Raw genomic sequence first — 57,671 nt, forward strand, 5'->3', positions numbered from 1 at the left:
CGAGGCACCCCGAACAGGGGTGCCTCGACGGCGTTTCGGGGGCGTTTCGACGGTTTCCGGCCAGGCCTCGACCGGCCGGTCGCCCGGGCACGGCCGGGCCGTACCGCGGACCGGCCGGAATTGTCCGAGTATCGGGAAGGCCGTATGATGCCGAACCAGCGTTCCCCGAACACAATTCATGGACTCCACAAGGCGTTCAGCAATGGCGTACAGGAGAGGGCCTCATGATCCAGGCGGTGCAGCGAGCGATCCAGGTACTCAAGGAACTGGCCACGGGGACCCAGCGACTTGGCGTCAGCGAACTGGCCGACCGCCTGGGCGTCGCCAAGCCCACCGCCCACGCGCTGCTGCGGACCCTGCAGGCCGAAGGAATGGTCAGCCAGGACCGGGAGACGAGCAAGTACCAGTTGGGGCCCGGCCTGGTCAGTCTGAGCAACGCCTACCTGGACTCGCACAAGCTGCGGACCCGGGCGGTGACCTGGGCCGACATTCTAGCCACCCGCACCGGGTTCGCGGTCTGGGTCGGCGTGATGGTCGACCGTCAGATGCTGGTGATCCACCACGCCCTCCGGCCGGGCGTCACCGTCCAGACGCTGGAGACCGGGGCCGGCCTGCCCTGGAACGCGTGCGCCCTGGGCAAGGCCGTCGCGGCCTTCCTGCCCGCCGAGGAACGGGCCCTGCTGCTGGCCGGGGAGCTGCCCAGACTCACCGGCGCCAGCATCGACGACCCGGCCGAGCTCGAACGCCAGCTGAAGGGCGTGCGCGACATCGGGTACGCGCTGGACGAGCAGGAGTCCACTCTGGGGGACGCCTCCATCGCGGCCCCGGTGTTCGACGACACCGGCAACGTCGCCGGCGCGATCGCGCTGGTCGGGGCGGTCGAGCGGCTTTTCGACGAGTCCGTGCGGCGGGAGTGCGCGATCGCGACCCGCGAGGTCGCCCGGAGCCTGTCCCGCGACCTCGGCGCCCCCCGCAACGCGGGCCTGAGCGCCGACCAGGTGTCGCCCTCCTGACCGCCGTCCTGACCGCCGTCCTGACCGCCGGACGGGCGGCCCGCCGGGGGTGGCCCGCCGTCAACTCGGCCGGTGTGCGCCGGGGGTGTGGCCGAAGGCCCGGTGGAACACGTCGATGAAGGCGCTGGGGGAGGCCCAGCCGCACTGGTGCGCCACGGCGGTCACCGGAACGTCCTCCGCCAGCAGCACCAGGGCGCGGTACAGGCGCAGTTGGGTGCGCCACTGCGGGAACGTCATGCCGAGGTCGGCCTTGAAGAGCCGGGACAGGGTCCGGTCGCTCGCCCCGACCTCCTTGCCCAGGTCCGCCAGGGTGCGCCGGTCGGTGGGATCGGCGCGCAGCAGGTCGCAGACCTGCTTGAGCCGCGGGTCCGAGGGCGCCGGGAGGTGGACGGGCTGGTGCTGCGAGGCCGCCAACTGGTCGAGCAGGACGGCCCGCAGGCGCAGCCGTTCGGGGCTCGGGTCGTCCGGGGAGCGGGTGTAGGCGAGTATCAGCTCGCGCAGCAGCGGGCCGACGATGAGCACCGTCGGCGCGTCCAGGCCGAGCGGGTTGTCCGTCGTCGGCAGGCCCACCAGGCGCAGGTCGAGCGCGCCGTGGGCGTGGTGGGCGTGCACCGTCCCGGCCGGCACCCAGATGGCGCGGGTCGCCGGGGCGATCCAGGTGCCGTGGTCGGTGGTGACGGCCAGCACTCCGCGGGCGGCGTAGACGATCTGGTGGTCGTCGTGGCGGTGGGCGCCGATGTCCCGGCCGGGCGGCAGGCGCTGGGTGCGGGTCGGCGCGACCGGCTCGTGGCGGATTTCCTTCATCAGCTGGCAGGATATCGGAAGCGTGACAACCGGCCAGCCGCGACGATGGCCGGGTGTCCAGGAAATACGTGATCACGCTGTTGTCCGTCGGCCATGCCTGCGTCGATGTCTACCAGGGGGCCGTGGCGTCGCTCGTCCCGTTCTTCGTCTCCGAGCGCTCCTACACCTACGCCGCCGCCTCGGGCATCGTGCTGGCGGCCTCCCTGCTGTCCTCGGTGGCGCAGCCGCTGTTCGGAGCCCTCACCGACCGGCACGCGATGCCCTGGCTGCTGCCCTCCAGCACGGTCGTCGGCGGCCTGGGCATCGCTCTGAGCGGCCTCAGCGGGTCCTACGCGCTGACCCTGGTGTTCGTGGCGATCTCGGGGGTGGGCGTCGCGGCCTACCACCCCGAGTCGGCCCGGGTCGCCCGACTGGCGAGCGAGGGCAGCCACGCGGCGATGGGCTGGTTCTCGCTCGGCGGCAACATAGGTTTCGCCCTCGCCCCGGTGCTGGTGGCCGTCGTGGTCGGCACCGGCGGGCTGCACCTGTCGCCGCTGCTCGTGGTGCCCGCCCTCGCCGGCAGCGTGCTGTGCCTGCCGGTGCTGCGCGGCCTGGAGCGCACCCGGGCGGCGGGCGGCGCCTCCGGCGCCGGGCAGCGCGGCGGCGTCGAGGACCGGTCGTCGTTCGTCCGGCTCGCCCTGGCCGTGGTGTGCCGCTCCATCGTCTTCATCGGGCTGAGCACCTTCGTCTCGTTCCACGTGAAGGAGCGGATGGGGGGCAGCACGGCCGCCGGGACGGCCGCGCTCTTCGTGCTCTACCTGGGCGGTGCGGTGGGCACGGTCGTCGGCGGCCGCCTGGCCGAGCGCTGGAACCGGGTCACCGTGGTGCGCTGGTCCTACCTCTGCACGGTCGGCGCGGTGGCGGGCGTGGTGTTCGTGCCCGGCCCGGCCGTCTACCTGTTCGTGGCGCTGGCCTCGGCCGGCCTCTACGTCCCGTTCTCGCTGCAGGTCACCCTGGCGCAGGACTACCTGCCGACCCGGGTCGGCACGGCCAGCGGCATCACCCTGGGCCTGACCGTCAGCATCGGCGGCCTGGCGAGCCCGGTGATCGGACGCCTCGCCGACGTGACCTCGCTGCAGACCGCGCTGACCCCGCTGATCGTGCTGCCCGCCCTGGCCTGGCTGCTGTTCCGCGACCTCCCGGAGCCGGTCGCACCCGAGCGCCCCGCGCCTGAGCCGGCGCGGGCCCCAGAGAAGGTGGAGACGTGATGGCCCTGTCCGACACTTCCACGCAGCCCGCCCCGGCGCCGGAGGCGAGCCCGCTGCCGGACGCGTGCCCGCTGCGGCACCTCGGCTGCCGCGCCCGGCTCACCGACCCCACCTGGCGCCTGGCGTACTCGCGCACGACCGCCGAGGGCGAGGCCGAGTACTGCCGGTGCTCGTGCGGTTCGCTGGTGGTCCTGCGCAACGGAGACTTGTGCGGGTTCATCGACTCCGAATGCGGTTCATGAGGAACGCCCCCGGCGGGCGGTGACGAGCCGTCCCCCGGGGCGGTGCTCCGCTCACATCCGGCCAACCGTCTCCCGGTGCGCCTCGACGGCGACGGCGACCCGCACGGCCGAGTCCGCCCACGCCCGGGCGGCGGCCTCCGGATCACCGGCGCGGACGGCCCGGGCGAGGGCGCGCAGCAGCTCGGCGGTGGCGGCCAGGCCGCCCCGGTCCAGCCGGTCGGCGGTGCGGTCCAGACGGGCGAGGGTCGCGGTGTCCGGGTGGCGCAGGCCCCGGTGGGCGAGCTCGGCGAGGGCGACGAGCGCCTCGGCGAGGTCGGCGGCGATCGGGTCGGCCACCGGCGGCGCGGCGGGGGCGAGGACGGCGGAGCCGGCGCCGGGGGCGAGGTCGGGGACCACGACGGTGCCGCCCGCGAGCAGCGCGGCGGGCTCCAGGACGGTGCGGCCCGCGGTGCGCCGGACGGTGGCGCTGACATGCGTGACGGTGCCCGTCCCGAGCACCGCGGCGAGCGCGTCGAGGGCGCCGGGGCAGGCCGGGTCGTGGGTGGCGGCGACGGTGGCCGGGTTGCCGACGGCGTCGCGGACCGCGGCCTCCAGGCGCTGCTCGCCCGCGTCGTACCGGACCTCCTCGACGGCGGAGAGCCGCACCACGTGCAGGGACTCGGCGGCGATCCGGGGCCGGATCAGCCGCGGCGGCCGGCCGTCGAGGGTGCGCAGGTGGGCGTCGAGGTCGGTGAGCAGCAGCGGGGCGGGCAGGTCGGTCCACGAGCTGCCGACCGGGGTGACGGTGGTGGCGGCGATCCGGCCCCGCCCGAGGCCGAGTTCGCGGGCGGCGCTGCGGACGGCGCTCTCGCTGACCACGTTGCCGGTGGCGAGGGCGTCGAGGCGGTGGCCGGCGATGCGGCGGGCGGCCAGCGCGTGGCCGGTGGGCGGGCGGCCGTCCGCGGGGACGTCCCAGCTTCGGCGCAGCACCAGGACGGCGCCGGCCGAGGGGTGGGCGAGGAAGAGCTCGGCGGAGCGGGTCGTCGCGGTGCCGCGGATCCGGCAGCCGAGCGCGGTGAGGCGGACCCGGCGCAGCGGCGTCTCGGCGGCCTCCCGGATGCCGAGCACCTCCGACCGCGCGCTGCCCGGGTGGGCGGCGGCCCGCTGCCGGGCGTGCAACTCGGCCAGGAGCAGGGCGAGTTCCTCGGGGCGGTGGTCGGCGGCCCGGGCGGCGTACGCGTCGAGCTGGCCGATCAGGTCGGCGAGTACGCCGGCCGGCCAGTGCAGGGAACGGTCGGCGAGCTCGCCGCGCACCCGGTGCAGACCGGCGGTGAGCACCGGCCCGGCGTGCACGGCGCCGTCGAGCAGCAGCTCGCGGGCGAGGTCGAGGGCGGTGTCCAGGGCGGGCGGGATGCCCGCGTCGGGCCCGGACGCGCCGCCGAGGGTGACGTCCGGGCGGCCCTCGGCGGCCCGGAAGGCCCAGACCGCGAGGGCGATCACCTCGCCGCGCCGCTCCTGCGCGGCGTCGGTGACCGCGAAGCCCAGCTCGCCGGGGACGGGGAACCGGACGGTGCAGGCGGCGAGTTCGGCGACCGGCTGCGGGTCGTCCGGGCACGCGTGGTGCAGCCGTGCCCGGTAGCCGCGCTCCAGCGTCCGGCGGGCGGCGGCCACGGCGCGGGCGCCGACGGCGGCGGTCAGCGCCTCGTCGTCCAGCTCGCCGGGGGACCAGACGGGTGCGGGGGCCGGGCGGTCGGTGGGGGCGGGGCCCTCGGACGCGGCGGCGGCGTCGGAGGCGGCCTCGGAGGTGGCGTCGGCGGCGGCGCCCTGGTGGGCGAGGACCAGCGCGATCCGGTGGCGGCACACGCCCGGGGCGCCGCAGGTGCAGCTGCCGCCGTCCAGCCCGGTGCCGGGCGGCAGCGCGACGACGTTGCCGTCCGGGCAGGTGCCGCGCAGCGTGCCGTCCGGATCGAGCACGGGCACCGGCCCGTCCCCGGCGGCGACCTCCCGGGCGGCGCGCTTGACCAGGCCGCGGTTGGCCAGCGCGGCGAGCGTCCCGGCGTCCAGGGCCAGCAGGTCGGGGCGGGTCGCGGCGGTCACCGGCCGAGCCTCTCGGCGACGAACTCGGCCAGCATCCCCGGAGTCATGGCCCCCACGTGCGCGCCGGCGTCGGCGAGCTGCCCGGCGAGCTCCCGGTCGTACGCCGGGGCCGCCTCCTCGTCCAGCGCCGCCAGGCCCAGCACGGTCGCGCCCTGCCCGGCCAGCGAACGGACGGTGCGCAGCAGCCGGTACCGGTCGCCGCCCTCGTAGAAGTCGCTGACCACCGCGAGGATCGTGCGCCGCGGGTTCTCCACCAGGCCGGCCGCGTAGTCGACCGCGCGGGCGATGTCGGTGCCGCCGCCGAGCTGGACCCGCATCAGCAGCTCCACCGGGTCCGTCACCTCGGAGGTGAGGTCCACCACCTGGGTGTCGAAGGCGAGCAGATGGGTCTTCAGCCCCGGCAGGTTCCACAGGCAGGCCGCGGTCACCGCGGAGTGGATCACCGAGCCGGCCATCGAGCCGGACTGGTCGACGACCAGGATCAGCTGCCACTGCTCCAGGTGCCGGCGGGTGCGGGAGTGGAAGTGCGGGCGCTCGATCAGGATCCGCCGCTCGGCGGGCCGGTAGCGGCCGAGGTTGGCCCGGACGGTGCGGCGGAAGTCGAAGTCCCGGGCCAGCGGGCGGCGGCTCGGCCGGGCGGAGCGGGCACCGGTGAACGCCTGGCGCAGCTCCGGGGTGAGCCGCTCCAGCAGCTGCCGGACCACCGCCGCGACGATCCGGCGGGCCTGGCCGAGCACCTGCTCGTTCATCAGGTGCTTGGTGCGCAGGACGGCGCGCAGCAGTGCCGCGCTCGGCTCGACCCGTTCCAGCACGGTCGGGTCGGTGACGATCTCCTCGATGCCGTAGTGCTCGACGGCGTCGCGCTCCAGCCGCTCGATCGTCTCGCGGGGGAAGAGGCGGTGGACGTCGTCCAGCCAGTCGACGGCGGTGACCTGGGAGGGGCCGAGTCCGGCGCTGCGGACGCCCCGGCGGTCCAGGTCCTCGTCGCGGCCGTACAGCCACTCCAGGGCGGCGTCGCGGGCGGCGCCCTCGGCGCCCGGCCTGCCGGTCCACGGCTCGGCGGGGGAGCCGAGCACCAGGCGCCAGCGCTCCAGGGCCGGGTCGGGGGCGTTCCCGGGGGCCGTCCCGGCGGCCGGGTCGGGCGGGGTCACCGGGCGGTCCGCAGGCCGTGGCGGTCGAGCAGGGCGGTCACGTTCTCCTCCAGGGCGCGGGCGGCGGCCAGGTGCACGGGGTCGGCGGTGGTGCGGAGCAGTCCGCGGGCCGAGCCGCGCAGCCCTCGGCGCTCGATCAGCCGGCGCGCGATCCGCTCCCGCTCGCGCGGCGGGAACCAGGCGAAGGCCTGGCGCAGGGCCGGCAGGGCGATCAGGAACTCGGCGCCGGTGAGCTCGGCGAGGACGGCGTCGACGGCGGCGAGCAGCGAGCCGTCGCCGGTGTCGGCGGTGACCTCCTCGCGGGCCAGGGCGAACAGGCCGCCCAGCCAGTCGCCGAGCGTGCCCGGGTCGCCCGCGGCGCGCCGGGCGGCGGAGGCGAGGCCGGGTTCGGGGCCGGGGTCGGGGTCCCCGCCGGCGGCGAGGGTGAGGCGCAGGCCGTGGGCGGCGCCGCGCAGGTCGGCGGGGGCGTGCGGATCGCGGGCGATCCGCAGGGCGAGCGCGGCGGTGTCCGCGGCGGTGACGGTGAGCAGGTCGGGCGCGTGGCGCAGGGTGTCGCGGACGGCGGCGAGGGCCGCCAGGCGGGCCGGGTCGGCGCCGGAGCGGCCGTGCGCGCCCTCGACCAGCCACAGGACGCGGGCGACCGCGCCGTCCAGGACGGCGGCCAGCAGCGGGCTGCGGGCGGCGCCGTACACCCGGTCGTGCCGCCAGAGGCCGAGCGCGGTGGCGAGGACGGCGCCGAGGGCGCCCGGGTCGGGGTGGCGGGCGAGGGTCGCGGCGAGCGTGCCGAGCAGCCGGTCGGTGAGGTCGGTGGCGCCGCACAGGACGGTGTCGAAGAGCAGGGCGGCCAGTTCGGTGTCGGTCGGCCCGGTGGTGCGGGCGCGCTCGGCGAGGACGGTGGCGGCGGCCTCGTCGAGGGTGGCGCCGTACGCGCCCGCCTCGATCAGGGCCGCGTCCCGGCCGGCCTCCGGTCCGGCTTCCCAGCGTTCGGTGGTCACCGGGTCGGCGCCGTGCGCGGGCCCGGCGGTGCGGTGGCGGCCGGGCACGCCGAGCAGGCGCAGCCGGTGCAGGGTCCGGCTCGCCGTCAGACCCTCCTCGGTGGTGAGGTCGCAGGTCAGCGGGCGGCTGCTGGCGGCGCCGATGGCGGCGAGCCGGGCGGCGGCGTCGTGCACCAGCGGCGGGGCCGGGGTGTCGGGGTGCAGCCGCCCGGTGCGGGCGCCGCCGCACGCGGCGACCATCTCGACCACCACCGGGTGGCTGCCGGGCGCCAGCGGGGCGCGCTCGGACCAGGGCAGCGGCTGGGTCAGGTCGTCCTTGACCAGCGCGCCGGCCAGGCCGTCGAGCACGTCGGTACGGGCCGGCACGGGGTGGCCGCGCAGCGCGGCGAGGCCGCCGGTGAGCGCGGCGGCGGCGACCAGGTCGGCGGTGGAGACCGGGTGGCGGCGGGCGCGCAGCCGGGTGACCACGGACTGCCGCAGGTGGTCGGCGGCGGCCTCGGGGCCGTCCTCCCAGAGCCGCTGGTAGTAGGCGGGCGAGGGCATGCCCGACTGGTAGCCGGCGAAGGCGTCGAGCTGCCGGAACGAGTACGGCACCAGGTAGCTGCCGGAGACGGCGCCGGGCGGCGGCACGGGCAGCGCGGGCCGGCCGGGGGTCGGGGCCGGGCGTGCGGCGAGGGCCCGCAGGGCGGGGGTGTGGAAGCCGCCGGTGACCACCAGCACGGTCGCGGCCCCGGCCCCGGCCCCGGCCCCGGCCCCGGCCTCCGCCTCCGCCTCGGCCTCCGCGAGGACGGCGCGGACCCAGTCCGCCATGTACGCCTCGCGGGCCCGGTCGCCCTCGTCCGCCTCGGACTCGCCGCGGACCAGGTCGAAGTAGGCGTCCAGGCGCTCGGCGAGCCCGTCCGCCGGGGCGACCTCGAACAGGCCGTCCCACAGCGCGTCCACCGAGCCGGTGCCGAACCGCTCGCACAGCCGGGCGGTCGCCTCGGCGTACCGGGCCTCCGCGTCGGCGTACCGGTTGGCGCGCAGCTCGAACGCGGGGTGCCAGGACGGCAGGTCGACGAAGAGCACCTCGGCGCCGACCGACCGCCCCTCCCGCAGCGCCACCCACTCCGGCGAGTAGTCGCACAGCGGCGCCCAGGTCGTCGCGGTGCGCTCGGCGTCGCGGTAGTGGCTGAACACGGCGATCGGCAGCTCGTGGCCGAGGGCCAGCTCGTCCAGCCGCCCGTTGAGGTCGGCCGGGCCCTCGACCAGCACGTACCCGGGCCGCAACCGGCGGACGGTCTCCGCCACCAGGCGGGCGCAGGCGGGGGAGTGGTGGCGGACCCCGAGGAAGACCGCGGGCATCAGCCGGCCAGCAGGTGGCGGGCGTCGTGCACGGCCCGCCAGTGCGGGCCGCGCCGCCGCGCGACCCGCTGCTCCAGGTAGCGGCGCAGCCGGGCCAGGTCCTCCGGGCTGTCCTTGGCGGCGGTGCCGGCCAGGCTGGCGACCAGGTCGGCCGCGTTGCCGGCCTCGCCGCGCAGGTACCAGCCGCGCAGCCCGACCGCGTGGGCGACCGAGACCGCCTCGGCGGTGCTCAGCACCGCGGACGGGCGGTCGCCGCCCTCGCCGGCCCGCAGCTCGCGGAAGGTGGTGACCAGCACCTCCAGCAGGTCCCGGTCGGGCGCCGCGGTCACCCCCGAGCGGCGCAGCAGGTGCCCGGACTCGGCCTCGACCAGGGCGAGTTCGGTGCCCAGGTCGGGGATCGGGAAGACCGTCTCGAAGTTGAACCGGCGCTTGAGCGCCGCGCTCATCTCGTTCACCCCGCGGTCGCGGGTGTTGGCGGTGGCGATCACGTTGAAGCCCTGCTTGGCGAAGACCATGCCCTCCGGCCCCTCCAGCTCGGGGATGGCGACCACCCGCTCGGAGAGCAGGGACAGCAGCGAGTCCTGCACCTCCAGCGGGCAGCGGGTGATCTCCTCGAACCGGACCAGCCGGCCCTCGGCCATGCCGCGCAGCATCGGCGCGGGCACCAGCGAGCGGGGGGAGGGGCCCTCGGAGACCAGCAGGGCGTAGTTCCACGAGTACTTGATCTGGTCCTCGGTGGTCGCCGCGCCGCCCTGCACGGTCAGCCGGGAGGTGCCGCTGACCGCCGCCGCGATCAGCTCCGACAGCAGCGACTTGGCGGTGCCGGGCTCACCGACCAGCAGCAGGCCGCGGTTGGTGGCCAGCGTCACCAGGGCGCGCTCGACCAGCGCCGGATCGCCGACGAACTTGCGGGCGACGCCGGCCGCCTCGTCGCCGACGATGAACCGGCGGGCCGCGCGCAGGCTCAACTCCCAGCCCGGCGGCCGGTGGTCGCGGTCCTCGGCGCGCAGCGCCGCCAGCTCCTCGGCGTACCGGACCTCGGCGGGCGGCCGCTGGAGCTGCTCCTCGGCGGTGGTGGTCATGGCGTCCTTCCCCGGGTGGTCGGCGGTGAGGTGGCGAGGGGTCACAGCGTGGTCAGCTCGGTGAGGTCGGCGATCACCTCGGAGGCGATCACCGGGTCGAGCTCGGCGAAGGTCGGGAACGTCCGGCCGTGGACCCAGTAGTCGCCCGGGTGGCTGTCGATCCACACCGTCTCCACGCGCTGCTCGGGATAGACGTCGTGCACGCCGACCGCGATGCCGTGCTCCGGGGCGAGCACCACGTAGCGGTCGGGCCCGACCCGGCGGGACAGCCAGCGCTCCACGCCCGCGTCCTGCGGCTCGCCGCGCTGCCAGCCGCGCCGCTCCAGGCCGACCAGCCGGCCGGTGGGCAGCACCGGGCCGTTCTCGAAGCGGGCCAGCCGGTGGCCCGCCAGCTCCTCCTCGGTCAGCGCGAACACCGGGCGGCCGAGCTGACGGAACGGCTGCAGGATCTCGTAGTCGGCGAACAGCTCCGACCAGGCGGCGAGGTCCCCGCCGAGCAGCAGCGGGTGGGCCAGCCGGACGGTGGCCCCGGCGGGCAGCGCGAACACCTCGTCCCGGACGTCCGCCAGGGTGCGGTCCTCGGCGACCCGGAACGCCGTCGCCGTGCCGTCCGCCTCGGCCAGCCACACCAGGCGGCGCACCAGGTGCCACAGCAGCGGATGCCCGACGAAGAGCTGCGCGAACTCCTCGGCCGTCCACGACCGCCCGGAGACCATCGCGTCCTCCAGGCGGCGGATCTGGTCCCCCGCCACCGTGCGGACGTCCTTCTTCAGCGCGGCGAAGCGCTTGCGCTCGGCCGGCGCCAGCTCGGCGTCGTCCCGCGCCCCCGGCGCCGGCAGGTCCTTGCGGCGGGCGCCGTCGCCGTCCAGCACGTACGGCTTGAGCTGCTCGTCGAAGCCCACCGTGAACGTCCGGGTCCCGTAGTCGACGACGGTGGTCCCCTCGGCGTCCAGCCCGAAGTCCGGCACCAGGCGGTCGGACAGCTGCTCCCCGGACAGGCCCAGCCCGGCCGCCACCTCGGCGATCTTCTCCTGCGCCCGCGCCTTGAGCGCCTTGAACTTCACCCGCTGCGCGATGCCGTGCAGGTGCAGCAGGGCGACGTCGCTGCCGATCCCGGCCAGCACCTCCAGGCCGTCCACCGCGCGGTGGTGCGCCCCCTCGCCCGGCCAGGCCCGGAGCACCGGCGTCAGCCGGCGGACCGTCTCGTCGTCGCCCAGCCGGCCGAGCGCGTGCAGCGCCCACCCGTCCTGGGACGGCATGCCGGCCAGCCGCCACTGCTCGAACACCGCCCAGCCGAACTCCGTCAACGACCGCGGCTCGCACACCTCGGCCACCTGGTCCAGGCCCGGGTAGAACGAACCCGCCTTCGACAGCGCGAGCATGGTGAGCACGTGCCGCACCGCCTCGGCGGGCAGCGCGCCCCCGCCGCCGCGCACCAGCAGCTGCGGCAGCATCATTGGCTCCGCCCAGTCGCCGGGGCGGGGCAGCTTCGCCGGCAGCACGTTGACCAGCGGATCGGCCGACAGCAGCGCGCCCACCGCCTCCTGCGCCTGCGGCCCGTACTCGCCGGCCACCGCGCCCACCGCCGCGGCGCCCTGCTCCGCGCCGATCAGCCGCAGGGCCTGCTCGGCGGCGCGCCGGGCCGTCCCGGCCTTGCCCACAGCGGCGGGCACCAGCAGCCGGGCCGCGTCCAACCCGTGCCGGGCGAACCACGAACGGGCGGTGTCCCCGGCCGACTTGAGGCGCAGCAGCCAGTCCGCCATGGTCGCGGCCACCCCGGCGTCCAGGTACGGCAGGAGCAGGGCGCCGTACGCGGCCGGGTTCTGCAGCGCGGCGGCCCGCATCGGCTCCAGCGCGTCCGGTCCGAAGCGGGCGGCGACCCGGCGCAGCGCGCCGGTGGCGTCCCAGAGGTAGTCGTCGCCGCACCACCGCGAGATCAGCGGCCGGCCCAACTCCTCGTCGCCGTAGGCGAACAGCGCCAGTTCCTCGTGCGCGTTGGAGCGGAGGCGCCCGGTCGGGGCCTGCAGCCTGCGGGCGGTGCGCTCCCAGTCGCCGTCCGACCAGCGCGCGTACCAGGACTCGGAGGCCGCCCAGGCCTCCCGCTCACCCGGCAGCCAGCGCAGCTCCGTCCGCTCCGGCCGCGGCGGCACGGTGAGGCCGGTCAGCACGCGGGGCCTGGCGGTGGAGCGCGGCCGGGTCCACGGCGGGCTGGTGAACAGCTCGGGCAGCGACTCGGCCGGGACGTCCGGCACCCGGTCGCCCGGATCGGTGAGCGGCTCGACCACGGCCGCCTGCTCCGGCGTCAGCTCCGCCAGCAGCTCCAGCGCGGCCGCGCGGTGGGCGGCGGCGTGCGGGGCGAGGAACTGGCGGGCGAGCCGCCGCGCGGCCGGATCGGCGGGCGCCGCCGCGGCCTCCGCGAGGAGGCGCAGCGCACGCCGGGGGAAGCGGCGCATGGCCGCCATCAGGGCTCCCCGGGCCGCCTTGCCGTTCCCCTGGTGGGCCAGCAGCCCCCGGAAGCCCTCGTCGGAGGGCAGCTCGGCTATCGCCTCCAGCAGCTGCTTCTGCTGGTCGCTGTAGAGGTAGTTGTGGGCCAGGGCCCGCAGCAGCAGCGGTGCGGCGCCGCCCCGGAGGCCCTCCGCCATGGTCGCGACGGTCGCGGCGGACCAGCCGTTCCAGCCCAGGTCCGGCAGTTGGGGGAGCTTCTCCAGCGGCGCGGCCGAGGAGAGCGAGCACAGCAGCAGCGACCACTCGGCCGAGCCCAGCCGCGCGGCCGAGGTCACGCACTGCTCGGCCCAGCCGGACTCGGACGGCACCAGGTACGCCGCCACCACCAGGTGGGACAGGTCGCTCCGGCACCCGGCCAGCGCCTCGACCACCGCGCGGTGGGTCTCCTCGTCGCAGGCCGCCAGCAGCGAGCGCACGCGGTCCGCGGCGGGGCGGTGCGTCGCGATCGCCCGGGCGGACGAGCGCCGGACGCGCGGGTTGGCGGGGCGTCCGCCGTTCCAGTCGGTCTCGACCGCCACCGTGAGCAGCTCGACGGTGGCCCTGGCCGCGAACGGCAGGCCGAACTCCGCCACCCAGGCGTCCACCGCCGTCCGGACCTTGTTCTCGGCGGGGACCGCGAACGCCGCGGCCAGCACCGCCGCACCGAGCGGGCTCCGGCTGCCGGACCGGTGCGCGCGGGCGGCCGCCACCAGGTCGGCGGTGCTCCGGTTCGAGCCGAGCGCCTGCTCCAGCCAGGCGTCCAGCCGCCCCAACGCGGCGTGGTACTCGTTCACCGCGTCCTTCACCGGCGCGGTCGGCGGCCGGGGCACGCCGCCCCGGCGGGGGATCAGCACCCGCCGCCAGGCCTCCGGAAGGACGAAGGCGTCCTCGTCGACCGGGACGTCCGGCGGCTCGGTCGCGGTCGCGGTCGTGCTCTGCGCGGTCGGCAGCGGCTCGGCCACGGTCGCGCTCCCGGCCGTCGGCGCCGCCGCGACCGGCCGCGGGGCGGCGGCCGCGCCGGCCCCGGTCTCCCGGTAGCCCTTGCGCTCCTTCTCGGCGACCGTCCTGGCGAAGTGCGCCCGCGCCGCCTCCACGGTCGGGAACTCCTTGCTCTGCTCCCGCCCGCCGGTGCCCGTCCGCCCGTACCGCACGGTCACCACGGCACCGTCGACCGCGGCCTCCCAGAACTTGTCCGAGCCACCCTCGACGAACTCCCAGCGCCGCACGCCCCGCCCCTCTCCACACCCGCCTGATCAGGTGAGGAACAGTACCGACCCCCACCGACACCCCGACCGGCGGACCTCCCGCCCCCCTGTCGGGTGATCGGCACGGGGCGGGTCGCAAGCCTGTTCCGCCGCTCACCCGAAGGTGTGATCCGGGTACGAAGGACATGGTGGCGCGGCTACGATCGACGCGGGCCTGGTCAGCGGCACCGTTCCCCCGACCCGTCGCTGGACCCCTCCCGCACCGACCGTGGCGACCTGACGGAGGGGCAGTGCGCCGGACTTCCGCCGACCTGCCAGTCCCTCGGCGTCATGCCGTAGGCGGCGCGGAAGGCGCGGCTGAAGTGGCTGGAGTTGGCGAAGCCCCAGCGGCGGGCGATCCCCGCCACCCCGAGTTCCGCGGCCACCGGGCGGAGGAGGTCCCGGCTGCACCGCTCCAGCCGCTGGGTCCGGATCCACCCGCCGACCGTGGTGCCCTCCAGGTGGAAGAGCTTGTGGAGGAAGCGGACCGACATGAAGTTCGCCTCGGCGATCGTGGACGGCGACAGGTCCGGATCGCGGAGGTTGCGCAGGATGTGCTCCTTGACCCGCTCCAGCGAGGCCGCGCTCCGCGAGGCCTGCGGCCGGGAGCGCCCCGACCGGTCGTCGACCAGCAGCGCCAGCAGGTCGAGCGCGGTGGCCGCGGCCCGGCGGCCGACGGCGTCGTCCAGCGCCTGCGCCTCGCGCGCCATCCGCGCGAAGTAGGTCGCCACCAGTGCGGCACTGCCCTCGGTCGCGCTGAACGGCGTCGCGGTGAGCGCCCTCAGGTCCCGTTCCGGGACGTCCAGCTCGGCGCGCGGGAAGTGGAAGGACGTGAAGGCGAACCGCTCCTCGATCCCCTTCCGGAAGACCCGGGAGGTGTCGGTGAGGGAGAACTCGCCCGGCCGGATGACCGACTCCCGGCCGTCCTGCTCCTTGAGCGCGGTGCCGCGCTCCTGGAGGCTGAGGATCAGCGACGGCGGGCCGCCGTCGGCGATCATGCGCCGGCTGCGCGTCACCACCTGGGGCCCCGCCTGGACCCTCGATATCCGCACCGGGCCGAGCTGGTGGCCGACGATCGCCCCGGGCGTCGGCACCTCCTCCAGGAGTTCCACTCTCATCGGCACGAACGCGTGGGCCAGCGCCTCGTGCCAGGTCTCCGCCCGGTCGGAGGCGGACAGTCGCGCGGTGGAGAGAGATGCGGGCACCGGGTTCCTCTCGGGTCGGCCGGCCGCCGGTGGTCCCGTCCACCGCCGTGCCGTCCGGACCACCATGGCAGCGGGCCCGGTGCGGGGCATCGCGTGAACCTACTAGATCGGGGGCGGCCCTCACTTGACGGCCGCGCCGGTGGCGGTGCCGGTGACGTGGCGCTGGGCGAGGACGAGCAGGACGGCGGCGGGCAGGGACGCCAGGACGCCGGTGGCCATCACGGCGTTCCAGTGGTCGGTGTGGGCGCCCAGGTACTGGTAGACGCCCAGGGTGACCGGCCGGACGGTGTCCGTGGTGGTCAGGGTGAGGGCGAAGAGGAAGTCGCTCCAGGCGAAGAGGAAGGCGAAGACGCCGGCCGTGATCAGCGCGTTCCGGCTCAACGGCAGCACCACGGAACGGAAGACGCGCAGCCGGCCCGCGCCGTCGACCCGCGCGGCCTCGATGATCTCCTCGGGGATGCCCCGCATGAACGCGTGCAGGACGACGATCGAGAAGGGGACGCCGGCGGTGGAGTCGGCGAGGACCAGCCCGAGGCGGGAGTTCAGCAGCCCCAGGTCGTTGTAGGCGCCGAAGAGCGCGTTGGCCACCACGATGCCGGGCACGGCCTGGGTGGCCAGGACACCGAGGAGCAGGACCCTGGTGCCGCGCAGCCGGAACCGGGCCAGCGCGTGGGCCGCCGGTGCGGCGAGCGTCAGGCTGAGCAGCGCGCTGCCGAGGGCCACCACGAGGCTGGTGAGGAGGTTGGGCCCCTGGTCGCGCAGCGCGGCGGCGTACCCGCCGAGGTCGGGGTGGAACGGGAACCACTCCCCGCGCAGGGTGTTGCCGGCCGGCTGGAGGGAGGCGTTCACCATCCAGTAGACGGGGAACAGCATCACCGCGAGCAGGACGATCCCGACGAGGGTGGACAGCCGGCCGCCGCGGCCGGGTGGGCGATTCACGGGATCACCTCGGTTCGGGTACGTCGGTCGGCGCGCAGGTGGAGGACGGCGAACAGCAGCGAGAGGACGATGAGCAGGTTGCCCGCCGCGGCGCCGCGCCCGAAGTCGAACTGCCGGAAGGACAGTTCGTAGGCCCGGGTGGCCAGGGTCTCGGTGGCGCCGGCCGGCCCCCCGCCCGTGACCACCAGGATGACGTCCAGCACCTTGACGGTGTAGACGACGCCCAGCACGAGCACCACCCGCACCGCCGGCCGCAGCAGCGGCCAGGTGATGTGGCGGAACGCGGCCGCCGGGCCGGCGCCGTCCAGTGCCGCCGCCTCGTACAGGTACGGGGGGATGTCCCGCAGGGCGCCGTACAGGATCGCGGTGTTGAAGGGGACGCCGACCCAGACGTTGACCAGGACCACCGACAGCAGCGCCGGGGAGGTGCCGGTGAGCCAGGGAACCCCGGACGACGTGAGGTGGAGGCCGCGCAGCACCGCGTTGACCACCCCGGTGTCGGGGTCGAGCATCCACTTCCAGATGGTCCCGGTGGCGACCAGCGGCAGCAGCCACGGCACCAGCAGGAGCGCGCGCAGCACGCCGCCGAGCGGGAACCGCCGCCGGAAGAACAGGGCGAGGGCCAGGCCGAGGACGAACTGCCCCAGGACGGAGCCGGCCGTGAACAGGGCCGTGGTCAGCACGGTCCGGGGGAAGTCGGCGGAGGAGACGAGCGCCGCGTAGTTCCGCAGGCCCACGAACGGGGCGTCACCGGTGTAGAAGGTCGTGACGGTGTACTGCTGGAAGCCCATCACGGCGTTGTCGACGATCGGGCAGCCGAAGAACAGCAGCAGGTACGCCGCGGCGGGCGCGAGGAACAGCCACCGGGTCCAGCCCTCCCCGCGCCGGAGCGGCGCGGGGTCAGTGGCCCGTGGCGATCTGCTGCGCATGGCTGAGGGCTTCCTCCGGTGTCTGTTCACCCGTCAGCGCGGACTGGATCGCGGTGTAGATCCCGGTCGCGGCCCGGGGCCACTCGACGCCGAGCTCGCCGGTACGGGCGCGCGCCACCGTGACGCTCCGGGCGAAGGCGGCCGTCGACGGGTCCTCCTCGGCCTGCTGGGCGGCCACCGCGGTGCGGGAGGGCACGGTGTGGTGGTCCCGGGCCACGGTGCGCATGCTGGCGGGGGAGTTCAGGCAGGCGAGGACCTGGGCGGCCTTCTGCTGCCGGGCCTTGGAGGGGTTCTGCGGGACGGTCCACACCTCGCCGCCGAGCGGGGTGACCGGGGTCTGCCCGAGCCGGGGGACGGGGACGGGGGCCACGCCCCAGTGCAGGTTCGCGTCCTGCTCCAGGGCCGGGATGCGCCACGGCCCGTTGATCATCATGGCCGTCCGTCCGGCGACGAACTGGTCGTGGACGTCGGCCTGGGTCCAGTTCAGCACCGACTTCGCCATGGATCCGCTCTTCACCAGGTCGACCCAGAGCTGGAGCGCCTGCGCCGCCTGGGGGGTGTCCAACTGCCGTTCGTCACCGCCGTTGGACCACAGGAAGGGCAGGAACTGCCAGGTGCCCTCGAAGGTGGCGTTGGCGTCGACGGCCATGCCGTAGCGCCCGGGCCGGGTCAACGCGGCCGCGGCCGCCTTCAGTTCGTCCCAGGTCCGCGGGACGGCGACGCCGGCCTCGGCGAGCATGTCCTTGTTGTAGACCAGGGCGACGGTGCTGACGTTGGGGGCCAGGCCGTACACCTTGCCCTGGTAGCTGCCCGCGGACAGGATGCCCGGGGCGAAGCCGTCGGCGTCGACGCCGTAGTCCTCCAGCGGGGTCAGCGCGCCGGTCCGGGCGATCTGCTGCAGGTCGGGGTTGTCGAGCATCAGCAGGTCGGGGAGGGTCCGCGAGGACGCCTGTTGCAGGACCTTGGGGACCAGGGACGCCCCCGGGACGCTCGTCTGCTCGACCCGCACCCCGACCGTGCGGCCGCACGCGGTGAGCAGGTCGCCCCACTGGGCGTGCTCGGCCTGGTCGGTGTAGTAGTCGAGCGCGGTGATGGAGGTGACCTCGCCCCCGGCCGGCCCGGGCCCGGTGCCGTGACCGCACCCGGTGGCGGCCGGCGCCAGGAGCAGGAGCCCGGGCAGGAGGGCGGCGATCCGCCGGGCCGACGATCCGGCCGGTGAGGTCATGCTGGTGCCTTCGTCGGGTGTTCGGGGGTCGGGGTCCGTCGGACGCTTCCGTTCGAACGCATATTAAACACCCCCCGGAGTACCCGTGGTGTGCGCGGTGGCCTCCCGGATCATCGCCACCACGGCTTCGGGCCGCGCCAGCGGGGCGGCGTGCGAGGCGTCCAGCACGTACTCGGTGGCCGCCATGCGCTGGGCCATGAAGCGCTGGGCGGCGGGGTTGAGCATCCGGTCGGCGGTCGCGATGGCGTACCAGGACGGCTTGTCCGCCCAGGCGGGTAAGGCCGAGCGGTCGGTCAGCGCGCCGCAGGCGACCGGGCGTTGGGCCGCGGCCAGCGCCTGCCCGGCCGTGGGTGACAGGTCGTCGGCGTACAGCTGCCGGAACCGCTCCGCGCGGATGGACACCTCGCTGTCGGGGCCGGCGGGGAGGACGGTGGTGGCGGCGGCGTCGGCCAGCGGGGAGGGGGCGAAGCGGTTGGTGATGTCCAGCACGCACTCGCCGGCGTCGAGGCCGAACCCGGCGACGTAGCACAGGGCCACCACCTGGTCGGCGTCGTCGGTCGGCTGGGTGATCACCGCGCCGCCGTAGCCGTGGCCGACCAGGACCACGGGGGTGGCGAGCGCGCGCACCAGGCTCCGGAGGCACGCGGCGTCGTGCGCCAGGCCGCGCAGCGGGTTCGCGGGGGCGTGCACCGTCAGACCGGCGGCGCGCAGCGGGCCGACGACCCCGGACCAGGACGAGGCGTCGGTGAACGCCCCGTGGACCAGGACGACGGTCGGCGGGACGGGGGTGGGTCTGGGCATGCCGGTGGCCTTCGACTGGGCGGCGGAGTGGGGCAGGGCGAGGAGAACGGACCTGGGGCCCAGCCAAGCGGGTCCGGCCGGGTCGGGGCATCGCGTGAACGTACCAAGCCGGCGCGCTCAGGCCCCGGAGAGGTCGGGAACCTCCGGGAGGGTGGCGACCAGGTTGGCGAGCTGGACCCGGGAGCCGATCGACAGCTTGCGGAACACGGACGTCAGATGGGTGTTGACGGTGTGCGGGGACACCACGAGCACGTCGGCGGCCGAGCGGTTGGTGTGGCCCTGGGCGATGAGGCGGGCGACCTTCTCCTCCGAGGCGGTGAGGGCGCCCCAGCCCTGGACGGGCCGCCGTACGGTGGCCGCCCGGCGGCTCTCGCCTCCGGCACCTTCCAGGGCGCGTTGGACGTGGGCCGCCGCGGCGTGGGCGCCCGACTCGGCGAAGGTGTCCCGCGCGAGCGCCAGCGCGGCCACCGCCGGGCTCCGCCGCCCCGCGGCCAGCAGGGCCAGGCCGAGATCGGCGTGGGCGGCGGCCCGGGTCAGCGGGCGGGGGCTCGCGCCGAGCAGGTCCACGGCGTGTGCCAGCACGGCGGGGTCGTTCCGGACGAGCCCGCGGGCCTGCACCGCGATGCCGGCGGCGGTCGGCACGGCGGGGTTGCGCCCGGCGTGGGCCTCGGCCTGCGCGGCCAGGTCCTCGGCGAGCTCGCGCTCCCCGGCGCGCAGGGCCATGCGGACCGCGGCGTCGACCCAGTCGCGCAGCAGCCGCCAGCGCAGGAAGGGCCCCTGCTGCTGGACCCGGCGGATCCGGTCGACGGCGAGGGCGACGTCCCCGTCGGCCTCGGCATGGACGGCCTCCAGGAAGGACACCGCGGCCGTGTTGCCCGCGTTCGGTTTGACGGCCAGGTGCTCCCGGGCGGCGAGCAGGTGCTCCCGGGCCGCGTTCCGGTGGCCGCGCAGCAGGGCGATCCGGGAGCGGATCACCCGCCCGTTCAGCTGCTGGACGGGCACCCGCACCTCGTCCTCCAGGCGTTCCATGGTCACGAAGTCGGCCTCGGCGTCGTCGAGTCGGCCGAGCCCCAGGTCGTGCTGGCCCTGGGCCCACAGCAGCATGGCCTGACGCACCGCACCGCCCCCCTCCGCCGCCCGCAGGAGCAGGCGCTCGGCGGAGGCGAAGTCGTCCACGTGCACGTGCGCGACGACCTCCTCGGGGAGGAAGGCGGAGTCGATGGTGCTGAGCGCGGCGAAGCGCTGCAGCGCGACCGCGTTCTCCCCCGCGTTCAGCGCGATCTCGCCCAGGCCGGACAGGGCCAGCACGTGGGCCTCCCGGTCGCCGATCGCGGTGGCGGTCCGCAGCGCCGTCTCGCCGGCCTCCCGAGCCACGCCCAGGTCACGGCCGCGGGACAGCGCCAGGGCGCGCAGGGCGGCCAGCCGGGCGCATATCTCCGGGGCGGAGCCGCCGGCGGCGAGCGCGGCCTCGGCCCGGCGGCGCAGTTCCTCGGCGAGGTCCATGGTCCACAGCGCCCCTCCCAGGGCGGACTGGAGCCGGCCGAAGGTCTCCAGCGGCGGCCGGTCGGCCAGCAGCCGGTCGCCGGTCTCCAGCGCCTCGCGGTTGCGGCCGGCCCGGGCCAGGCAGAGGATCGTCTGCTCGCCCACCTCGAACTTCAACTGCCCTGACGACGGCACCAGTTCGAGGGCGCGCAGCATCAGGTCGGCCGCCGGGCCGGGGGTCACCGCCAGCACGTCGTCGGCCGCGCGCCGCAGCAGCGCCACGGCCTCCTCGTCCCCGGGCACGGCGCCCCGGAGGATGTGCGGCACCGCGTCGATCGGCTGCCGGCCGGCGGTGACCAGGCGGCGGGCGGCCGCGCGGTGCAGGGCCTTGCGGGCCGAGGGCGGGATGTCGGCGTAGACCGCCTGGCGCAGCAGGTCGTGCCGGAAGACCAGGTGGTCGCCGTCGTCGTCCAGGAGTCCGGCGCACACCGCCTCCTCGAGTGCCGGGAGCAGGGCGGCGGCCGGTTGGTCGCAGAGCGCGGCGGCGTCCTCGAAGTCGAACCGGCGGCCCAGCACCGCGCCCATCTGCAGGAAGCGCAGCGTGCCGGGCCGCAGGGACCGGAGCCTGCCGCGTACGCCCACCACCAGCCGGGAGGGCACCACGTCCCGTGGGACGTCGGTGCTGCGCAGTCCGGCCAGCATCTCGACCGCCAGGAACGGGTTCCCGCCGGCGCCGTCGAGCAGGTCCCGGACCCATGCGTCGACCGCCGGTCCGAGCGTGTCGTCGGCCAGTTGGCCGATGGCCGCGCCGGACAGCGGGCCCAGGGCCACCGTGACCGTCGCGAGGTTGCCGGCGGCGGCCGCCACGATCTCCTCGGCCGGGCCGGCGGGCTCCCGGCGTCCGGTCAGCAGCCACAGGACCGGCGAGGTCCGCAGCCGGGTCGGCAGCTGCTGCAGGGCGAACCGGCTCAGTGCGTCGGCCCACTGCACGTCGTCCAGCCCGATCAGCACCGGCGCGTCGGTGGCCCTGGCCTCGATCGCCTCCGCCAGGCGCTCCACCAGCCAGATCCGCTGGTCGTGGTTGCGGGCGAGATCGGCGAGGTCGTCGCCGGAGAGCAGCGGCCGGTCGCCGTGCAGGACGCTGGCCGCCAGCGAGGAGAGCGGGACGATGTGGTGCAGCTCCTCGGCCTTGCCGAGGCCCACGGAGAACCCCGCCGCGGCGGCCCGGGCGGCGGCCTCGGCGAGCAGGGTGGTCTTGCCGATGCCCGGTTCCCCCTGGATCAGGGCCAGTCCGCCGCTCCCGGTGTCGGCCACCGAGCCGATCAGGGCCTGGAGCCGTGCGAGTTCGGCCTCCCGGCCGCGCAGACCGCGATGGGACAGCGGACCGCCTGACCCTGCCATGTCGAGCTACTTCCCGTCCGCCCACTCCGGCCGGAGTCGTTCGGTTCCGGCCGTGCCACTGTTCCCGGCTTCCCGAGGGTACAAGGCAGGCGGCGGGGATGTTCCGCCGGTGCACGGTGATGTGACGGTCCGTGCACCGCTGAGCGGGGGCACGGGGGCGGCAGGGGGTCCTTCCGGCCGGGCCGGTCGGCGGGGACCGGTGGGTTCAGGGGGCCTCGCCGGCCGTCGAAGCGCGGCCTCCGGTTGTTTCAACTCCTGGGTTCTTCAGGCGAGTTGGCTGCCTTCGAGGGCGCGGGTGCGGCCTGCCCCGAGGGGTGCGCGGCAGGCGGGGCGGGCACCGTCCGGGGTGGGCGGAGCCGCCGGATCCCCGGTTTGTTGAAGGTTTGTCCATCTCGTTCCGCTCCTTGTAGGAAGGACGCCGGGGTCTGTCGAGCGAGGAGGCCCCCGCATCCGCACAGAACCACTTCCAACCGGTCGGAGACTCCCGTGAGCCAGTCGGGTCCCTCACCCATGCCCGAAACTCCCGCGACAGAAGCCGATGTCCCCGGGCACCGGCTCGACCGAGCCGCCCGCGAGGGTGGCGAGGGCTGCATCGACATCCTCTCCCCGCCGCCCGGGACCGATTCCGAGGACTGCCTCCACATCGCCCTGCACGTCCACGGCGCGGCCTCCGTCCGGCGCGGCGGGGCCAGCACGGTCCTGGCCCCGGGGGACCTGGTGATCAGCGCCACCCCGCACCCGGCGGGCCTGCTGCAGGACTCCGAGTGCCGGATGCTCCGCTTCCGCGTCCCCTGCTTCTACCTGGGCGTGCGCCAGGGCGACGTCCGGCGGGCGGGCGGGCTGCTGGCGCGGGGGAGCGAGGGGATCGGCTCGCTCGCCTCCCAGTTCCTCCGCACCCTGGCGGCTCAGGAGCGGGCCCACCGGGCCCGGCCGGGCAACCACCTCGCGCGCGGCGCCTCCGACATCGTCGCCGTCCTGGTGGGCGAGCTGCTCGACCGGGAGGACCCGGAACACCCGGGCGGTGCGGCCGAGTTGCTGGCCCGGATCCGCGTCCACATCGAGGAGAACCTCGCCGACCCGGACCTCTCGCCCGGCTCGATCGCCCGAGCGCAGCACATCTCGGTGCGCTATCTCCACAAGCTCTTCCAGCAGGACGGCATGACCGTGGGCCAGTGGGTCCGAAGGCGCCGACTGGACGCCTGCCGCCGGGAGTTGGGGCGCCCGTCCCGGCGGCAGACCAGCGTCTCCGCGGTCGCGCACCGCTGGGGCTTCGTCAGCCACTCCCACTTCAGCCGGGCGTTCCGGGACGCATTCGGGGTCTCGCCCCGCGAGTGGCAGGCCTACGCCACCCGGGCCGAGGGGCGCGATCCGGCGTCCTGATTCCCCGGCCGGCGCCGTCCGAACAGGCTGCCGCAGCCGCCCCACACGGCGCCGCACCGCCCGTCCTGGTGAGGACGGGCGGTGCGGCGCCGGTGGGTTGACGTCAGCGGTCGGTGTGGACCTCCGCGACGTAGCCGCCCGGGAACCGGACCACGGCGCTCTCCCGGCCGCCCGCGCGGACCGGCCCCGACAGCACGGTGGCGCCGGCCGCCTTCGCCCGCTCCAGGGTGGCGCCGAGGTCCGGCACGCCGTAGCCGGTGGTCTCCAGGCCGAACGGGTGCGGCAGGTGGCCGTCCGTCACCGCGACGGTGGTGGCGCCGAAGCCGGAGGTGAGCCGGATCAGCCGGTACGTCGTCCCGGGCAGGCCGATGGCGGCGCCGTCGGCCCGCCGGTCGTCGGAGACGACGCGGCCCTGGGTGAAGGCGAGATAGCTGTCCAGGAAGGCGCCGACGGAGTCCGGCGACAGGTAGAGCCGGTTCTCCGGCACGCTCGCCGGGGCGGGGTAGGACGGCGCGGTGGTGTGGACGTACAGCTGGGCGTTGACCCCGCCGGGGAACTGGACGACGGCGTCCCGGCCGATCGGGTCGGTGAACGGCGCCACGGTCACGGCGGCGCCGTCGGCGCGGGCGGCCCGGACCGCCTGGTCGAGGTCGGTCACCAGCCAGCCGGTGCGCTCGGTGCCGAACGGGTACGGGACGGGCGTGGTGTAGTCGAACACCGACAGCGTGCCGACCGGGGACACGATCAGCTCGGAGAGCGTCCGGCTGGGCGCCGGGGTCACCTGGGTGGAGACCGGGCCGATCGTGGTGCCACCGAAGGTGGACGTCCAACTGGCCACGAAGGCCTGCTCGGTGCCCGGCGCGACGTACACGTGGGTGGTGTCGTACTGCGGGCCGACGGCGAAGTGCTGGTGCCGGCCCGGCTTCGCCGAACCGCTCGGGGTGGCCGAGGCGGTGGGGACCGCGGTCAGCGCGGCGACCGCCGCCACCCACGGGACCACGCGCCGGACGAGTCGAAGCTTCACGGGTGACCTCCTGGTCATGGTGCGCGCCCGGCGCCCGCTCGAACGGGCGCCGGGCGCGGGCGGGTGGCCGGTGCCGCCGCTGTCCGAACCAGGGGCGACGGCGGCACCGACGAGGGGACGGACGGCCGCGGTCGGGGGAGGCGCGGCCGCCCGGGTCACTTCGCGAGGAAGGCGAGCAGCGCGGTGTTGACCTCCTCGGCGTGGGTCCAGAGCAGGCCGTGCGGGGCGCCCTCGATCTCCACGTACTCGGCGGAGGGCAGTGCGCGGTGGAAGGGGCGGGCGGTGTTCTCCACGGGCAGGATGCGGTCGCCGGTGCCGTGCAGGATGAGGGTGGGGACGTCGATGCGGGGGATGTCGGCGCGGAAGTCGGTGTACCAGGTGGTCGGGGCGGCCGAGGCGGCGAAGGAGCCGCCGCTCGCGGCGACGTTCCAGCTGTTGCGGACGGCCTCTTCGCTGATCCGGCTGCCGAGGTTCTCGTCCAGGTTGTAGAAGTCCTGGTAGAAGGCGGTGTAGTAGGCGTACCGGTCGGCCTTGACGGCGGCCACGATGCCGTCGAAGAAGTCCTTGGTGGCGACGCCGTCCGGGTTGTCGTCGGTCTTGAGCAGGAACGGCTCCAGGGAGGCGAGGAAGGCGACCTTGGCGATGCGGGCCGAGCCGTAGGCGGACACGTAGCGGGCGACCTCGCCGGTGCCCATGGAGAAGCCGACCAGCACGGCGTCGCGCAGGTCGAGGGTCTCCAGCAGGGTGTTGAGGTCGGCGGCGAAGGTGTCGTAGTCGTAGCCGGTGGTCGGCTGCGAGGACTGGCCGAAGCCGCGCCGGTCGTAGGTGATGACGCGGTAGCCGGCGGCCAGCAGCTCGGCGCTCTGGCGCTCCCAGGAGTGTCCGCTCAGCGGGAAGCCGTGGATCAGGACGACCGGCTGCCCGGTGCCGTGGTCCTCGTAGTAGAGGTCGATGGAGGTGGAGTTCTCCTGGCCAACGGTGATGAACGGCATGGTGGTTCCTCTTTCTCGGGCAGCGGGTTGGCTGCGATGCGGCTCACGCTAGGGGCGGCCGCCGCCGGCCGGTGGCCTCGGAGAGCACCCGCTCTCGCCCGAGAGTGCTCCGGGTGCCGCCCGGCGCGTCGGGCGGGCCCCGGCCCCGGTGCGGGTGCGCGGAAGGACCGCAGCCGGTGCGCCGTCGGAACAGGCCGTGGGCCGGCGCGTTCCTAGCCTGGTCCCCGAACCGCCCAGCCATCCCCGGGAGCACCATGAGCAGCCAGCCGCACCTCCACCAACACGCCGCCGAGATCCAGGAGTTCGGAACCGTCACCCAACTGCCGATCGCGCTCTCCCACGACGCCCGGCAGTACTCCTGCCAGCGGCTCAACCGCGTCCTCGCGGACACCCAGTTCCTGTACGCGCTGTACAAGAAGTGCCACTGGGGCATGCGCGGGCCGACCGCCTACCAGCTGCACCTGCTCTTCGACAAGCACGCCCAGGAGCAGTTGGAGCTGGTCGACGCGCTCGCCGAGCGGGTGCAGACGCTCGGCGGCGTCGCCGTGGGCGATCCACGGCACGCCGCGCTGATCACCGGGGTGCCGCGCCCGCCGGACGGCGTGGAGGACGTCCACTCGATGCTCTCGCGTCTGCTCGACGCCCACGAGACCGTCCTCGCCGACGTCCGCGACGCCGCCACCCGCACCGCGGAGCTCGGCGACGACGGCACCCAGGACCTCCTGGTGTCCCAGATCATCCGCACCGGCGAGACCCAGGTCTGGTTCCTCGCCGAGCACCTGGTCGTCACCCCCGGGACCCGGGCCTGACCGCGGGCCGGGTCCGCTCGAAGGCGGACCCGGCACCGTCAGTCTTCGCCGGGGGCTTCCTGCTCAGCCGCGCCAGGTCTCCAGCAGACGCAGCCAGACCTCGCTGATGGTCGGGTAGGCCGGCACCGCGTGCCACAGCCGGCCGAGCGGCACCTCGGCGGTGACGGCGACGGTCGCCGAGTGCAGCAGCTCCGTGACCCCGGACCCGACGAAGGTGGCCCCCACCACGGTCTCCCGGTCCAGGTCGATGACGGCCCGGGCCCGGCCGCGGTACCCGTCGGCGTGCAGCGAGGCGCCCGCGACGTCGGCGAGGTCGTAGTCGACGGCCCGCACCCGCAGGCCCCGGGCGGTCGCCTCGGCGAGGGTGAGGCCGACCGAGGCCGCCTCCGGGTCGGTGAAGACCACCTGGGGCGCACCGGCCCGGTCGGCGGTCGCGACGCTGCGCCCCCAGGGGGCGACGTCCAGGTCCCGGCCGGCCGCCCGGTCGGCGATCGCGGTGCCGAACACCCGTGCCTGGTACTTGCCCTGGTGGGTCAGCAACGCGCGGCCGTTCACGTCGCCGGCGGCGTAGAGCCAGCCGCCGTCCACGCCGACGGCCAGCCCGGTGTCGTCCACCGCGATCCACCCGCCGGGTTCCAGGCCGACCGTCTCCAGCCCCAGGTCCTCCGTGGCGGCCCTTCGCCCGGTGGCGAACAGCACCTCGTCGGTGCGCAGTTCACCGTGTTCCCCGAGGTCCAGGGCCACCTCGCGGTCGCGGGTCAGGCCGCGCACCGACACCCCGGTCCGTACGTCGACACCGGACTCCCGCAGGGCGGCGGCGACGAGCTCGCCCGCGAAGGGTTCCATCCGCGGCAGCAGCCCGGACCCGCGGACGAGCAAGGTGACCCGGCTGCCCAGGGCGCTCCAGGCCGTGGCCAGTTCGGTGGCGACGGCGCCACCGCCGACGACGGCCAGCCGGGCGGGGACCGCGGCGGAACCGGTCGCCTCCCGGCTCGTCCAGGCGCCCGCGCCCCCGAGGCCCGGGAGGTCGGGCAGGGCGGCGCGGGTGCCGGTGCAGACCGCCACGGCGTGCCGGGCGGTCAGGACGCGGCGGGCTCCGTCGGTGCCCTCCACCCGCACGCGCCGCGGGCCGTCCAGCCGGCCGTGCCCGCGGACGAGCGTGATCCCGGCGGACTCCAGCCAGGCCACCTGGCCGTGGTCCTTCCAGTGCGAGGCGAAGCCGTCGCGCCGGCGCAGCACCGCCGCGGCGTCGAGGGCGCCGGTGACCGCCTCCCGGGCGCCGCGCAGCCGCCGGGCGTCCCGCAGGGCGGCCGGCGGGCGGAGCATCGCCTTGCTCGGCATGCAGGCCCAGTAGGAGCACTCGCCGCCGACGAGCTCCCCCTCCACGATCGCCACGCTCAGCCCGCCGGCTCGCGCGCGGTCGGCGAGGTTCTCCCCGGTCGGGCCGGCGCCGATCACCACGACGTCGAACTCCTCGGATCCGCTCATCTGTCAGTCGCCTCCTCGTCACCCCCCTGGGGATGACGGTCGTTCACAAGGGAATGGGTTCGCCGTCGACGTTCCGGCGGTTGCGGGCCCCGGGCGGCTTGCGCTGCCCGGGGCCCGCGACGGTCCGGGCGCGGCCGCCTCAGGCGCGGTGCAGGGCGACCCGGGTGGCCAGGCCGCCGCCCACCCCGGCGACCACGGCCGCGGGCAGCCACCACAGCGCCCAGTGCGCCAGGCCGAGGGCGCCGTCCACCGACCACTGGCCGGGGCCGGTGGCGGTCAGCGCCGCGCCGATGACGATCAGGACGAACGGGAACTCGTACCCGTCGTGCTGCACCCACAGCCCGTGGGGCCACTTGACCGTCAGCGCGACCGTCATCACGCCCATCAGCCCCGCGCCGGCCAGCGGGGTCAGCAGGCCGGCGGCCAGCATCAGTCCGGCGCCGATCTGGGTGCCGCCGGCGGCCAGCGCGGTGAGCTTGCCGCCGCGGAAGCCGTCGCCCCGGAACTCGGCGCTGCCGCCCTCCAGGCCGTTGCCGCCGAGGCGGAAGCTGATCTTCTGGACGCCGTGGCCCGCGATCAGCAGACCGGTGACCAGGCGCAGCAGGAGAAGGCCCGTGTTCATGTCGGACTCCGTCGGTTCGGTGCGGGCCGTCAGCCGGCGGCGTGCGGGTCGATCATGGCGTGGGCGTAGACCAGGCCCAGGCCGTAGGCGCCGCCGTGCTCCTTGACCAGTTCGGTCACCGGGACGTAGGTCTCGGCGCGGGCCCAGTCGCGCTGGAGCTCCAGCAGGACCTGGATCCAGGTGACGGGCACGGCGCCGGCGGCGGTCATCCGCTGCAGGGCGTGCTCGTGGGCCAGCGGGCTGACGCCGCCGGAGGCGTCCGAGACGACGTAGACCTCGTAGCCCTGGTCCAGCGCGGACAGGGCCGGCAGGACGAGGCAGACCTCGGTCCACAGACCGGAGAGGACGATCTTGCGACGGCCGGTCGCCTTGACCGCCTCGACCAGGGCCTCGTCCTCCCAGGCGTTCATACTGGTGCGGTCGATGACCTCCTGGTCGGGGAAGACGGCCCGCAGCTGCGGGAGGAGCGGGCCGGAGAAGGACTCGGCGGCGACGGTGGACAGCACGGTCGGCACGTCGAAGATCTTCGCGGCCTTCGCCAGGCCGACGGTCGCGTTGATGATCGCGGTGCGGTCGCCGCTGCCGGTGCCGAAGAACATCTGCGGCTGGTGGTCGACGAACAGCATCATCGCGTTGTCGGGCGTGAGCAGGTCGGGGCTCGGGGCGGCGTGGACGGTGGCGAAGTCGACCATGGGTCTTCTCTTTCCTTGGCAGTGCACAGAATTGACGTTCCATCAGGCTGCCCCGCGATCGGCGGGGCGCCTCCGTCGACGACGCTAGGGCGCGGCGGCCCGGGTGGTCTGCTCGCTGTGCGCCCGGGACTGTCCCGACAACGCACGGCCGTTCGGGCCGGACCGGCCGACCGCCACAGTGCGCTGCGGGGCAACCGCCCATGCGCTGCGGAAGCCCTTCGCGCGCCGTCGACCGCCTAGGTTCGAACGCCACCGAACGAAGGGACCCCCTTGTCCACCATGCCCGTCGCCGGAATCCGCCCCGGCACCCCCGAGCAGCCCGCCGACCTGGTGGTGCGCAACGCCAAGGTGCACACCAACGACCCGCGCCGCCCCCGGGCCACCGCCGTGGCCGTCCGGGACGGACTGGTCCAGGCGGTCGGCGACGACGCGGACGTCGCCCCGCTGGTCGGCCCCGGCACCCGGGTGGTCGACGCGCTCGGCCGCCGGGCCGTCCCCGGACTCAACGACGCGCACCTGCACGTCATCCGCGGCGGCCTCAACTACGTGCTGGAGCTGCGCTGGGACGGCGTCCCGACGCTGCGCGAGGCCCTCGCCATGCTCCGGCTGCAGGCCGAGCGCACCCCGCCCGGCCAGTGGGTACGGGTGGTCGGCGGCTGGTCCGCCGACCAGTTCGCCGAGCGGCGCCTGCCCACCCTGGCGGAACTCGACGCGGCGGCGCCCGACACCCCCGTCTTCGTGCTGCACCTCTACCAGTCGGCGCTGCTCAACCGCGCCGCGCTGCGCGCCGCCGGCTTCACCCGGGACACCCCCGACCCGGCGGGCGGCCAGATCGTGCGCGGCCACGACGGCGAGCCCACCGGCCTGCTGATCGCCGCCCCCGGCGCGCTGCTGCTCTACTCCACCCTGGCCAAGGCGCCGACCCTGGACGAGGCCGACCGGATCGGCTCCACCCGGCACTTCCTGCGTGAGCTGAACCGCTTCGGCCTGACCTCCGCGATCGACGCCGCCGGCGGCTTCCAGAGCTTCCCCGAGAACTACGGCACCGTCATGGAGCTCGCCCGCCGCGGCGAGCTGACCCTGCGCATCGCCTACCACCTCTTCCCGCAGACCGCCGGGCAGGAACTGGACGACCTCACCCGCTGGGTCGAGACCGTGCGCCCCGGGGAGGGCGACGCGTGGCTGCGCCTCAACGGCGCGGGGGAGAACCTCACCTGGGCCGCCGCCGACTTCGAGAACTTCACCGAGCCCCGGCCGCAACTCGGCTCCTACGAGGCGGAGTTCGAGAAAGCCGTCCGGCTGCTGACCGAGCACGGCTGGGGCTTCCGGCTGCACGCCACCTACGACGAGACCATCCGCCGCGACCTCGCCGTCTTCGAGAAGCTCGCCGCCGAGGGCCTCTTCCCGCAGGGCAACCGCTGGCTCTTCGACCACGCCGAGACCGTCAGCCCGGACAGCCTCGACCGCATCGCGGCCCTGGGCGGCGCCGTCTCCGTGCAGAACCGCCTCTCCTTCCAGGGCGAGGCCTTCGTCTCGCGCTACGGCGCTGCGGCCGCCGCCGAGGCGCCGCCGCTGCGCGCCATGCTGGACCGGGGCCTGACCGTCGCGGCGGGCACCGACGCCACCCGGGTCTCCTCCTACAACCCCTGGGTCGCCCTGCACTGGCTGGTCTCCGGCCGGGCGGTCAGCGGCCGGCGCCTCGCGGCCGCGCACAACCGGCTCGGCCGTGAGCAGGCCCTGGAGCTCTACACCCTGGGCGGCGCCCGCCTCACCGGCGAGGAGGAGGTCAAGGGCCGTCTGACGGTCGGCAGTTACGCCGACCTCGCGCTGCTCAGCGCCGACTACTTCACCGTGCCCGAGGCCGACATCCCGCACATCGAGTCCGTCCTCACCGTCGTCGGCGGGCGGATCGTCCACGCCACCGCGGAGCACCAGGGCCTGGCGCCGGAGCCGCCCGTGGTGACGCCCTCCTGGAGCCCGGTCACCCGCTTCGGCGGCTACCACGCCACCCCCGCCCCCGGCCCGACCGGCGTCCGCCAGGCCGAGGGCGTGCTGGAGGCCGTGGCCGCCTCCGGCGAGCAGCACGCCTGGCGCGCGGCGCGCGGCCTCGCCCTGCCCGGGCAGCCGCAGGCGCCGCTGGACCCCTGCTTCTTCTGACCTGTTTCTTCTGACCCGCGGCTTCTGACCGCGAGCCGCTTCCACCCGGGGGCACCGCCGGACCACGGCGGTGCCCCCGCCCACGTTCCCCCCACCGCCCGAGGAGCCGTCGTGACCACGCCCGTACCCGATTCCCGCCCCGCACCGCCGCCGCCGGTGCCCGGAGCGGAGATCCACGACCGCCACCCGCTCGCCCTGGCCCTGTTCGGCCTCACCCTGGTCAGCGGCCTGATCGACGCCGTCAGCTACCTCGGCCTCGGCCACGTCTTCACCGCGAACATGACCGGCAACGTCGTCGTCATCGCCTTCGCGCTCGCCGGAGCACCCGGATTCTCCGTCCTCGGCTCGTCGATCTCGCTCGCGGCCTTCCTCCTCGGCGCGCTCCTGGCCGGCCGGCTCGCCACCCGGTACGCCGGAACCCGGCGCTCCGCCCGGCTGCGCACGGTCTTCGTCCTGGAGGTCGCGCTGTACGGCGCGGCGGCCGCCGTCGTCTTCGCCCGGGGCGCGGACGGGCCCGCGCGGGACGCCGTGATCGCCCTGCTCGCCCTGGCGATGGGCATCCGCAACGGCACCGTCCGCGGCCTGGGCGTGCCGGACCTCACCACCACCGTGCTCACCCTCACCCTGACCGGCCTGGCCGCCGACTCCCGCCTCGCCGGCGGCGCCTCCCCCCGCCGGCGCCGGAAGGTCCTCTCCGTCGCCGCCATGCTCGCCGGCGCGGCCCCGGGCGCCGTCCTCGTGCTGCACGGGCAGACCGCCTGGGCGCTGGTCGCCAGCGCCGTCCTGGCCGGCGGCACCCTCCTGCTCTACCGCGAGTGACGGGCCTTCGGCAGGACGGCTCGCGGCCGCCCGTCCCTCCCGGGGCGGGCGGCCGCTGCCGGTGCGTCAGGCGGACCCGGCGCCCCGCAGCCGCTCGGCGGCGGACTCCGGGCTGACGTCGGTGACGAAGGCGTCGAGCCCGGACTCCACGCCGGCCAGGTACTTGAGCTTGCCGGGCGCCCGCCGGATGGTGAACAGCTCCAGGTGGAGGGCGAGTTCGGCGCCGCCCTCCTTCGGCGCCTGGTGCCAGGCCGAGATGTACGGGGTCCGGTTGGGCGCCGCGCCGGGCTCGGCGGGGAACAGCGCGTCGAAGCGGCGCAGCAGGTCGAGGTAGAGGCCGGGGAACTCGGCGCGTTCGGCCTCGTCGAGCGCGGTGAGGTCGGGGACCCGGCGGTGCGGGTAGAGGTGCACCTCGTACGGCCAGCGGGCGGCGAACGGGACGAAGGCGGTCCAGTGCTCGCCCTGGAGCACCAGCCGCTCGGGGGAGTCCCGTTCGACGGCGAGCAGGTCCTCGAAGAGGTTCCGGCCGGTACGGGCCCGGTGCGCCTCGGCCCGGGCGATCATCCGGGTGGTGCGGGAGGGGACGAAGGGGAAGGCGTAGATCTGCCCGTGCGGGTGGGCCAGCGTGACGCCGATCTCCGTGCCGCGGTTCTCGAAGCAGTACACCTGCCGGACGCCGGGCAGGGCGGACAGCGCCGCCGTGCGGTCCGTCCAGGCGTCCAGCACGAGGCGCGCACCGGGTTCGTCCAGGTCGGCGAAGGAGGCGTCGTGGTCGGAGGTGAAGCAGACCACCTCGCAGCGGCCGTCGCCCGGCCGGAGGGTGTGCAGCGGTTCGTCCCGGGCCGCGACGTGGTCGGCGGCGCCCGTGGCGAGCGAGGGGAAGCGGTTCTCGAACACCGCGACCTCGTAGTCGGCGGCCGGGATCTCGCTGAGCCGCCCGTCGCGGGAGGGGCACAGCGGGCACTCGCCGGCCGGCGGGTGGTAGGTCCGCTGCTGGCGGTGCGCGGCCACCGTGACCCACTCGCCGAGGACCGGGTCGAGCCGGGTCTCGGAGAGGCTGGCGGTCGGCTCCAGCGGCCGCCGGTCCACGAGGTCGCGGGCCGCGCCCGGCTCCCGGTCGAAGTAGACGAGCTCGCGGCCGTCGGCCAACGTGGTGGCGGTTCTGTGCACCGCTGTACTCCTTACGCGTGGGATGTCGGCCCGGCAGTCTCGAGCTTCAACAGATTCAAACAGAGATGATCGCTTGTCAACAGGCATCGTGGCTGGTGGCGGCTGCTCCGGGCGGCCGACTCGGCCCGACTGAACATGGACATCGCAGATGTTGACCGCGAGGGCGGTCGTGTTTGATTATGTCGGAATTCGCGTCCGTTCGCTGCACCACGGCACGAACGGGAACCACGACGAGCACCAGGCATGGAGCTGACACATGACCGACGAGGCCGCCGCCGACTTCGAGACCGTCCACGGCGCACGCCCGAGCGGCGTGTGGGCCGCCCCCGGCCGGGTGAACCTGATCGGCGAACACACCGACTACAACGACGGCTTCGTCCTGCCCATCGCCCTGCCGCACACCACCCGGATCACCGCCCGCCGCCGCGCGGACGGCCGGCTGCGCCTGTTCAGCGCCCAGGGCGACGGCACGATCACCGACCTCGCGCTCGACCACCTGAAGCCCGGCGTCGTCACCAGCTGGGCCGCCTACCCGGCGGGCGTGTTCTGGGCGCTCGCCGAGGCCGGACACGCGATCGGCGGGGCCGACCTGTTCGTCGACAGCGACGTGCCGACCGGGGCCGGGCTCTCCTCCTCGGCCGCCCTGGAGTGCGCGACCGCCGCCGCGCTGAACGACCTGTACGGGCTCGGCCTGTCCGCGCCGGAGCTCGCCGTGCTCGCCCAGCGGGCCGAGAACGCCTTCGTCGGCGTGCCCTGCGGCGTCATGGACCAGATGGCCTCCGCCTGCTGCACGGACGGCACCGCGCTGTTCCTGGACACCCGGACGCTGGAGCAGCGGCACGTCCCGCTGGACCTGGCGGCCGCCGGGCTGCGGCTGCTGGTGATCGACACCCGGGTCAAGCACGACCTCGGCGACGGCGCCTACGCCGCCCTGCGGGCCGGCTGCGAGCGGGCCGCCGAGCTGCTCGGCCTGCCCGCGCTGCGCGACCTGCGCGCCGCCGACCTGCCGGCCGCCCTGGACCGGCTGCCTGGCGAACTCCGGCCGCTGGTACGGCACGTGGTGACCGAGGACGCGCGCGTGACGGCGACCGTCGAGCACCTGGACGCCGGCCGGATCGCCGAGCTGGGGCCGATCCTGACGGCCGGACACGCCTCGCTGCGCGACGACTTCGGGGTCTCCTGCGCCGAGACGGACCTCGCCGTGGAGGCCGCCGTCGCGGCCGGGGCGCTGGGCGCCCGGATGACCGGCGGCGGCTTCGGCGGGTCCGTCATCGCCCTGGTCGCGGCCGCGCGCGTGGCGGAGGTCTCGGAGGCCGTCCGGGCGGCGTTCCGTTCGGCGGGCTTCGCCGAGCCGGTCACCTTCACCGCCGTCCCCTCGGCGGGCGCCCGCCGCACGGCCTGAGCCCCTCCAGGAATCAGCCGGCGGCCGGGACGACGACGAGCTCGCCGACCGCCTCGGCGAGCACGCCGCGCGCCGTCGCGGGCAGGGCGTCGTCGGTGATGAAGCAGTCGACCTCCGCGAGGGTGGCGAAGCTGCTCAGGCCGACGACGCCCCACTTGGTGTGGTCGGCCACCACGACGGTGCGCCGGGCGGAGGCGATCAGGGCCCGGTTGGTCTGCGCCTCGGCCAGGTTGGGCGTGGTGAGGCCGGCCTGCTCGCTCACCCCGTGCACGCCCAGGATCAGCAGGTCCACGTGCAGCGAATGGATCGTCTGGTCCGCCAGGGCGCCCACCAGGGCCGCCGAGCGGGTGGGCGAGCCGCCGGTCAACAGCAGCGACGGGACGGTCTCCCTCCCGTCGCTCCCGGCTGCCCACAGCAGGTCGGCGATCCGCAGGGAGTTGGTCACCACCGTCAGCTCCGGGACCTCCAGCAGCCGGGAGGCGACCGCGTAGGTCGTGGTGCCGGCCGAGAGGGCCACCACGCTGCCCGGCTCCACCAGTCGCACCGCCGCGTCCGCGAGCGCGGCCTTGGTGCCCTCCTCCAGGGCGGACTTGGCGTCGAAGCCGGGCTCGAAGGCGCTCGCCGTCCCGGTCGCCACCGCGCCGCCGTGCACCTTCTCCACGGTGCCCTGGCGCACCAGCGCGTCGAGGTCCCGGCGGATGGTCATGTCGGACACGCCGAACTGCTCGACCAGTTCGGCGACCCGGATCGCGCCGGTGCGGCGGATGGTCTCCAGGATCAGGGCCTGGCGCTGGGCGGCGAGCAAGGTCTGGTCAGCCACGAAGGACCTTTCGATCGGACGAGCACGTGGGGCTGGGGCGTTCTCGTCGGCGACCGGGAACGCGGCGGGGCCTGCCCGGGCCATTATCCCAGGGCACCGGCGGGCCCTCGGGCCGGGGCCGAACGGGACCGCCGGTGCCGCGGGCAGTCGCGGCACCGGCGGTCCGGCGGCGGTCCGGCCGGGTCCTCCCCGGCCGGCCCCGCGGCCCGCGAGTCGGCGCGGTGGGGGGCGCCCCGGCTCGCGGGAGTTCCTGCGGTCAGGCGGGCAGGCCGACCGCGCGTTCGCGGTTGCGCCGCTGCTGGATGACGACGGCGGCCACCAGCAGGGTGCCCTGGGCGACGTTCTGCCAGAAGGCGTTGATGCCCTGGACGGTGAGGCCGTTCTGCAGTGCGCCGAGCAGCGCGACGGCGAGCAGGGTGCCGCCGATGCTGCCCTTGCCGCCCTTGAGGGCGCAGCCGCCGAGCGCGGCGGCGGTGATCGACTGCAGCTCCAGGCCCTCGCTGCCGGAGACCGGCTGGCCGCTGCCGGTGCGGGCGGTGAGCAGCACGCCGGCCAGGGCGGCGACGGTGCCGGAGAGGGCGTACGCGGCGATCAGGTACTTGTTGAGGTTGATGCCGGCCAGCCGGGCGGCGGTGTCGTTGCCGCCGATGGCGTAGATGTTGCGGCCGATGTCGGTGTACGTGAGCAGGGCGTGCACGGCGGCGGCGGTGAGGATCAGCAGCCAGACCATGGTGGGCAGGCCGGCGATCTTGCCCCGGCTGAGGAAGACGAAGACCGGGTCGTTGAGCACGTAGCCCTGGGCGCGGCCGTCCGAGACGAGCTGGGCGACGCCCTTGTACGCGGCCAGTCCGGCGAGGGTGGCGATGGTCGGGTTGACCCGGCCGTAGATGATGACGGCTCCGTTGAACAGGCCGATGGCGGCGCCGATGGCGAGCGCGGCGCCGATGCCGAGGTAGGGGTTGCTGCCGGTCGAGGTGAAGACCATGGCGCTGGTGACGGAGGCCAGGCCGGCCTGGGAGCCGACCGAGATGTCCAGGCCGCCGCAGATGATCACCACGGTCTGGACGACCGCGAGCAGGCCGGAGATGGTGGCGGCCTCGGCGATGACCTGGATGTTGTCCCAGCCGACGAAGTTCTCGTTGAGCGAGCCGAACAGGGCGACGACGGCGACGAGGGCGCCGATCAGGCTGAGGTTCTGTCCGCCGATCGCGGCGAGCAGGGCGCGCGGGCCGCCGGACCGCACGGGCAGGGCGCCAGCCTCCGGCGCGGGGGGAGTGGCAGTGGTCATCGGGTCTCTCCGGTCTGGGCGGTGCTGGCGAGGTCGTCGGCCGTGGCGAGGTCGTCGGCCATGGCGAGGGCGAGGATGGCCTCTTCCGTCGCCTGGTCGCGGGTGAGTTCGCCGGTGGTGCGGCCGTTCTGCATCACCACGACCCGGTCGGCGAGGCCCAGGACCTCCGGGAGTTCGGAGGAGATGACCAGGACGGCGGTGCCCTCGCGGGCGAGGTCGGCGATGATCTGGTAGATCTCGGCCTTGGCGCCGATGTCGACGCCGCGGGTGGGTTCGTCGAGGATCAGCAGGTCGGGTTTGCGGGCGAGCCAGCGGGCCAGGACGACCTTCTGCTGGTTGCCGCCGGACAGCGTGCGGACCTCCGCCTCGATGGAGGGGGCGCGGACCCGCAGCCGGTCGGCGTACTCCTGCGCGAGGTCCTTCTCCTGGCGGCGCTTGACGAACCGCCACCGGCTGAGCCGGCGCAGGCTGACCAGCGAGGTGTTGTCCCGGATCGTGCGCTGCAGGAACAGGGCCTGGGCCTTGCGCTCCTCGGGCGCCAGGCCGATGCCGGCGGCGATGGCCGCGCGGGGGTCCTTCAGCCGCAGGACCCGGCCGTTGAGGGCGACGGTGCCGGAGCGGATCGGGGCGTCGCCGGCCAGGGCGAGGGCGAGTTCGGAGCGGCCGGCGCCGATCAGGCCGGCCAGGGCGACGACCTCGCCGGCCCGGACCGTCAGACTGATGTCGCGCACGTCGTCGGTGGTGACGTCCCGGACGTCCAGGACGACGCGGTCGGTGGCGACCTGCTGGCGGACGAACAGCGAGGACAGGTCGCGGCCGACCATCAGGCGGACCAGCTCGCCCTCGTCGGTGTCGGCGGCCCGGACCACCCCGGCGACCCGGCCGTCGCGCAGCACCGCGATGCGGTCGGCGAGCCGGAAGATCTCCTTCATCCGGTGCGAGACGTAGACGACGGCGATGCCCTCGTCGCGCAGCCGCCCGATCAGGGCGAACAGCGCCTCGACCTCGTGCTCGGAGAGCGAGGAGGTCGGCTCGTCGAAGGCGATCGCGCGGGGCGGGACGGCGCCGGTCAGGGCCCGCATGATCTCGACCAACTGGCGCTGGGCAGCGGTGAGTTCGGAGCCGAGCAGGTCGGGGTCGAGGACCTTGTCGAAGCCGAGGCGGGCCAGGTCGGCGGTGATCCGGCGGCGCAGCTCGGCGCGGTCCAGGCGGCGCAGCCCGGTGCGGGGCAGCGAGCCGGCGTAGACGTTCTCGGCGACCGGGACGTGCGGGATGATCTCCGGTTCCTGCGGGATGATCCGGATCCCGGCCCGGCGGGCGTCCTGCGGGGAATGCAGGTCGAGGGTCTGGCCGTCCAGCAGGACGCGCCCCTCGGTGGGGCGGTGGTCGCCGGTGAGGATGCGCAGCAGGGTGGACTTGCCGGCGCCGTTCTCGCCCATCAGCGCGGTGACCTGCCCGGGCGGGAAGGAGACGGTGACGTCGGTCAGCGCCTGGACGCTGCCGAAGCGCTTGGACACGCCCTCGGCGCTCAGGCCGGCGGAGCCGCCCGGTGGCGGCGGGGGCGTCGGTTCAGGTGGGGTCATCGGGGCCTCGTTGGCGGTGCGGTGCGGGCGGTGCGGACGGTCTTCGGGAGCGGCGGCGGTGCGGCGGGGCCGGTGCGGGCCCGCCGCACCGCCGGCTCGACGTGGCGTCAGTGTGACGCCGGCTGCGGCGTCAGCTGCAGGACACGCCCGCGGACTGCCAGGTGGCGGCGTCGACCATCTTGGTGGGGGCGAAGGCCTCCTTGGGGAAGTCCTTGCCGTTCTTGAGCTTGTCGACCATGGTCTGGACGGCCAGGGCGCCGACGTCCTTGCCGCTGATGAACAGCGCGGCCTTCATGCCGGAGGGCTTGCCCGCGGCCCAGTCCTTGCACGCCAGGTAGGCGCCGAGGCCGACGCCGTCGATGTCGTCGGGGCTGATCCCGGCGTTCTGCAAGGCGGTGACGGAGCCCTGGACGTTCTCGTCGTTGCAGCCCCAGGTCACCCAGTGCTTGACGCCGGGGTTGGCGGTGATGGTGGCGGCCACCTTGTCCTGCGCGCCGGTCGGGGTGTTGTCGGTGGCCACGTCGATGGTCCGCACGCCCGGCACGGCCTGGTCGAAGGCGTCCTTGGCGGCCTTGACCCGGTCGCCGCAGACCGTGACGTCCTGCTTCCAGGCGGAGATGACCCGGGTGTCGGCCGCGTTCCAGCCGGCCTTCTTGAACTCCTCGGCGGCGCGCTGGCCGACCTGCTGGCCCATCTGCTGGCCGGAGAAGCCGATCCGGGGCACCAGGTCGCCGGCGGCGCACTGCGCCGGGGCGGGGCCGCTGACGCAGACCTGGTCGTCGGAGGTGAGCAGCGCGGCCTTGGCGTCCCGGGCCGTCTGGACCACCTGCGGGCCGACCGCCGGGTCCGGCACCACGATGATCAGACCGTTGCTCTTCTGCGCGATCGCGGCCTGCACCTCACTGACCGTCTTGTTGGCGTCGTTGCCGAGGTTGACGACCTTCAGGTCCGCGCCCAGCTCGGCCGCCTTGGCCTTGGCGCCCGCCGCCTCGTCCACGAAGTACTGCTGGTCACCCTGCTTCTGCAGGTAGGTGATCGAGACCTTGCCGGACACCGGCGCCACCGAGGCGTCGCCGCCGGAGGAGGTCTGGCCGGTGGAGCACGCCGTCAGGCCGACGGAGGTGACCAGGCTCAGTGCGGCGAGCGAGGCCAGACGGGCACGGAGGGAGAGGTGCATGGTGGTGGGCTCCTGAGGGTGTGAGTCCGATCGACTCAGAAGCAAACAGAGTCGATCATAAAACATCGCAATCAAACGCGATGGATCAACAGGAAACGCCCAGCTCAGGCTTGAGTCAAGCGTGGCTTTGCCTGCGGGCCACTTTCGAAACCGTCTCGTTATGCCGCCGGCCGCTGTCTCGCGGGAAGGGGTGGCCGAACGGGCAGATGGCTCCGCGCCCGGGCGCGCGTACGGGCGCGCGCGTGGGCGCGCTCCTGTGATGGCCTGTCGATCGACCTGGTCAGAGGCGGTAGAGGCGGAGCGCGCGGACGCGCCTACTCGTCGGTAGGCGGGCGCGTGGACAGCTTCGGGCACGGCAGGGGGTGGCGTCAATAGTCGGGGACGATCGTTCGTCTCCGGACTGTCCGGATGTGTGTGCATCGGCGTTCATGTCGATCCATGTTGTTGATTAGTGTTGGAAGTTGCGTCTACGCTCCTGCCCCGGTGTATCGGCATGCACCCGCCAGCGCTCGAGTCCCCATCGACCCTCTTCCCCGCCGGCCGAGCCGTGTCCGCCCCCCATGCGATCCGCCGGAGCCGCAGGACAGGAGCACCTATGACCAGATCCCCCCACCCGTTGCGCAGAGGGTTCGCCGCAGCGGCGGCACTCGCCCTCGGTTTCGCGACCGCCGTTGCCACGGCCGCCACCGCGGCGCCGGCCGCGGTCGCCGCGACCACCGTCCAGACCACCGTCACCCTCGACGGCTCCTCGCCCGGCCGCGCCTTCGACGGCCTCGGCGCGATCAGCGGCGGCGGGGCCACCTCCCGCCTGCTGGTCGACTACCCCGAGCCGCAGCGCAGCCAAGTACTGGACTACCTCTTCAAGCCGGGCTACGGCGCCTCGCTCCAGATGCTCAAGGTGGAGATCGGCGGCGACGCCAACTCCAGCGACGGCCCCGAGCCTTCCCACATGCGCACCCCCACCGACGTCAACTGCGGCCGGGGCTACGAGTGGTGGCTCATGGAGCAGGCCAGGGCCCGCAACCCGGACATCACCTTCTACGGTCTGGAGTGGGCCGCGCCGGGCTGGCTGAACGGCGGCATCTGGTCCCAGGACAACATCACCTACCTGCAGTCCTGGCTCGGCTGCGCGCAGAGCCACGGACTGAACGTCGGTTACCTCGGCGGCTGGAACGAGCGCGGCTACGACAAGACCTGGTTCGAGAACCTGCGCACCTCCCTCGACAGCCACGGGTACACCGGGACCACGCTGGTCGCCTCCGACAGCGACGACGAGAACTGGTCGATCGCCACCGACATGGCGGCCGACCCCGCCTTCGACAGGGCCGTCGGCGTCATCGGCCTGCACGGCACCTGCTGGCACTCCACCCCCTCCTACACCGGCTGCCCCGGCAGCAGCACCGCGACGGGCCTGGGCAAGCGGCTGTGGGCCTCCGAGGACGACAACGACAGCTACGGCGCCGACCCGGCGGCCCTGGCCCGCAACGTCAACCGCGAGTACCTCGACGCGAGGATCACCTCGGACATCAAGTGGGCGCTGGTCAGCTCCTGGCCCTCGAACCTGCCGTACGCGGGCGCCGGGCTGATGGGCGCCGACCAGCCCTGGTCCGGCAACTACACGGTGGGCCGCGACATCTGGGTGATGGCGCACACCACCCAGTTCGCCCGGCCCGGCTGGCAGTACCTGGACTCGGCCGGCGGCTACCTGTCCGGCACGGGTGCCAACGGCGATCCGCACAGCGGCAGTTACGTCACGCTCAAGTCCGGCCAGGACTACAGCACAGTCGTCGAGACCACCGACGCCACCGCCGCGCAGACCGTCAGCTTCCGGGTGACCGGTGGCCTGTCCACCGGCGCGGTGCACGTGTGGGACACCGCACTGAACTCCACCGACCCGTCGCAGTGGTTCGTCCACACCCAGGACGTCACGCCGCGGTCCGGCTCGTACACGCTGACCTTCCAGCCCGGCCACGTCTACACCCTGACCACCACCACCGGCCAGGGCAAGGGCACCGCCACCCCGCCGGCCGCCGCGGCCATGGCCCTCCCGTACCGGGCCGACCTCAGCGGCTACCAGGCCGGCGCCACCGCGAAGTACTTCCACGACTGGGCCGGCGCCTTCGAGACCGCGCCCTGCCCGGCCGGGGCGAGCACCCCGACGTGCCTGCGCCAGGTCATCACCCAGGCTCCCATCCCCTGGCACGGCGACATGAACTACACCCCGGCCACCTTCCTCGGCGACCCGTCCTGGGCCGACTACCAGGTGAGCACGGACGTCGACCTCGAACAGGCCGGCACCTCCGCCGAGCTGCTCGGCCGGATCGAGCACGTCGACCACGACCGCAGCGCCTACCACCTGAGGATCGACGACACCGGCGCCTGGAGCCTGGTCACCGAGGACCGCTCCGGCACCGACACCGTGCTCGCGAGCGGCCGCTACCCCGGCGCCGGCGCCGGCACCTGGCACAACCTCGCGCTGGCGATGCAGGGCCAGACCGTCACCGCGTCCATCGACCACCAGCAGGTCGCCTCGGTCGCCGATGCCGCCCACCACACCGGGCAGGCGGGCCTGGGCGTCGGCGGCTTCCAGCACGTCGACTTCGCCAACACCACCGTCACCCCGCTCGCCGCGCCGGCCACCCGGAGCGTCGTCAGCGTCAACAGCTCCAAGTGCCTGGACGTGACGGCCGCTTCGACGGCGGACGGCGCGCAGGTGATCCAGTGGACCTGTGGGGCCGGCAAGGCCAACCAGCAGTGGACGCTGGTGCCCGTCCCCGGCAGCAGCGCGGTCCAGCTGGTCTCCGCGAACAGCCGCAAGTGCCTGGACGTGACCGGCGCCTCGACGGCGGACGGCGCGCAGGTGATCCAGTGGACCTGCGGGGCCGGCAAGGCCAACCAGCAGTGGACGCCGGTGCCCGTCCCCGGCGGCAACGGGGTCCAGCTGGTCTCGGTCAACAGCCGCAAGTGCCTGGACGTGACGGGCGCCTCGACGGCGGACGGCGCGGAGGTCGTCCAGTGGACCTGCGGCACCGGTGCCAACCAGCGCTGGACCGTCTCGTAGCGGACCCATCCACCCCCATCCATCCACCCCCATCCATCCCTCCCCACCCAGGAGACCACCTTGGGACGCACTCGCCTGCCCTCGAAACTCCGTACGGCCCTCGGCGCCGCCGCCCTGCTGCTGGGCGCGCTCGGCAGCCTGGCCACGACACCGGACGCCCGGGCCGCGACCCCCGTCCAGACCGCCGTCACCCTCGACGGCACCAAGCCCGGCCTCACCTTCGACGGGGTCGGCGCGATCTCCGGCGGCGGCGGCAACTCCCGCCTGCTGGTCGACTATCCGGAGCCGCATCGCAGCCAGCTGCTGGACTACCTGTTCAAGCCCGGCTACGGCGCCTCGCTGCAGGTGCTGAAGCTGGAGATCGGCGGTGACACCAACTCCACCGACGGCGCCGAGCCCAGCATCGAGCACACCCGGGGCACCGTCGACTGCCACCAGGGCTACGAGTGGTGGCTGGCCGAGCAGGCCATGGCCCGCAACCCCGAGATCAAGTTCTACGGCCTGAGCTGGGGCGCCCCCGGCTGGATCGGCAACACCGGCAGCGGCGGCAACTTCTGGTCCCAGGACACCGTCGACTACCTGATGTCCTGGATGGGCTGCGCCGCCCAGCACCACCTGAACGTCTCCTACCTCGGCGGGTGGAACGAGCGCGGCTTCAACGCCGGCTGGTACGAGAACCTCAAGAGCGCGCTCCTGTCGCACGGTTACGGCTCCACCAAGGTCGTCGCCGCCGACGACACCTGGGCCGTCGCCGACGCGATGGCCACCGACCCGGCGTTCCGCAACGCCGTCGACGTCGTCGGCGTGCACTACCCCTGCGGCTACCTGGGCAACTTCACCAACTGCCCGAGCACGCCCACCGCCCAGGGGCTCGGCAAGCCGCTGTGGGCGAGCGAGAACGGCTCCGAGGACGCCAACGACGGCGCCGGCGCGGTCGCGCGCGGGATCAACCGCGACTACCTCGACGGCCGGATGACCTCGTTCATCAACTGGCCGGTCATCGCCGCGCTCTACCCCAACCTGTACTTCTCCAGCGACGGCATGTCGATCGCCAACCAGCCCTGGTCCGGCGCCTACACCATCGGCAAGACCACCTGGGTCACCGCGCACACCACCCAGTTCGCCAAGCCCGGCTGGCGCTACATCGACGCCGCCAGCGGCTACCTCGGCGGCGCGCGGACCAACGGCAGCTACGTGACGCTGAAGTCGGCGAACACCACCGACTACAGCACCGTCGTGGAGACCGTGGACGCCACCGCCGCCCAGACCGCGAGCTTCACCGTCACCGGTGGCCTGTCCACCGGCGCCGTCCACGTCTGGTCCACCGACCTGGGCTCCACCGACCCCGCGAACTGGTTCGTCCACACCCAGGACCTCACGCCGAAGAACGGCACGTACACGCTCACCCTCCAGCCCGGCCGCGTCTACACCGTGACCACCACGACCGGCCAGGGCAAGGGCACCGCCACCCCGCCGCCCGCGGCCCCGATGGCGCTGCCCTACGCGGACGACTTCGAGACGCCGGCCACCACCACCTCGCCGACCTACTTCACCGACATGAACGGCGCCTTCCAGACCGTCCCCTGCGGTGGCGGCCGCACCGGCACCTGCCTGCGCCAGATGGCCCCGACCTCGCCGATCCGGTGGACCGACGAGAAGCACGACGCCCCGTACACGATCATGGGCGACGGCAGCTGGTCCAACTACACCGTCAGCGCCGACACGCTCTTCGAGCAGTCCGGCGGCGTCGAACTGCTCGGCCGGGTCAACCAGCAGGGCCGCAACAACAACGGCCTGAACGCCTACCACCTGCGGTTCAGCGACACCGGCGCCTGGTCCATCGACAAGAGCGACACCGCCTGGAACTTCACCACCCTCGCCAGCGGCACCACCACGGCCCCGGGCACCGGCCACTGGCACACCGTCGCGCTCTCGATGCAGAACACCACCCTCACCGCCAGCATCGACGGCGTCGCGGTCGGCAGCGCCACCGACGGGAGCTTCACCAACGGCCAGGCCGGCCTCGGCGTGGCCGGCTACCAGACCCACCAGTTCGACAACTTCAAGCTCACCCCCGGCACCCCGGCCACCCACACCGGCCCGATCGCCTCCGCCCTGCCCGGCAAGTGCGTCGACGGCAACTCCGGCGCCGGCGGCACCGCCGTCCAGCTCTGGGACTGCAACGGCGGCGGCGCCCAGGTGTGGACCTGGTCCAACGGCACCCTCACCCACAACGGCAAGTGCCTCGACGTCACCGGCGCCGCCACCGCCAACGGCAGCCCGGTCGAACTGTGGGACTGCAACGCCGGTGCCAACCAGCAGTGGACGCCCCAGCCGGACGGCACCCTGAAGAGCACCCAGTCCGGTCGCTGCCTCGACGACCCGGGCTTCGCCACCACCAACGGCACCCGGCTGGCGATCTGGGACTGCAACGCCGGCGCCAACCAGCGCTGGACCCTGCCCTAGCCGACCGCCGAGGACGGCCCCGGACGGCACCCGGCCGCCCGGGGCCGTCCGCCGCCGCGGGCTCGCCCCCCGCCCGCCGCGGACGTACCGTCGAAGGAGGACGACGCTCCAGCGCACGGATGGTGACGGCCGCAGCGTCCGGCCCCGCGCACGCACACACCCGGACGGCCGACCGCCGGGAAGGCTCAGCGGCGATGGACCCGAAGACACTCCTGCAGAACGTGTCCGGCCTGCTCTGGCACCTGGCCGACGCGGCCGTCCGATCGCTCACCGACCCGCTGGCCGGGCTGAACAAGCTCACCGGCCAGCCCCCGGCCCTGCAGGACAAGCTGCTGGAGCCGCTGGCCGCCCTTCCCGACCACGACGCGTTGCTCGGGCTGGTCCGCGACCTGTTCGGCGACGTCACCGACGCCGGATCGCCCGTGCGCGCGCACGGGTGGCAGCGCGACGCGAAGTCCGCGCGGGGCCTGGCCCTGGTGCTGACCGAAGGAGCCGCCCGGGCCGTCGTCGCGGCGACCCCCGGGCCGAGCGACAGCGGGCCGACGATCGACGTCGTCGTCACGCCGGGCGCCGACCTCCACCCCACCCTCGGCAGCGCCCCCTGGTCGGTGACCGTCGAGATCCGGACGCCCCAGGACGCCTGGGTCGCCACGTACTTCCCCGGCGCCACACCCGAGCCACCGGCCGGGACGGCCACCCTCACCGCCCGGCGGGGCGCGTTCGGCATCGGCCCGGCCGACGGCCCGCACGTCTCGATGGACGCCCTGACCGTCACCCTCACCGCCTCGCCCACCGCCCCGCTCGGCGTCGACCTGCTCGTCGAGGGCTTCCAGGCCGCCGTCCTGCCGCCCGCGCTCGCCGACTTCCTGGGCGACGGCGGCGGCCCGGCGACCGGGAAGACCGCCTTCACCGTCCGGCTCAGCCGCGCGGAGGGCCTGCGGTTCCAGGACGGCGGGGCGCGCCTGGCGCTCCCGGTGGGCCTGGACCTGCCGGGCGTCTCCACCCGCGGGTTCGCGCTGGAGCTCGACGAGGACCAGGACGGCATCGCGCTCCGGCCGACCTTCGCGGCCACCGCCAAACCGCCCGTGCTGCCGCTGAACGCGACCATCGACGGCCTCGGCCTGCGCGTCCCGCTCCGGCTCCGCTCCGACCGGATCGGCGTCGACCCGGCGCAGCTCCGGGCGGACTTCCCCACCGGCATGGGCATCGAGCTCGACGCCGGGCCGGTCTCCGGCGGCGGATCCGTCCTGGAGACCGGCGCGCCCGGTGACGGCGCGTACGCGGGCGTGCTGGACGCCGACCTCGGCTTCGCGCGGGTGAAGGCGTTCGGGCTGCTGCAACTGCCGGTCGCCGGGCGGGACCTGTCGTTCCTGGTCCTGCTCGGCGCCGAGTTCGGGTTCCCGGGGATCGAGCTGAGCTTCGGCTTCGCCCTGGACGCGGTCGGCGGCCTGCTCGGCTTCGACCGCCGGGCCGACGACGAGCACCTGCGCCAACTGGTCCTGGACGGCAACGCCGACCGCATCCTCTTCCCGGGCGACGCGGTCGCCCGCGCCCAGGAGATCGCGGGTTCGCTGGAGGCCTGCTTCCCGGTGGCGCCCTCCCGGTTCGTCGTCGGCCCGATGGTCCGGATCACCTGGGGCGGCCGGATCCTCGCGCTCTCCGCCGCCGTCGTCCTCGACCTGCCGGGGCCCGTGCGGGCCCTGATCCTCGGCCGGCTGACCATCAGCCTGCCCGACCCGCTCGTCCCGCTGATCCGGCTGCAGGCCGAGGTGTTCGGCACGATCGATCCCGGCGTGCCCGAGGTGGAGGTGCTGGCCTCCCTCACCGGCTCGTGGATCGTCGGCATCCCCGTCTCCGGGGACTTCTACCTGCTCTTCCGCGGCGGCAAGGACGCCGCGTTCGTGCTGTCCGCCGGCGGGTTCCACCCGCGCTTCGTCCGACCGCCCGGCGTGCCCGCGCTGCGCCGCCTGGCGATGGACCTCGGCGGCGGAGGCCTGGGCCTGCGCGCCGAGGCGTACCTCGCGCTGACCTCCAACTCGCTGCAGTTCGGCGCGAAACTGAGCCTGGACGCGACGATCGCCGGCTGCGGCGTGGAGGGCTCCCTCGGCCTGGACGCGCTCTTCGTGTGGGAGCCGAGCCTCGCCTTCTCGGTCCACGTGTTCGCGAGCGTCGCCGTGCTGGCGTTCGGCCACCGGCTGGCCGGCGTCGCGCTCGACTTCACCCTGGAGGGCCCCGCGCCCTGGCACGCCTTCGGCAGCGGCAGCATCTCGGTGCTGTTCTGGGACGTCTCGCTCGACTTCGACGAGCGGTGGGGCGCCCCGCCGGCCGTGGCGCCGAAGGCGGACGAGATCCTGCCGCTCCTGCTGGCCGCATTCGCCAGGCCCGACGTGTGGACGGCCGCGCGGCCGCCGGGAGAGCGGTCCCCGCTGCGCCTCACCGACCAGGCGAACACCGCGCTGGCCAAGGGCGAGGTCGCCCACCCCGACGCGACGTTCCGGGTGAGCCAGAAGGTCGTCCCGCTCGACACCGCGATCACCCGCTTCCACCGGGTCCACATCCCCGAGCAGACCTGGCGGATCGTCCCCGTCGTGGGGGCGCACGACGACACCCCGCTGCGGCCCGTCGACCGGACCACCGAGCAGTTCGTCCCCGGCGAGGTCTTCGAGCTGACCGACGAGCAGCAGCTCACCCGGCAGGGCTTCGAGGAGCTTCCGAGCGGCGCCGTGCTCTCCGACACCGACGTCCGGCCCGGCGCCCGGCACCGGGTCACCGACAGCTACGAGACCGTCTACGAGGTCGACACCGACTGGTTCAGCGGGACGACGACGCCGCCGCCGCCGGACGGGCGCAGGCTGGCGGGCACCGGCCTGTTCGAGCTGGAGGGCTTCGCCCGCCCCGTCCGTGCGGCCGAGCGGGTCGACCGCTGGCGGGCGGCCCAGCGGCCGGTCGGCGCCCTGAAGGTGGAGTTGCCGCGATGAGTCAACGCTGGTTCGTCTCCTCCGTCACGTTCGGCGCCCTGGCCGACGCCGTCTCGGTCACCGGGGCACGGCCGTCGTTCGACCCGGCGGTCAAGATCACCCGGACCCTCAAGGACCAGCCGGGCGAGACCTTCCCCGACCGCCCGGGCCCGAGCCTCCACCTGCTCGGGCCGGGCGACACCCTCGGGTTCGACCAGGCCGCCGTGGTCCGGCAGGAGCCCCCCGCCGGCAGCCCGAACGGCGTGGCCGAATACCTGGCCCAGGTCGAGTTCTCGGACGCCTCGCTGCCGTGGCTGCTCAGCCTGCCGGGCCCCGCCACGCTGCCGTGGCTGGTGCTGCTGGTGCTGCGCGAGGACGAGGGCGCCCTGCAGCCGGGGAGCCCGCTGCCCGTCGTCGACGTCCCGGGAGCCGCGCTGCCGGACCTGGCCGACTCGTGGGCGTGGGCGCACGTCGAGGCCCGGATCGAGGACGGCGACACACCGGAGGCCGCCGTCACCCGGGACGTCCGCACCGGTCTGGACACCGTCGTCTCGCGGCTGATCTGCCCGCGCAGACTGGAGGCCGACCGGGGCTGGCTGGCCTGCGTGGTGCCGGCCACCAAGGCCGGCGCCGCCGCCGGGCTCGGCGCCGACCCGCCGGCCGACGGGGCCGCGCAGGCCTGGACCGCGGGGCAGGCGCAGGTCCGGCTGCCGGTCTACCACTCCTGGCGGTTCCGCACGGGGGACGACGGCTCTTTCAAGGACCTCGCCCACCGGGTCCAGCCCGTCGCGAGCCGGAATCTGCCCGACTTCGGCAGCCGCACGGTCGACGTCCGGTGCCCGTGGCCGCTGCGCGACCTGCTCGGGGACGGCACCCCCGCGCGGCTCACCGTCCCCGTGCACGGCGCCCTGCGGGTCCCCGGCACCGACACCGCCGACGAGCAGTGGAGCGATCCGGCGAGCATGCTGCGCTTCCGCGAGATCCTCAGGGGACAGCTGGACGCGCCCGGGCTGCGGCACGACCCGGCACGGGTCGAAGCCCCGGTGGACCGCGACGAGAAGGCCGTCGCCCCGCCGCTGTACGGCAGCCACCACACCGGCGTGCAGGCGGTGCCCGAGGACGGCTGGATGAACCGGCTGAACCTGCGGGTGAAGTACCGGATCGCGGCCGCCCTCGGCGCCCGGTACGTCCAGCTGGAGCAGGAGTTCCTGATGGCCCGCGCCTGGGAGCAGATCGGCGCGGTCACCGAGGCCAACCGGCTGCTCGCGGCGGCGGAGCTGGCCACCGAGAGCGCCCGGGCCGCCCAGGACAAGCACCTCGGCGGGCTGGACGCGGCGGCGCTGCCGGAACTCTCGCCCTACCAGGGCGTGTTCGGCTCCGTCGCGGGGCGTGGCGCGTCGGCGAACGCCCGCGCCGGCGCGGGGAGCGGCACGCTGGCGGACGCCCTGGCACCCTCCGCCGTGCCGAACGGCGTCGCCTCGACGGCGTTCGTCCGGCTGACCCGCCGCGGCGGCGCGGTGCACCGCCGGACCGGACGGGCGGCGCGGGACGTGGCCGCCGGCGTGCTCACCACCGACGCCTTCGTCGACGGGGCCCTGAAGGCGACGAAGTCCTCCCTGCCGTCGATGTGGCTCGCCGGCGCGGAGCAGGCACAGCTGCCCCCGCCCGCCGAGGTGGTCCAGGGGCCGCTGGCCACGTCCACCGTCGTCGGCGACCCGTCGGCCGTGTTCGCCTCCCGGACCCTCAACGAGCTCCTCTCCACGATGCGGATGCTCGCCGAGGACTACCAGGACTTCCAGCAGTTCGACGCCCCCCGGGAGAAGTTCCAGGCCCTGTTCGTGAAGGCGCAGGCCGCGGCGAGCGACCGCGACCCGCGGTCGATGACGCAGCCCGCCCTGGTGCGCGGGGTCGGCCGGATGATGAGCGTCGAGCCCCTCGCGACGCCGCTGTTCACGGCGGCTGACCCCGGGCCGACCGCCCGGGCGCTCATCGGCGAGGCCCGGGACGCCGTCCAGCCGGTGCCCCTTCAGGTGGGCCGGATGGTCTCGCTGCTCGGCCCCACGGTGATGCGGGACCGCACCGAGGACGACCGGCCGCTGCGCCCGATCATGGCGCACCCGGAGTTCGGGTTCCCGATCGCGGCCGAGCTGGTCAGCCGGTGGCCGGAGTGGGCCGTCCCGGGCGTCTCCGCGTTCCCCGACGACGCCGCCACCCTGCTGGAGCCCAACCCGGCGTTCGTGGAGGCCCTGCTGGTCGGCCTGAACCAGGAGTTCAACCGCGAACTGCGCTGGCGGGAGTACCCGACCGACGAGGCGGGCACCCCGTTCTCGCGGTTCTGGCCGCCGGGCGGTGCCCGGCCCGGGTACGGCGAGATCGCCCGCTGGGCGACCGGCGACGAGCTCGGCTCGCACGACCCCCACCAGGGTGACGACCTGCTGGTGCTGCTGATCCGCGGCGAGGTGCTGCGCCGCTACCCGGGCACCGTCGTCCTCGCCGCGAAGTCGGTGGACCGCACCGTCGAGGGCCCGGACGTGCGGTGGCAGGAGCCGGCCTTCGTGCTGCCGGTGGACGAGCGCACCAACCTGTACGGCTTCGCCGGTCTGACGGCCGCGCAGGCGGTGGCCGAGCACTGGATGTTCGTGCTGCGCGAGCCGATGCGCGGGGTGCGGTTCGGCTTCGACCAGCCGACCTCCCCGCCGTCGGCGTTCACCTCCTGGGCCGATCTGACCTGGGACCAGGTGCCGACGGTCAACGGCTTCGTGGTCCCGCGGGTCGTCGACGGCAAGCCGCCCGCGCCCGCCGGGCTGGTGGACCCGCGCACGTGGCCGGGCGCGGACGCGGCGGACTTCGCGAGGATCGTCTTCCGGCCGCCGTTCCAGGTGGCGTTCTCACCGCAGCGGATGATCGGCGGCGCGTGATCGGAAGCGGCCCGGCCCGGCCCGGTCCGGCCCGGCCCGGCCTGGTACCGGTCAGGGCCAGGTCTCCGAGGGCCGGACGATGTCGAAGAGCAGCCCGCTGGAGCTCTCGCCGCAGCCGGGGTTCTTCTCCCGCCGGACCCACGGGTGCCAGGAGCCGTCGTACCAGCGCGCCAGCACCGGGCTGCGGGTCACCTCCGCCCCTTCGCGCGGCACCTCCTCCTCGGGCACGGACGAATCGGGCCGCAGCAGCCGGCCGAGCGGCTGCGAGCTCGCCCCGGGCTGGTCCAGCTGCACCAGGACGAACCGGATCGACGCCAGGGCGATCGCCTGTGGCACCAGCGGCAGCCAGTAGTCCGGCACGACGGTCTGCACCCCGTAGGAGCCGGTCCCGCTGGACTGCGAGCTCTGCGCTGCGGTGCACGGCGTGCCCTTCGGTGCGGTGCGCAGCCAGCGCTCCCGGCGGTCGACGAGTTCACCGCGGAGGTCGGTGACCGACTTCTCGATCGCCCACGCGAGGTTCGCCAGCTCGTCCCGGGCGAGCAGCACCGTCTCCAGCCGCTCGCCCACCGCGCCCTGCCCCGAGGGCATGACCAGCAGGCCGTCGTCGGTGCCGGTGACGGTGAACAGGTTCCAGCCCGCGTCCGCGCCGCCGGCCCGCCGCACCGTCCGGGTGTCGCCGAACGAGTCGGTGACCACGATGCCGTCGAGCGTCGTCAGCGAACCGACCGGCACCTCCAGCGGGAAGAGGAACCAGTCGTTCCCGTAGACCTCGCCGAAGGCGATCACCAGCAGCCGCCCGGTGTCGAGCGCGGACACCTCGGCCGCGCCGAAGTCGACCTGGGCGTCCTCCATCTCCCAGAACCGGTCGGCCGGGATCCCGCCGAAGCGCACGGTCGCGGGGACCACCTCGTGGCTGAAGGGCAGGTCCGGCGCCGCGGCCGCCGGGCCGGCGCCCGGATCGAGGTCGACGCTGAACCAGTCCAGGCCGTCGCCGAGGTACTCCTCGGCGTGGAAGACCTTCGTGCCGCAGCTGAAGTCGGCCCGGTGCTCGAAGCGGTGCGGATCGAACGTGTCCGGGGTGTCGACCGGTGCGATGCCGCGCCACCAGGCCAGCCAGCGGGCGCCGACCTCGGCGAGCCCGTCCACCCGCAGCGCACCGGCGACCAGGTCCGCGGCCAGCCTGCCGGCGTCGGGCACCCGGGGCGCGAGGAGCGTGACCAGGCCGGCCGGCGGCCCGGACGGCACCGGCACCGGGTCGAAGCGGTACACCGCGAGGACCCGCGGCAGCGCGGACGACAGCCCCGCCTCGTCCAGCAGCCGGACGAAATGGGCCCCGCCCTCCACCCGCGTGTACTCGTCCGGCTCGGTGGCGCCCTCCGACTCCACCAGGGCGTCGAGGGGGCCCGAGGCCGGGTCGTACGGCAGCCACGGGTGCACCTCCCGCACGCCGGGCGCGGCGGCCGGGCGCCAGGCCGAGATCGGGGTGCTGCGCCCGCTGACCACGGCCAGGACGGGCGAGCCGGCGTCCTGCCCGGCGAACTCCCCGAACTGCCACTGGCGGGCGAGCGCCCACGCCGGATCGTGGACCCGGGCCGCCAGGCCCGTCGCCACCTCGTCGGTGCGTGACAGCGGCTCCAGCCGGTAGCGGTAGGACCCGCTCTGGTCGACGTGCTTGCGGGGCATCGGTCAGTCCTCCGCCAGGTCGATCCAGAACTGCCTGATCGCGGCCGCCAGGTCCGTGATACCGCCGTCGCCCACCCGGCAGGCCGGGAGGATGTTGTCCAGCAGCGGAAGGTCGGCGAGGTCGACGGCGCGCATCTTGGCCAGTTCGAGGGTGTCCCGCACGACGAGCGCGAGGCCGTCCGCCGTCCAGCCGCGGGTGGTGTCGGGCGGCACCGCGATCAGCACCGCCTGCGGGGCCTTGGCGTCGGGCCGGTCGAAGTGGAACGACACCCCGGTCAGCTCCGACTCCGCCGGGACGACGTCCGCTGGGGCACCGTCCGCCGGGACGACGTCCGCCGGGACGCCGTCCGTCCGCGCCCGTTCGGCGGCCAGGGCGTCCGCGCCCGGGAGGACCTCGACCCACTCGTCGAACACCATCCCCGCGACCGGCCCGCCGTCCGGCAGGTCGGCGACGGTGTGGCGGACCAGGTGCCGGCGGGCCGGCGGCCGCGCGAGCGGGTCGAAGCGGCCGCCGATCCAGGCGCCGTCCGGCGGCAGCTGCGAGGCGGACAGCCGGCTCGCCCGGCCGGCCCGGGCCTCCGCCAGTAGCAGGGTCTCGTACCAGGTCCGCACGGCGGGACGGACCTTGGCGAACCGGCGCACCCAGTCGGCCACCGCCGATCCGGTCGCGCCGTCCGCCGGCGGCGGCAGGGCGGTGCCGGAGAGCACCGGTGTCAACGGGATCCCGGTCCCGAGGAACTCCGCCAGCACCCGGGTCACCTCGCCGAGCCAGCCGGGTGCGGTCGAGTCCGCGGTCAGCGCGTCGAGCCGGGCCGGGTCGCCCTCGATCCCCAGCGCGTCCCGCTGCTCGGGGGTGCGGACGTTCGCGACGAACTCGGCCACGCGGGTGCGCACTTGATCGAGTCCCGGGACCGCCTGGCCCGCCGGCGCTCCCGGATCCGGCGCGGCCGGGTCGTCGACCAGGTGGGACGGCAGCAGCGGACCGGCGCCGAGCAGGAGCCCCTGGATCCGGCCGGCCACCGCGCGCAGCTCGTCCCAGCCCTGCCCGAACCCGACCTCCGGGCCCGCGGCCCCGCTCAGCTCGCGGATCCTGGCCCGCAGCCGCCGGTGCACGGTGCCGGAGACGTCCAGCACGAGACCGAGGGCGCTGAACCCCACCTGGTCGAGCGTCACGGTGAACGGACGCGGGGCCGGCCCGTCCGCGACCGTGCCGGACAGCGTCCAGCCGGCGGCCGGGCCGAGCAGGTCGGCGATCCAGGCGTCGACCCGCGGTTCGAGCGCCGAGAAGGCGTCCGTTCCCCAGCCGGCGGGTCGCGCCGGGTCGCTCGGCAGCACCGCCGCGATCCGGTGGGTGACGGCCCGCCCGCGGTGCGGGGTGCGCAGGACGTCGATCCGGTCCGGCACCTGCTCGCCACTGCCCAGCGTGTCGGCGGCGAGACCGGCGCGCATCGGGTTGCCGCCGACCAACTGGTGGACGCTCTCGGCCAGCAGCAGGTCGCTCACCGCGTCGAGCGTCTGCACCAGGTCGTCCAGCATCGGCCGGGTGCCCGGGTCGGCGGCCGGAAAGCCCTTGGCGGCGAGGACCGCGTCCACCCTGCCCGCGCCGTGCGCCCGGGCCAGGGCGACCCCGTCCACCACGTTCCGGGCGGCGATCGCCTCGGAGCTGCGCTCCCACAGGGGGTCGGGGCCGGGCGTCCCGGTCGTTGGCGCCGGGGCGACGGGTACCGGGAACGCCTGGCGGAAGGCGTCCTTCTGCTGGTCCAGGTGCGCCTCGTGCAGCGCCCGCTCGAACCGGTACCCGAGCAGCGCGCCGAGGTTCTGGCCCCGGTGGACGCCGTCGAGCAGCCGGCGGGCGGTCCTGGCCCGCCGGGACGACAGGTCGACGGCGAACGGCGAGGCCGAACCGTCGGCGGGCGGGGTGGTGTCGCTGTCGCCCCCGGGTGCCGGGGCGCCCCGGTGGGCGAGGAAGCCCGACCGCAGCACGGCTGCGGTCGCCGCGTGGTGCAGCGAGGGCGCGTGGAGGAACCCGTCCGACGGCCTGGCCGTGCCGGGGTAGAGGTTCTCCACCCAGCCGTACCCGCCGATCCGGACGCCCCGCACGCCGGCCGCCCGGGTCTCGCCGAGCCGCCGAGTGGCCAGCGAGGTGGCCCAGGCGTCCCACCGGTGGGAGCAGACGTCCAGCAACTCGAAGGCGAGCGGCAGGTAGTCGTCCGCCGGGACGTCCGCGAGCGCCGTCAGCCCGGCCAGCACCGTGTCGGCCGCCGGAAGTCCGGAGGTGGCGGCCGCCTGCTGGTCGGCCAGCTGCTGTGCGGAGGCGGTGCCCGACTGCCGCATGGCGATCAGCAGGTCGACGGCGGAGGGGATGTGGTAGGCGAGGTCGACCACGTCGTCGGGGTGGCTGCTCCCGAAGGACACGAACAAGCCGTGGAGGTCGGAGTTCAGCATCACGAGGACCAGGTCGGTGGCCCCCTGCGGGGGTGGGAAGCCGAATTCGCCGAAGATCGTCGGCGGCCGGGTGGGGGCGGGGTTCCCGTCCGCGGTCATCGGCCAGCGCGTGAGGAACTGCTCCTGGGTCAGCTCGCCCCTGAGCAGCCCCACCGCGTCGGCGAGGCGCCGAGCGCTGTTGGCGAACAGGGCCGCGTACTTGTCGGCGTTCGGCGCGAGCCGCCGCGGGACGAGGGCGTAGTCCGGCGGCGTCGTGTTCGACGTCCAGGCGAGGTTGCTGATGAGCTCGGACGGGAGCGCCCACCGCAACCCGGACCGGATCCCGCCCAGCGCCACCGTCGGAGCGGGTGCGCGCAGGCTGATGCCGTCGAACCGGATGAGACCTCCCCGGGACGTGAGTTCGCGCCGGATGACGATGTCGTTCGACACCGGCAGCCGGGTGAGGACGTCCGCCGCGATCCAGTCGGCCGGGGTGCCGTCGGTGACCCGCGGAATCCAGCCCGGGGTCAGCGCGGCGCGCCAGTGGTGCCGCAGCCGCTGCAACCAGGGCACGATCAGGGCGTCGGCCCCGTCCGGGGCGGCCGGCACCCACTCGTCCAGCGCCGTCACCGGGAGCAGCCCGTACGGCTGCCGCCCGACCCGCACGGTCGGCAGCGGACCGCGGCTGCGCACGTGGTCGGCCAGGTGGTTCCTGATCGTCAACCACTGGGCGTTGCGGTCCTTGAGGACCGAGCCCCGGGGATTGTCGTCCGTCAGGACGGCGTCGCTCTGGACCTCGCCGACGAGGGTCCACCAGCTCAGCAGCGACAGCGCGGCGATCGCGCTGTCGCCGTCCCGCGCGGCCCCCGCGCACTCGCCGAGGAAGCTTCCGTCGCCCAGGCCGAGCGCGTCCGCGAGGCGGGCCCCGTCCGTCCCCTTCAGCAGTGTCGGCGGCGGGCCGGGGGGCATCGGGGTCGGCCGTGCGGACCACGCCGTACGGGTGTCGGGCGTGTTGTTCGTCGGCGCCCCCACCGGCAGGACGTCGAACCCGTCGCTGAAGAGGTGGCCCTGCAGGCACTGGCCCAGCCGTTCGGCGCCGGCCTCCGGTTCCAGATCGCTCACCCCGATGACGAAGAGCTGGTCCAGGTGGTCGTAGCCGGGCGGCAGGACCAGCTCCGCCGCCATGCCGACGTCCACCGCGGTGCGGAAGTCGACCGCCCACTCGGCGTGTTGGTGGTCGGGCGCCGCCTCGTCCGCGGCGAGCAGGCCGAGCGGCAGCGGATCGGGAACGTCCACGCCCACCTGGTCGACGACCGCCCGTCCGTCGACCAGTCCGAGGAAGCGCCAGCGACTCGGCAGCGTCGTGACCCGGGGGGCGCGCCGGGGCCCGGGGTCGCGCAGCTGCGGAGCGGTCGCGGCCCCGGGACGGGCTGCGCGGGTCGCCCAGGCCGCCCGGGGCGCGCTGACCACGCGGAGCAGGTCCTGCCACGCCTGCGCACCGGGCGCCTGCCAGTACTTCTGGGCCGCGTCGAGCTCGGCGGGGGTCAGCCGGGGCTCGAAGGAGTCGACGTGGATGTCGTCGGGGTAGACGCGCGCCTTGATGCTGCGTCGGTCGGCGGACCACTTGGTCTCGATCCGCACCGGCAGCAGGGCGATGGGAACGGACGTCCGCCGGCCGAACAGCGGGGCCTCCGCGTCGAGCGAGTCGGCGAGCCGCTGGGCGGCGGCGTCGACCTTCGCACGCAGCGCCGCCAGGGCCAGCAGTCGGTTGCTCTGGCCGTTCTCCTCCATGAGCAGCTTGTTGCTGGCGGCGCTGAACAGCGGCACATCCGAGGCCGGTTGGCTCGCCACCCAGGCACGGACCCGCTCCAGCGTGACGGCCCTCGTGTCCGCGTCCAGCTGCGCGAGGTCGTGCTCCAGCCGGGCGTCGTCGAGCACCCGGCGCAGCCCGAGGGCGCTCTCCCGCGGGACGGTCACGGGGGAGAGCGTCACGATCAGCCCGCCGGGCGATTCGATCTGGGTGACGGTGCCATCGGGGGCCAGGCCGATCGCAACGGGGGCGCCGGGCTCCCCGATCGGGTTGAGTGCCCACTGCGGGGCCGGTATGAGCGTGAGCTCGTGCGTGGCGGTGCGCGAGAGCGGGGCTTCGGCCGGACCGAAGAACTTGGGCTTCAAGTCGAAGGGAAGCGCCCGGCCGTCAACGATGAGCCGGTACCCGAAGACGGTCAGCGTCCGCCAGGACGCCCTGGCGAAGCCGGCGAAGGCGTCGTCGATCACGATCCGGCCCTGGCGGGTGAGGCCGAACGTGAAGGGGGACATCCCATCCACCAGGAAGAACGCGTATTCCCCGAACGGGATCAGTGCCAATTCGTTCGTGTCGGTGCGGGAGAGGTTACCGCCCGACCAGTTGGGCAGTTCTGGTGTCAGGCCGTGGGAGAGTTCTCTCGCGTCGAGGGTGATGGTGAATCCGTGAATCACCATCGACCGGTCGGTGACTTCGGCGAAACCCAAGAGGGTCGGGTCCAGAACGACCCGGCCGTCGTGGGTCACGGCAAACCCGTAGTCCGTATTTCCTCTGGAGAGCTGGAACGTGTAGGCCGGCGCAGGTAACAGTCGGACGTCGTGCGCCGTCTTCCGCGACAGCGTTCCCGCGCCGGTGGTGATGCCCAGGAGCAGATCGTGCGACAGGGCGCGGGCGTCGATCGTGACCGGGAATCCGTGCAGCACCAGCGTGGTCGTCCCGCGGCCTTCGAGGAAGCCGTCGAAGGTCGCGTCGAAATCGACGGTGCCCTCCTGGGTGACCTTGAAGTGGAAGCTCTCCTCTTGGTCGGACACCTGCGCGACGCTGTAGACCCCGGGCGCCAGGGAGATCGTCGGTGCGGCCGACCCGTCGATGGACGGGACGTTCAGCCCGGCGATCATGAACTGCGGGAAGGTGAGGCTGCTGCTGTCAATGCGGATGTCAGGCATCTCATGAGCCCCAAGGCTGCAGAGGTGATGGGGGCCTCACTCCCCAGGGTTTCGCAGCGGACGGCCGGCTGCAACCGGGCGGCGGGGCGGCGGGGCGGCGGCGCT

The 57,671-nt window shown here is 74.8% G+C and carries 35 protein-coding genes and 1 pseudogene; 12 read left to right on the forward strand and 24 right to left on the reverse strand.

Annotated features, from left to right (window positions below; all coding sequences use genetic code 11):
• The first annotated feature begins 236 nt into the window (after positions 1-236).
• Positions 237-1,013, forward strand: coding sequence for an IclR family transcriptional regulator (locus AB2U05_RS30385; RefSeq protein ID WP_369184852.1), 777 nt, complete (start codon positions 237-239; stop codon positions 1,011-1,013).
• 60 nt (positions 1,014-1,073) lie between these two features.
• Here the strand turns inward: AB2U05_RS30385 and AB2U05_RS30390 are convergent, their stop codons facing one another.
• Positions 1,074-1,817, reverse strand: coding sequence for a helix-turn-helix transcriptional regulator (locus tag AB2U05_RS30390; RefSeq protein WP_045700009.1), 744 nt, complete (start codon positions 1,815-1,817; stop codon positions 1,074-1,076).
• A 53-nt stretch (positions 1,818-1,870) separates the two neighbouring features.
• Between AB2U05_RS30390 and AB2U05_RS30395 the strand changes: the two genes are divergently transcribed.
• Together AB2U05_RS30395 and AB2U05_RS30400 are read left to right on the forward strand one after the other, a co-directional pair.
• Positions 1,871-3,064 (forward strand): MFS transporter, encoded by a 1,194-nt coding sequence (locus AB2U05_RS30395; protein ID WP_045700010.1) that lies wholly within the window; start codon positions 1,871-1,873, stop codon positions 3,062-3,064.
• Entirely contained in the window at positions 3,064-3,306 is a 243-nt protein-coding gene (locus AB2U05_RS30400; RefSeq protein WP_045700011.1) for a hypothetical protein, read from the forward strand. The genes AB2U05_RS30395 and AB2U05_RS30400 overlap by 1 nt, the downstream gene beginning before the upstream one ends.
• Before the next feature lie 51 nt (positions 3,307-3,357).
• Here AB2U05_RS30400 and AB2U05_RS30405 read toward each other — a convergent pair whose 3' ends face one another.
• From AB2U05_RS30405 to AB2U05_RS30455, 11 genes and pseudogenes are all read right to left on the reverse strand, one after another.
• On the reverse strand, positions 3,358-5,382 hold the full coding sequence (locus AB2U05_RS30405; protein WP_369184853.1) for a hypothetical protein: 2,025 nt from the start codon (positions 5,380-5,382) through the stop codon (positions 3,358-3,360).
• Complete coding sequence (locus AB2U05_RS30410; protein ID WP_369184854.1) at positions 5,379-6,533, reverse strand: VWA domain-containing protein; 1,155 nt, start codon at positions 6,531-6,533, stop codon at positions 5,379-5,381. The genes AB2U05_RS30405 and AB2U05_RS30410 overlap by 4 nt, the downstream gene beginning before the upstream one ends.
• Complete coding sequence (locus AB2U05_RS30415; RefSeq protein ID WP_369184855.1) at positions 6,530-8,872, reverse strand: DUF5682 family protein; 2,343 nt, start codon at positions 8,870-8,872, stop codon at positions 6,530-6,532. Before AB2U05_RS30415 ends, AB2U05_RS30410 begins: the two co-directional genes overlap by 4 nt.
• Positions 8,872-9,954 carry an AAA family ATPase gene (locus AB2U05_RS30420; protein WP_045692072.1) on the reverse strand — a complete coding sequence of 361 codons (1,083 nt, stop codon included), beginning with the start codon at positions 9,952-9,954 and terminating at the stop codon, positions 8,872-8,874. The genes AB2U05_RS30415 and AB2U05_RS30420 overlap by 1 nt, the downstream gene beginning before the upstream one ends.
• A gap of 41 nt (positions 9,955-9,995) precedes the next feature.
• A complete protein-coding gene (locus AB2U05_RS30425; protein ID WP_369184856.1) occupies positions 9,996-13,664 on the reverse strand; it encodes a WGR and DUF4132 domain-containing protein in 3,669 nt (1,222 codons plus the stop codon).
• A gap of 197 nt (positions 13,665-13,861) precedes the next feature.
• Positions 13,862-14,887, reverse strand: a complete 1,026-nt coding sequence (locus AB2U05_RS30430; protein WP_063773427.1) for a helix-turn-helix domain-containing protein — start codon at positions 14,885-14,887, stop codon at positions 13,862-13,864.
• A gap of 120 nt (positions 14,888-15,007) precedes the next feature.
• Positions 15,008-15,826, reverse strand: a complete 819-nt coding sequence (locus tag AB2U05_RS30435; RefSeq protein ID WP_369184857.1) for a carbohydrate ABC transporter permease — start codon at positions 15,824-15,826, stop codon at positions 15,008-15,010.
• Positions 15,823-16,710 (reverse strand): annotated as a pseudogene (locus AB2U05_RS30440) (carbohydrate ABC transporter permease); the annotation flags it as partial. The pseudogene AB2U05_RS30440 and the gene AB2U05_RS30435, both read right to left, overlap by 4 nt.
• A 16-nt stretch (positions 16,711-16,726) precedes the next feature.
• Complete coding sequence (locus AB2U05_RS30445; RefSeq protein ID WP_369184858.1) at positions 16,727-17,980, reverse strand: ABC transporter substrate-binding protein; 1,254 nt, start codon at positions 17,978-17,980, stop codon at positions 16,727-16,729.
• 63 nt (positions 17,981-18,043) lie between these two features.
• Positions 18,044-18,781: an alpha/beta fold hydrolase gene (locus AB2U05_RS30450; protein WP_369184859.1), complete on the reverse strand. Its 738-nt coding sequence runs from the start codon at positions 18,779-18,781 to the stop codon at positions 18,044-18,046.
• Positions 18,782-18,898: 117 nt separating this feature from the next.
• Complete coding sequence (locus AB2U05_RS30455) at positions 18,899-21,664, reverse strand: AAA family ATPase (RefSeq protein ID WP_369184860.1); 2,766 nt, start codon at positions 21,662-21,664, stop codon at positions 18,899-18,901.
• 510 nt (positions 21,665-22,174) lie between these two features.
• Here AB2U05_RS30455 and AB2U05_RS30460 point away from each other — a divergent pair.
• Positions 22,175-23,044 carry a helix-turn-helix domain-containing protein gene (locus tag AB2U05_RS30460; protein ID WP_369184861.1) on the forward strand — a complete coding sequence of 290 codons (870 nt, stop codon included), beginning with the start codon at positions 22,175-22,177 and terminating at the stop codon, positions 23,042-23,044.
• A gap of 103 nt (positions 23,045-23,147) precedes the next feature.
• Here the strand turns inward: AB2U05_RS30460 and AB2U05_RS30465 are convergent, their stop codons facing one another.
• Positions 23,148-24,068, reverse strand: a complete 921-nt coding sequence (locus AB2U05_RS30465; protein ID WP_369184862.1) for a VOC family protein — start codon at positions 24,066-24,068, stop codon at positions 23,148-23,150.
• 155 nt (positions 24,069-24,223) lie between these two features.
• Positions 24,224-25,060 (reverse strand): alpha/beta fold hydrolase, encoded by an 837-nt coding sequence (locus AB2U05_RS30470; protein WP_045692004.1) that lies wholly within the window; start codon positions 25,058-25,060, stop codon positions 24,224-24,226.
• A 254-nt stretch (positions 25,061-25,314) separates the two neighbouring features.
• Here AB2U05_RS30470 and AB2U05_RS30475 point away from each other — a divergent pair, with 254 nt between their 5' ends.
• A complete protein-coding gene (locus AB2U05_RS30475; protein ID WP_045692003.1) occupies positions 25,315-25,869 on the forward strand; it encodes a Dps family protein in 555 nt (184 codons plus the stop codon).
• Between the two features lie 63 nt (positions 25,870-25,932).
• Here the strand turns inward: AB2U05_RS30475 and AB2U05_RS30480 are convergent, their stop codons facing one another.
• The 3 genes from AB2U05_RS30480 to AB2U05_RS30490 all read right to left on the reverse strand — a co-directional run bounded on the left by AB2U05_RS30480 (position 25,933) and on the right by AB2U05_RS30490 (position 28,671).
• Positions 25,933-27,357: an NAD(P)/FAD-dependent oxidoreductase gene (locus AB2U05_RS30480; RefSeq protein WP_369184863.1), complete on the reverse strand. Its 1,425-nt coding sequence runs from the start codon at positions 27,355-27,357 to the stop codon at positions 25,933-25,935.
• 139 nt (positions 27,358-27,496) lie between these two features.
• Positions 27,497-27,979 carry a DoxX family protein gene (locus AB2U05_RS30485; protein ID WP_369184864.1) on the reverse strand — a complete coding sequence of 161 codons (483 nt, stop codon included), beginning with the start codon at positions 27,977-27,979 and terminating at the stop codon, positions 27,497-27,499.
• Positions 27,980-28,008: 29 nt separating this feature from the next.
• A complete protein-coding gene (locus AB2U05_RS30490) occupies positions 28,009-28,671 on the reverse strand; it encodes a hydrolase (protein WP_369184865.1) in 663 nt (220 codons plus the stop codon).
• A gap of 279 nt (positions 28,672-28,950) precedes the next feature.
• Here AB2U05_RS30490 and AB2U05_RS30495 point away from each other — a divergent pair, with 279 nt between their 5' ends.
• A complete protein-coding gene (locus AB2U05_RS30495) occupies positions 28,951-30,828 on the forward strand; it encodes an amidohydrolase (protein WP_369186015.1) in 1,878 nt (625 codons plus the stop codon).
• Positions 30,829-30,984: 156 nt separating this feature from the next.
• Positions 30,985-31,647: a YoaK family protein gene (locus AB2U05_RS30500; RefSeq protein WP_045692068.1), complete on the forward strand. Its 663-nt coding sequence runs from the start codon at positions 30,985-30,987 to the stop codon at positions 31,645-31,647.
• Between the two features lie 66 nt (positions 31,648-31,713).
• Here AB2U05_RS30500 and galT read toward each other — a convergent pair whose 3' ends face one another.
• The gene (gene galT, locus AB2U05_RS30505) at positions 31,714-32,817 is read right to left on the reverse strand and encodes a galactose-1-phosphate uridylyltransferase (protein WP_369184866.1); all 1,104 of its coding nucleotides are present in this window, start codon (positions 32,815-32,817) and stop codon (positions 31,714-31,716) included.
• Between the two features lie 256 nt (positions 32,818-33,073).
• On the opposite strand from galT, the gene galK reads away from it, so the two are divergent.
• On the forward strand, positions 33,074-34,219 hold the full coding sequence (galK, locus tag AB2U05_RS30510; RefSeq protein WP_369184867.1) for a galactokinase: 1,146 nt from the start codon (positions 33,074-33,076) through the stop codon (positions 34,217-34,219).
• A 13-nt stretch (positions 34,220-34,232) separates the two neighbouring features.
• Here the strand turns inward: galK and AB2U05_RS30515 are convergent, their stop codons facing one another.
• From AB2U05_RS30515 to AB2U05_RS30530, 4 genes are all read right to left on the reverse strand, one after another.
• A complete protein-coding gene (locus AB2U05_RS30515) occupies positions 34,233-35,039 on the reverse strand; it encodes a DeoR/GlpR family DNA-binding transcription regulator (protein WP_045691996.1) in 807 nt (268 codons plus the stop codon).
• Positions 35,040-35,295: 256 nt separating this feature from the next.
• Positions 35,296-36,327 (reverse strand): ABC transporter permease, encoded by a 1,032-nt coding sequence (locus AB2U05_RS30520; protein ID WP_369184868.1) that lies wholly within the window; start codon positions 36,325-36,327, stop codon positions 35,296-35,298.
• Positions 36,324-37,910 (reverse strand): sugar ABC transporter ATP-binding protein, encoded by a 1,587-nt coding sequence (locus AB2U05_RS30525; protein ID WP_045710351.1) that lies wholly within the window; start codon positions 37,908-37,910, stop codon positions 36,324-36,326. The genes AB2U05_RS30520 and AB2U05_RS30525 overlap by 4 nt, the downstream gene beginning before the upstream one ends.
• A 130-nt stretch (positions 37,911-38,040) precedes the next feature.
• Positions 38,041-39,087 carry a substrate-binding domain-containing protein gene (locus AB2U05_RS30530; protein ID WP_045691993.1) on the reverse strand — a complete coding sequence of 349 codons (1,047 nt, stop codon included), beginning with the start codon at positions 39,085-39,087 and terminating at the stop codon, positions 38,041-38,043.
• Between the two features lie 595 nt (positions 39,088-39,682).
• Here AB2U05_RS30530 and AB2U05_RS30535 point away from each other — a divergent pair.
• The 4 genes from AB2U05_RS30535 to AB2U05_RS30550 all read left to right on the forward strand — a co-directional run bounded on the left by AB2U05_RS30535 (position 39,683) and on the right by AB2U05_RS30550 (position 50,489).
• Entirely contained in the window at positions 39,683-42,148 is a 2,466-nt protein-coding gene (locus AB2U05_RS30535; protein WP_369184869.1) for an RICIN domain-containing protein, read from the forward strand.
• Between the two features lie 60 nt (positions 42,149-42,208).
• Positions 42,209-44,614, forward strand: coding sequence for a ricin-type beta-trefoil lectin domain protein (locus AB2U05_RS30540; protein WP_369184870.1), 2,406 nt, complete (start codon positions 42,209-42,211; stop codon positions 44,612-44,614).
• Positions 44,615-44,808: 194 nt separating this feature from the next.
• Complete coding sequence (locus tag AB2U05_RS30545) at positions 44,809-47,592, forward strand: DUF6603 domain-containing protein (protein WP_369184871.1); 2,784 nt, start codon at positions 44,809-44,811, stop codon at positions 47,590-47,592.
• A complete protein-coding gene (locus AB2U05_RS30550) occupies positions 47,589-50,489 on the forward strand; it encodes a hypothetical protein (protein WP_369184872.1) in 2,901 nt (966 codons plus the stop codon). Before AB2U05_RS30545 ends, AB2U05_RS30550 begins: the two co-directional genes overlap by 4 nt.
• 51 nt (positions 50,490-50,540) lie before the next feature.
• Here AB2U05_RS30550 and AB2U05_RS30555 read toward each other — a convergent pair whose 3' ends face one another.
• Together AB2U05_RS30555 and AB2U05_RS30560 are read right to left on the reverse strand one after the other, a co-directional pair.
• Positions 50,541-52,172, reverse strand: coding sequence for a hypothetical protein (locus AB2U05_RS30555; protein WP_369184873.1), 1,632 nt, complete (start codon positions 52,170-52,172; stop codon positions 50,541-50,543).
• Between the two features lie 3 nt (positions 52,173-52,175).
• Positions 52,176-57,566: a hypothetical protein gene (locus AB2U05_RS30560; RefSeq protein ID WP_369184874.1), complete on the reverse strand. Its 5,391-nt coding sequence runs from the start codon at positions 57,564-57,566 to the stop codon at positions 52,176-52,178.
• Between the last annotated feature and the right edge of the window lie 105 nt (positions 57,567-57,671).

This window comes from Streptomyces sp. Y1 (assembly GCF_041053115.1).
In the GTDB taxonomy this organism is placed as follows: Bacteria; Actinomycetota; Actinomycetes; order Streptomycetales; family Streptomycetaceae; genus Kitasatospora; species Kitasatospora rubellomurina.

What these genes read in the sequence shown, in the direction of transcription:
- AB2U05_RS30390 (WP_045700009.1), bottom strand. Translation starts at nt 1,817, where the DNA reads ATGAAGGAAATCCGCCACGAGCCGGTCGCGCCGACCCGCACCCAGCGC.
- AB2U05_RS30400 (WP_045700011.1), top strand. Translation starts at nt 3,064, where the DNA reads ATGGCCCTGTCCGACACTTCCACGCAGCCCGCCCCGGCGCCGGAGGCG.
- AB2U05_RS30415 (WP_369184855.1), bottom strand. Translation starts at nt 8,872, where the DNA reads ATGCCCGCGGTCTTCCTCGGGGTCCGCCACCACTCCCCCGCCTGCGCC.
- AB2U05_RS30420 (WP_045692072.1), bottom strand. Translation starts at nt 9,954, where the DNA reads ATGACCACCACCGCCGAGGAGCAGCTCCAGCGGCCGCCCGCCGAGGTC.
- AB2U05_RS30445 (WP_369184858.1), bottom strand. Translation starts at nt 17,980, where the DNA reads ATGACCTCACCGGCCGGATCGTCGGCCCGGCGGATCGCCGCCCTCCTG.
- AB2U05_RS30450 (WP_369184859.1), bottom strand. Translation starts at nt 18,781, where the DNA reads ATGCCCAGACCCACCCCCGTCCCGCCGACCGTCGTCCTGGTCCACGGG.
- AB2U05_RS30455 (WP_369184860.1), bottom strand. Translation starts at nt 21,664, where the DNA reads ATGGCAGGGTCAGGCGGTCCGCTGTCCCATCGCGGTCTGCGCGGCCGG.
- AB2U05_RS30460 (WP_369184861.1), top strand. Translation starts at nt 22,175, where the DNA reads ATGCCCGAAACTCCCGCGACAGAAGCCGATGTCCCCGGGCACCGGCTC.
- AB2U05_RS30470 (WP_045692004.1), bottom strand. Translation starts at nt 25,060, where the DNA reads ATGCCGTTCATCACCGTTGGCCAGGAGAACTCCACCTCCATCGACCTC.
- AB2U05_RS30475 (WP_045692003.1), top strand. Translation starts at nt 25,315, where the DNA reads ATGAGCAGCCAGCCGCACCTCCACCAACACGCCGCCGAGATCCAGGAG.
- AB2U05_RS30480 (WP_369184863.1), bottom strand. Translation starts at nt 27,357, where the DNA reads ATGAGCGGATCCGAGGAGTTCGACGTCGTGGTGATCGGCGCCGGCCCG.
- AB2U05_RS30485 (WP_369184864.1), bottom strand. Translation starts at nt 27,979, where the DNA reads ATGAACACGGGCCTTCTCCTGCTGCGCCTGGTCACCGGTCTGCTGATC.
- AB2U05_RS30490 (WP_369184865.1), bottom strand. Translation starts at nt 28,671, where the DNA reads ATGGTCGACTTCGCCACCGTCCACGCCGCCCCGAGCCCCGACCTGCTC.
- AB2U05_RS30495 (WP_369186015.1), top strand. Translation starts at nt 28,951, where the DNA reads ATGCCCGTCGCCGGAATCCGCCCCGGCACCCCCGAGCAGCCCGCCGAC.
- galK (WP_369184867.1), top strand. Translation starts at nt 33,074, where the DNA reads ATGACCGACGAGGCCGCCGCCGACTTCGAGACCGTCCACGGCGCACGC.
- AB2U05_RS30520 (WP_369184868.1), bottom strand. Translation starts at nt 36,327, where the DNA reads ATGACCACTGCCACTCCCCCCGCGCCGGAGGCTGGCGCCCTGCCCGTG.
- AB2U05_RS30525 (WP_045710351.1), bottom strand. Translation starts at nt 37,910, where the DNA reads ATGACCCCACCTGAACCGACGCCCCCGCCGCCACCGGGCGGCTCCGCC.
- AB2U05_RS30530 (WP_045691993.1), bottom strand. Translation starts at nt 39,087, where the DNA reads ATGCACCTCTCCCTCCGTGCCCGTCTGGCCTCGCTCGCCGCACTGAGC.
- AB2U05_RS30535 (WP_369184869.1), top strand. Translation starts at nt 39,683, where the DNA reads ATGACCAGATCCCCCCACCCGTTGCGCAGAGGGTTCGCCGCAGCGGCG.
- AB2U05_RS30545 (WP_369184871.1), top strand. Translation starts at nt 44,809, where the DNA reads ATGGACCCGAAGACACTCCTGCAGAACGTGTCCGGCCTGCTCTGGCAC.
- AB2U05_RS30550 (WP_369184872.1), top strand. Translation starts at nt 47,589, where the DNA reads ATGAGTCAACGCTGGTTCGTCTCCTCCGTCACGTTCGGCGCCCTGGCC.
- AB2U05_RS30555 (WP_369184873.1), bottom strand. Translation starts at nt 52,172, where the DNA reads ATGCCCCGCAAGCACGTCGACCAGAGCGGGTCCTACCGCTACCGGCTG.
- AB2U05_RS30560 (WP_369184874.1), bottom strand. Translation starts at nt 57,566, where the DNA reads ATGCCTGACATCCGCATTGACAGCAGCAGCCTCACCTTCCCGCAGTTC.